General features: G+C 66.3%; 37 protein-coding genes. 10 read left to right on the forward strand and 27 right to left on the reverse strand.

Annotated features, from left to right (window positions below; genetic code table 11):
• Nucleotides 1–681: 681 nt before the first annotated feature.
• The 7 genes from H7U20_RS06955 to eat form a co-directional block, all read right to left on the reverse strand.
• Nucleotides 682–918: a hypothetical protein gene (locus H7U20_RS06955; protein ID WP_199518882.1), complete on the reverse strand. Its 237-nt coding sequence runs from the start codon at nt 916–918 to the stop codon at nt 682–684.
• Nucleotides 919–1,080: 162 nt separating this feature from the next.
• Nucleotides 1,081–1,698: a glutathione S-transferase family protein gene (locus tag H7U20_RS06960; RefSeq protein ID WP_199518883.1), complete on the reverse strand. Its 618-nt coding sequence runs from the start codon at nt 1,696–1,698 to the stop codon at nt 1,081–1,083.
• Between the two features lie 61 nt (nt 1,699–1,759).
• A complete protein-coding gene (locus tag H7U20_RS06965; RefSeq protein ID WP_199518884.1) occupies nt 1,760–2,455 on the reverse strand; it encodes a helix-turn-helix transcriptional regulator in 696 nt (231 codons plus the stop codon).
• Between the two features lie 133 nt (nt 2,456–2,588).
• Nucleotides 2,589–3,434, reverse strand: a complete 846-nt coding sequence (gene eutC / locus H7U20_RS06970) for an ethanolamine ammonia-lyase subunit EutC (protein ID WP_199518885.1) — start codon at nt 3,432–3,434, stop codon at nt 2,589–2,591.
• Between the two features lie 13 nt (nt 3,435–3,447).
• A complete protein-coding gene (locus H7U20_RS06975) occupies nt 3,448–4,839 on the reverse strand; it encodes an ethanolamine ammonia-lyase subunit EutB (protein WP_199518886.1) in 1,392 nt (463 codons plus the stop codon).
• Nucleotides 4,840–5,067: 228 nt separating this feature from the next.
• Nucleotides 5,068–5,910: a TorF family putative porin gene (locus H7U20_RS06980; RefSeq protein ID WP_199518887.1), complete on the reverse strand. Its 843-nt coding sequence runs from the start codon at nt 5,908–5,910 to the stop codon at nt 5,068–5,070.
• Nucleotides 5,911–5,954: 44 nt separating this feature from the next.
• Nucleotides 5,955–7,337 carry an ethanolamine permease gene (gene eat, locus H7U20_RS06985; RefSeq protein ID WP_199518888.1) on the reverse strand — a complete coding sequence of 461 codons (1,383 nt, stop codon included), beginning with the start codon at nt 7,335–7,337 and terminating at the stop codon, nt 5,955–5,957.
• 187 nt (nt 7,338–7,524) lie between these two features.
• On the opposite strand from eat, the gene H7U20_RS06990 reads away from it, so the two are divergent.
• Nucleotides 7,525–8,544 (forward strand): helix-turn-helix domain-containing protein, encoded by a 1,020-nt coding sequence (locus H7U20_RS06990; RefSeq protein WP_199518889.1) that lies wholly within the window; start codon nt 7,525–7,527, stop codon nt 8,542–8,544.
• A gap of 184 nt (nt 8,545–8,728) precedes the next feature.
• Complete coding sequence (locus H7U20_RS06995; protein ID WP_370593097.1) at nt 8,729–9,316, forward strand: DUF6622 family protein; 588 nt, start codon at nt 8,729–8,731, stop codon at nt 9,314–9,316.
• 206 nt (nt 9,317–9,522) lie between these two features.
• Here H7U20_RS06995 and secF read toward each other — a convergent pair whose 3' ends face one another.
• The 5 genes from secF to queA all read right to left on the reverse strand — a co-directional run bounded on the left by secF (nt 9,523) and on the right by queA (nt 15,348).
• On the reverse strand, nt 9,523–10,545 hold the full coding sequence (gene secF / locus H7U20_RS07000; protein ID WP_199518891.1) for a protein translocase subunit SecF: 1,023 nt from the start codon (nt 10,543–10,545) through the stop codon (nt 9,523–9,525).
• A 57-nt stretch (nt 10,546–10,602) separates the two neighbouring features.
• Nucleotides 10,603–12,468, reverse strand: a complete 1,866-nt coding sequence (secD, locus tag H7U20_RS07005) for a protein translocase subunit SecD (protein WP_199518892.1) — start codon at nt 12,466–12,468, stop codon at nt 10,603–10,605.
• A gap of 94 nt (nt 12,469–12,562) precedes the next feature.
• Complete coding sequence (yajC, locus tag H7U20_RS07010; protein ID WP_199518893.1) at nt 12,563–12,892, reverse strand: preprotein translocase subunit YajC; 330 nt, start codon at nt 12,890–12,892, stop codon at nt 12,563–12,565.
• Between the two features lie 236 nt (nt 12,893–13,128).
• Complete coding sequence (gene tgt / locus H7U20_RS07015; protein WP_199518894.1) at nt 13,129–14,268, reverse strand: tRNA guanosine(34) transglycosylase Tgt; 1,140 nt, start codon at nt 14,266–14,268, stop codon at nt 13,129–13,131.
• Nucleotides 14,269–14,286: 18 nt separating this feature from the next.
• Complete coding sequence (gene queA / locus H7U20_RS07020) at nt 14,287–15,348, reverse strand: tRNA preQ1(34) S-adenosylmethionine ribosyltransferase-isomerase QueA (RefSeq protein ID WP_199518895.1); 1,062 nt, start codon at nt 15,346–15,348, stop codon at nt 14,287–14,289.
• Between the two features lie 159 nt (nt 15,349–15,507).
• On the opposite strand from queA, the gene recG reads away from it, so the two are divergent.
• Nucleotides 15,508–17,574 carry an ATP-dependent DNA helicase RecG gene (gene recG / locus H7U20_RS07025; RefSeq protein ID WP_199518896.1) on the forward strand — a complete coding sequence of 689 codons (2,067 nt, stop codon included), beginning with the start codon at nt 15,508–15,510 and terminating at the stop codon, nt 17,572–17,574.
• A 150-nt stretch (nt 17,575–17,724) separates the two neighbouring features.
• Here the strand turns inward: recG and H7U20_RS30635 are convergent, their stop codons facing one another.
• From H7U20_RS30635 to pyrC, 5 genes are all read right to left on the reverse strand, one after another.
• The gene (locus tag H7U20_RS30635) at nt 17,725–17,853 is read right to left on the reverse strand and encodes a hypothetical protein (RefSeq protein WP_255522484.1); all 129 of its coding nucleotides are present in this window, start codon (nt 17,851–17,853) and stop codon (nt 17,725–17,727) included.
• A complete protein-coding gene (locus tag H7U20_RS07030) occupies nt 17,850–19,070 on the reverse strand; it encodes an MFS transporter (RefSeq protein ID WP_199518897.1) in 1,221 nt (406 codons plus the stop codon). Before H7U20_RS07030 ends, H7U20_RS30635 begins: the two co-directional genes overlap by 4 nt.
• A 199-nt stretch (nt 19,071–19,269) precedes the next feature.
• Nucleotides 19,270–20,274, reverse strand: a complete 1,005-nt coding sequence (locus H7U20_RS07035; protein WP_199518898.1) for a Gfo/Idh/MocA family protein — start codon at nt 20,272–20,274, stop codon at nt 19,270–19,272.
• A 34-nt stretch (nt 20,275–20,308) separates the two neighbouring features.
• The gene (locus tag H7U20_RS07040) at nt 20,309–21,121 is read right to left on the reverse strand and encodes a DUF3025 domain-containing protein (protein ID WP_199518899.1); all 813 of its coding nucleotides are present in this window, start codon (nt 21,119–21,121) and stop codon (nt 20,309–20,311) included.
• 3 nt (nt 21,122–21,124) lie between these two features.
• Nucleotides 21,125–22,177 carry a dihydroorotase gene (gene pyrC / locus H7U20_RS07045; RefSeq protein WP_199518900.1) on the reverse strand — a complete coding sequence of 351 codons (1,053 nt, stop codon included), beginning with the start codon at nt 22,175–22,177 and terminating at the stop codon, nt 21,125–21,127.
• A 176-nt stretch (nt 22,178–22,353) separates the two neighbouring features.
• Here pyrC and H7U20_RS07050 point away from each other — a divergent pair, with 176 nt between their 5' ends.
• Together H7U20_RS07050 and H7U20_RS07055 are read left to right on the forward strand one after the other, a co-directional pair.
• Nucleotides 22,354–23,949: an anti-phage dCTP deaminase gene (locus tag H7U20_RS07050; protein ID WP_199518901.1), complete on the forward strand. Its 1,596-nt coding sequence runs from the start codon at nt 22,354–22,356 to the stop codon at nt 23,947–23,949.
• Entirely contained in the window at nt 23,903–24,151 is a 249-nt protein-coding gene (locus H7U20_RS07055; RefSeq protein ID WP_199518902.1) for a hypothetical protein, read from the forward strand. The genes H7U20_RS07050 and H7U20_RS07055 overlap by 47 nt, the downstream gene beginning before the upstream one ends.
• 46 nt (nt 24,152–24,197) lie before the next feature.
• Here H7U20_RS07055 and H7U20_RS07060 read toward each other — a convergent pair whose 3' ends face one another.
• From H7U20_RS07060 to H7U20_RS07075, 4 genes are all read right to left on the reverse strand, one after another.
• A complete protein-coding gene (locus tag H7U20_RS07060) occupies nt 24,198–24,890 on the reverse strand; it encodes an amino acid ABC transporter permease (protein WP_199518903.1) in 693 nt (230 codons plus the stop codon).
• The gene (locus H7U20_RS07065; protein ID WP_199518904.1) at nt 24,890–25,624 is read right to left on the reverse strand and encodes an amino acid ABC transporter permease; all 735 of its coding nucleotides are present in this window, start codon (nt 25,622–25,624) and stop codon (nt 24,890–24,892) included. The genes H7U20_RS07060 and H7U20_RS07065 overlap by 1 nt, the downstream gene beginning before the upstream one ends.
• 29 nt (nt 25,625–25,653) lie before the next feature.
• A complete protein-coding gene (locus tag H7U20_RS07070; protein WP_199518905.1) occupies nt 25,654–26,610 on the reverse strand; it encodes an amino acid ABC transporter substrate-binding protein in 957 nt (318 codons plus the stop codon).
• A gap of 198 nt (nt 26,611–26,808) precedes the next feature.
• Nucleotides 26,809–27,534, reverse strand: a complete 726-nt coding sequence (locus H7U20_RS07075) for an amino acid ABC transporter ATP-binding protein (protein ID WP_199518906.1) — start codon at nt 27,532–27,534, stop codon at nt 26,809–26,811.
• Between the two features lie 285 nt (nt 27,535–27,819).
• On the opposite strand from H7U20_RS07075, the gene H7U20_RS07080 reads away from it, so the two are divergent.
• Entirely contained in the window at nt 27,820–29,079 is a 1,260-nt protein-coding gene (locus H7U20_RS07080; protein WP_199518907.1) for a dicarboxylate/amino acid:cation symporter, read from the forward strand.
• A gap of 185 nt (nt 29,080–29,264) precedes the next feature.
• On the opposite strand, the gene H7U20_RS07085 is transcribed toward H7U20_RS07080, so the two are convergent.
• Entirely contained in the window at nt 29,265–31,142 is a 1,878-nt protein-coding gene (locus H7U20_RS07085) for an ABCB family ABC transporter ATP-binding protein/permease (RefSeq protein WP_199518916.1), read from the reverse strand.
• Nucleotides 31,143–31,205: 63 nt separating this feature from the next.
• Between H7U20_RS07085 and H7U20_RS07090 the strand changes: the two genes are divergently transcribed.
• The 3 genes from H7U20_RS07090 to H7U20_RS07100 all read left to right on the forward strand — a co-directional run bounded on the left by H7U20_RS07090 (nt 31,206) and on the right by H7U20_RS07100 (nt 33,612).
• On the forward strand, nt 31,206–31,658 hold the full coding sequence (locus H7U20_RS07090) for an acyl-CoA thioesterase (RefSeq protein ID WP_199518908.1): 453 nt from the start codon (nt 31,206–31,208) through the stop codon (nt 31,656–31,658).
• Nucleotides 31,659–31,661: 3 nt separating this feature from the next.
• Nucleotides 31,662–33,266, forward strand: a complete 1,605-nt coding sequence (locus tag H7U20_RS07095; RefSeq protein ID WP_199518909.1) for an alkaline phosphatase D family protein — start codon at nt 31,662–31,664, stop codon at nt 33,264–33,266.
• A gap of 70 nt (nt 33,267–33,336) precedes the next feature.
• Nucleotides 33,337–33,612 carry a hypothetical protein gene (locus H7U20_RS07100; protein WP_199518910.1) on the forward strand — a complete coding sequence of 92 codons (276 nt, stop codon included), beginning with the start codon at nt 33,337–33,339 and terminating at the stop codon, nt 33,610–33,612.
• Between the two features lie 71 nt (nt 33,613–33,683).
• On the opposite strand, the gene H7U20_RS07105 is transcribed toward H7U20_RS07100, so the two are convergent.
• From H7U20_RS07105 to H7U20_RS07120, 4 genes are all read right to left on the reverse strand, one after another.
• Entirely contained in the window at nt 33,684–35,354 is a 1,671-nt protein-coding gene (locus H7U20_RS07105; protein WP_199518911.1) for a long-chain-fatty-acid--CoA ligase, read from the reverse strand.
• Nucleotides 35,355–35,475: 121 nt separating this feature from the next.
• On the reverse strand, nt 35,476–37,170 hold the full coding sequence (locus H7U20_RS07110) for a long-chain-fatty-acid--CoA ligase (RefSeq protein ID WP_199518912.1): 1,695 nt from the start codon (nt 37,168–37,170) through the stop codon (nt 35,476–35,478).
• 166 nt (nt 37,171–37,336) lie between these two features.
• Nucleotides 37,337–38,551 (reverse strand): aminopeptidase, encoded by a 1,215-nt coding sequence (locus H7U20_RS07115; RefSeq protein WP_199518913.1) that lies wholly within the window; start codon nt 38,549–38,551, stop codon nt 37,337–37,339.
• 9 nt (nt 38,552–38,560) lie between these two features.
• Nucleotides 38,561–40,639, reverse strand: a complete 2,079-nt coding sequence (locus H7U20_RS07120) for a molybdopterin-containing oxidoreductase family protein (RefSeq protein WP_199518914.1) — start codon at nt 40,637–40,639, stop codon at nt 38,561–38,563.
• Between the two features lie 212 nt (nt 40,640–40,851).
• Here H7U20_RS07120 and H7U20_RS07125 point away from each other — a divergent pair, with 212 nt between their 5' ends.
• Nucleotides 40,852–42,048 carry a M20 aminoacylase family protein gene (locus tag H7U20_RS07125; RefSeq protein ID WP_199518915.1) on the forward strand — a complete coding sequence of 399 codons (1,197 nt, stop codon included), beginning with the start codon at nt 40,852–40,854 and terminating at the stop codon, nt 42,046–42,048.
• A 36-nt stretch (nt 42,049–42,084) separates the two neighbouring features.
• Here the strand turns inward: H7U20_RS07125 and H7U20_RS07130 are convergent, their stop codons facing one another.
• Entirely contained in the window at nt 42,085–42,975 is an 891-nt protein-coding gene (locus H7U20_RS07130) for an NAD(P)-dependent oxidoreductase (protein WP_199518917.1), read from the reverse strand.
• Between the last annotated feature and the right edge of the window lie 140 nt (nt 42,976–43,115).

Here is a 43,115-nt window from a genome sequence, read left to right on the forward strand (position 1 = left end):
GTGGTTTCGGTGGCATAGCGGAATGATGCTGGAAAGCCGCTTGGTTTACAACCCTTTATTGATGCGCTCGCTGCGGCTGAATAGTTACCTTGTAACTTTCTTTTTCAGAAAGATCGAAGTCATTAATCAGAGTAGCATATAGGTATTTATCATTTGAGTGGGCAAGCGCCGAGATTGTTCCAATTGAAGCCAGAGCTTCGCGCCTCGTCCTCACCGCCTGAAACCAGCCTCATTTGCTCTAAAGATAATTCTTTCGTTTATGCTCTCTACGCTTGATGATTTTATTAATACCGGCATTCAAGATGAAATCATTCGCCGTCTTATGGACGGACGTTATCTCACCTTAAATAACCGGAATGGATATTGCCGATAAGCATCGACGAGGCCATTTTAGATATCAGCACATATTGCGTCAATAGCAATAGTGGTTGAATATTCTTCTATGGATATCCATAAAATTTATAATATTTATATGACCAGGAAAATCGGATGGGTATTCTGAAAAGAATATGGGCTAGCGGAATTTTCGAATATAGATAGGCGAAATATCAACTGAAACGGGCAATAGGCGATGGGCCTGCTACGGTGTGGCGGGAGGGTGAAAGGCTGAGGAGCGCTCTGAGGGACGGCTTGACGGCGCAGGGGAAAATTGGTGGCGGTGGCGGTGGCGGTGGCGGCAACTCAAACCATGCAGCATGAAACTTGCTGGCCGACGGCCCGGCGCGGCGCCAGCGCCGAGGCGGCGCCGGCGGCGCCCTCCTCGGCCGTCGGCTGCTGCGCGGGCGCCGGCGCGCGCTCAGGCGGCGGTTCCGGTTCGGCATGCGGCGCGCTCTGCCACATCTGCAAAAAGCGTTGATAGGCCGGCGGCGCGGCCGGGGCGGCGATGGCTGCCGACGTCGATGCGGTTGCTTCTTTCATGCTAGCTCCTTCGTTTTCAATCGTGGCGCGCGCGGACGAAAAAAAGCCCGCTTGGTAGCGGGCAAAGTCCAAAACTAGGGATCTCCTGAAAGAGACAACCCCACTATACGAACTTTGCACGCCGCCCTCTGTGCGCCGTTTAACACAGGCGAAAATTGCTGCTTACCAGACCGGAACGGTCTTCTTCCAGGCATCGAGCTGCTGCACGCGGCCGAACCAGGCCAGGATGTTGGCGTACTCGGCGAGCGGCAGCTTGGCCTGCTCCAGGTACATCAGCGGCGCCGCCACGGCGAAATCGGCCAGGCTGAGGGTATCGCCGAGAATCCATTGACGTTGAGAAAGATGTCCGTCAAGCACAATAGCATATTCGGCAACATCGCGCTCGCCGCGGGCCACTTCCAGCGGATCGGCGGGGCCGGCGCCGACCATGCCCTTCCAGATGTTTTCCCAGGTCAGCACGCCGAGCGCCGGCGCGAAGTGCTGGCAGCCCCAGAACATCCAGCGGTTGATGTCGGCGCGGGTGCGCAAGTCCTGCGGGTACAGGGTCTGGCCCGGCGTGTGGTCGGCCAGGTATTGCATGATGGCGCAGGATTCCCACAGCAGGAAGTCGCCGTCCTGCAGCACCGGGATTTTGCTGTTGGGGTTCAGCTCGACGAGGCGACGGCGGTCCTCGTCGCTCATCAGGTTCACTTCGGTCAGCTCCAGCGGAAAGTCGAGGGCGATGGCGGTCATCAGGACGCGGCGGGCGTTGGACGAGACGGGGTGGTGGAACAGGCGCATTTTCTAGGCTCCGGTGGATGAGTGAGGAGTCCATCGTAAGCCCGGCCGTTGTCAATTTCTGTCAGGAGTCTTCGCGGATGTTTTGCTCGACGCGCCAAACCTTGAGCAGCTCGTGGCGGCGCGCCGGATAACGGTGTCCGGTCGACTCGACGCTGGCGATGCGGTCGATGCGGAAGTGGCGGTTGGCGGCGCGCAGTTCGCACCAGGCGGCCAGCAAACGGCGCCCCTCCAGGAAGGCCAGCGCGAACGGCCAGACATGGCGTTCCGAGGCGTTGCCGCTCTCGTCGCAGTAGCCGATGCGCAGCCGATGCTGATGGCGGATCGCCTCGCGCACCGGGCGCACGAACTTGTCGCTGCCGTCGGTCGGCAGCAGGCCAATTGGCACCCACAGGCTGGTCTCGGCCATGTCGTCGCGCAGGTCCTTGGGGGTGGCGGCGGCGATCTTGGCCAGCGCGTTGTTGGCCGCCTGGGCCAGCGCCTCGTCGCCCTGGCGGCGCACCCAGCGCGCGCCCAGCACCAGCGCCTCCAACTCGTCGGCGCCGAACATCAGCGGCGGCAGGAAGAAGCCGCTCTTGAGCAGGTAGCCGACGCCGGCCTCGCCCTCGACCGGTGCGCCCATGCCGGCCAAGGTCTGGATGTCGCGGTAGATGGTGCGTTCGGACACGCCGAGCTGCTCGGCCAGGCGCGCCGCCGTGACCGGGCGGCGGTAGCCGCGCAGCGCATCCATCAGCTGGAACAGGCGGCCGGTTCGACTCATTGACGCTCTCTCATTCGGATGGGGTGGACGGGCCGCGCGGCGCCGACGGCAGCGGCGCGCGGCTCTGCATTGTGCGGGCAGTCGCGCCCGCATGCAAGCCCTTCCGACGCCGCGCATCGGCGGCCCTGCCGCCTCAATCCAGGTCGAGCAGGAAGTTGCGCTGCGATCCGGCCAACGCGTCGTCGGCGCCGCCCGTTTCATCCTTCAGCGCCACGCCGGACAGGCGGCGCTGGCGCGACTGGTCGAGCAGGTAGTGCAGCTTGAAGGCGGCCTCCTCGTAGCGCAGGCCGGCCGGGCGCACGTTGGAAATGCAGTTGCGGCCGGCGTCGGTCAGGCCGACCTGCGGCGCCCAGGTCAGGTACAGCCCCATACTGTCCGGCGAGCTGAGGCCGGGGCGCTCGCCGACCAGCACCACCACGGCGCGCGCGCCGAGCAGCTGGCCGACCTCGTCGCCCACCGCCACCCGGCCCTGCGCCACCAGCGCCAGCGGCGCCAGCGACCACCGCTCGGCGGCCAGCCGCGCCAGCATCGCCTGCAGAAACGGCAGCGCGTTCTGCTCGATCGCCAGCGCCGACAGGCCGTCGGCGATGACGAAGGCCAGGTCGTAGTCAGCGCCGCCGTGCGCCTGCAGCAGCTGGCGCGAGGCGTCGTCCAGGCGCCGCCCCAGGTCGGGCCGCTGCAGGTAGACGTGGCGGTTCTCCGCCGCGCTGTGCAGCGCCAGGCAGGGCAGCCCGCTGGCTGCGGTCAGCGCGGCGGCCAGGGCGGCGTGGTCGAGCGGCAGGTGCACCGCGTCGCGCGCCTGCGCGTGGGCCAGCTGGAAGTCCAGCTGCGGCGCCGTCGGCAAGCTCACGCCGCTGCGCCCCAGCGCGATGCGGGCCGCCGTGAACCGGCGCAACGCCTGCCAGGGATTGGCCGTCACCACCTCGGCGCTGGCCGCCGCCGGTTCCCGATGGTCGGTGTCTTTACTCTGCTTGCTCATGCCGGTCGCCTCCTCAGGCCAGCCGCAACAGGGCGCTCTGGAACGCCGGCGGCAGCGCCGTGCCCAGCGTGACGTAGTCGTCGCGGGTGAAAATTTCCATCTCCTTGAGCCAGGTGGCGAACTCCGGCGCCGGCTGCAGGCCCAGCACGCGGCGCGCGTACAACGCGTCGTGGAAGGAGGTGGTCTGGTAGTTGAGCATGATGTCGTCCGAGCCGGGAATGCCCATGACGAAGGTGCAGCCGGCCGTGCCCAGCAATGTCAGCAGGATGTCCATGTCGTTCTGGTCGGCCTCGGCGTGGTTGGTGTAGCAGACGTCGCAGCCCATCGGCAGGCCGAGCAGCTTGGCGCAGAAGTGGTCCTCCAGGCCGGCGCGGATGATCTGCTTGCCGTCGTACAGATACTCCGGGCCGATGAAGCCGACCACCGAGTTGACCAGCAGCGGTTTGAATTTGCGCGCCACCGCGTAGGCGCGCACCTCGCAGGTCTGCTGGTCGACGCCGTGGTGGGCGTTGGCCGACAGCGCGCTGCCCTGCCCCGTCTCGAAATACATCACGTTGTCGCCGACCATGCCGCGGCCCAGCGACAGCGCGGCTTGGCGCGATTCGTCGAGCAAGGCCAGGTTGATGCCGAAGCTGGCGTTGGCCGCCTCGGTGCCGGCGATCGACTGGAACACCAGGTCGATCGGCGCGCCGCGCTCGATGGCGGCGATGGTGTTGGTGACGTGGGTCAGCACACAGGACTGGGTGGGAATGGCGTAGCGGGCGATGATCTCGTCGAGCATGCTGACGATGCGCACCACCTGCGGCACGTTGTCGGTGGCCGGGTTGATGCCGATGACGGCGTCGCCGCTGCCGTACAGCAGGCCGTCGAGCACGCTGGCGGCGATGCCGCTGGCGTCGTCGGTCGGGTGGTTCGGTTGCAGCCGGGTCGACATGCGGCCGGCCAGGCCGATGGTGTTGCGGAAGCGCGTCACCACGCGGCACTTCCTGGCCACCAGGATCAGGTCCTGGATGCGCATGATCTTCGACACCGCCGCCGCCATCTCCGGCGTGATGCCGGGCGCCACGGCGGCCAGCACCAGCTCGTCGACGGCGTCGCCCAGCAGCCAGTTGCGGAAGTCGCCCACGGTCAGGTGGGCGATGCGGGCGAAGGCGGCCGTGTCGTGCTCGTCGATGATCAGGCGGCTGACCTCGTCGTCCTCGTAGGGCACCAGCAGCTGGTTGAGGAACACCGTCAGCGGCAGCTCGGCCAGCGCCATCTGCGCCGCCACGCGCTCCTCGGCGCTGGCCGCCGCCAGGCCGGCCAGGTAGTCGCCGGAACGGGCCGGGCTGGCCTTGGCCATCAAATCCTTCAGGTCGCGGAACTGGTAGGTCCGGCTGCCCACGCTATGTGCGAAACTACTCATCGTTGCTGCCTCCCGGCCGTCGGCTCTGGCGCCACGGCTCTGTTTTCGAGTCTCTCACAAAACCGGCACGGCGGGTGATGCCGCCAAGTTCGCGCGCCGGCGCCTTCAAGACCACCCGACGGCGCAACTCTGGGGTCGGACCCGCGGGGTCCGACCCCGGCACTACGCCGTTGGGTTTGATTCGGCGTGGCGGGCGGATCGCGCGCCGCCGCGCCCTCGATCACTCGCTTAGAAATTGCGCGTCGCGATCACCTGCAAACGCGTCTTGACCACGTTGCGGCTGCTGCCGTCGGCATCGAAGAAGGTCCACAACGGCGTGCCGTTCTTGCTGGCGTCGCCGCTGTTGTAGACCGCCGCCGCCGACAGCGCCCAACTATCCCAGGTCTTGCTGACGCCGACCTTGGCGTCGAAGTAGTTGAAGGCCGCCAGGTTGCGCACGTTCTGCTTGCCGGCGTGCAGATTGAGCGTCAGGCCGGGCGCCAGTTCCGGATTCCAGTTGACCTCGCCGTACAGTGTGCCGCGCGTGTCGACCAGCTTGCCGCTGTAGGGGTCGACGGCGAAGCCGAACCAGCGCTTGCTCAAGGTGACCCAGCCGTAAGCGTTGAAGCTGCCGATGTTGACGCCCAGCTTGGCGTCCTGCGTGTGGTACTTGATGTCCTCGCCGCCGGCCGCGTAGTGCGCGCCGGGATACCAGTAGGTGACCAGGCCGGCGTCGAGGTTACTGCTCTCGTTGAGCGTGTGGCGGTAGCCGCCGTAGACGTCGATCTCGGCGCCGCCGCCGTTGTTGTAGGCGGCGTGCGAGACGCCCGAGCCGAACAGGCCCAGGTAGAAGCCGCTGACGTGGACGAAGTCCAGCGTGGCCTGGGCGGTCGGCTTGCCCTGGCTTTGCGAGACGCCACGGAACAGGTAGTCCGACACCAGCGAGACATTGCCGCTGTTGCTCCAGTCGGGCGCCGGCGCGGCGGCGGCCGGAGCCGGGGCCGGATCGGCGGCGCTGGCGGCGCCTGACAGGACGGCCAGGCAGGCGGCAGCGGCCAGGCGTTTCAGCGGGAAGGTGGAGGCTGCGATCATCGTGTGGTCCTTTGCGGTGAAGGTGGAAGCGGTTCGGTGCGGGTTCAAACGGCGTCGTACAGCGCCATCTCCTGGCGGTTGCGGCGGGTCGACAGGAAGAAGGCGTAGCCGCCGGCCATGAACGCGGCGAACACGCCGAAGATCAAGGGGTTGTAATAGATCATGGTGGCCATGCAGACGCCGGCGCCGGCCAGCGCGATGGCCGGGAAGACGGGGAAGAACGGGGCGCGGAAGGGACGCACCATGTCCGGCTCGCTGCGGCGCAGCTTGAACAGGCTGAGCATGCTGAGGATGTACATGGTGATGGCGCCGAACACCGACATGGTGACGATGTTGGCGGTCAGCGTCTGGCCGCCGATCTTGATCAACTCGTCGCTGTAGATGGCGGCGATGCCGATCACGCCGCCGGCCAGGATGGCCCGGTGCGGCGTCTTGAAGCGCGGGTGGATCTTGGCGAAGTAGCGCGGCAGGTAGGCTTCCCGGGCCAGCGCGTAGATCTGCCGCGAGTAGCCGAGGATGATGCCGTGGAAGGAGGCGATCAGGCCGAACAGGCCGAGCCAGACCAGCATGTGCAGCCAGTTGCTGTTCTCGCCGACGATCGCCTTCATCGCCTGCGGCAACGGGTCGTTGATGTTGGCCAGCTTGGTCCAGTCGCCGGCGCCGCCGGCGAACACCATCACGCCGATGGCCAGCAGCACCAAGGTGATGATGCCGGTGATGTAGGCGATGGGGATCGAGCGTTTCGGGTCCTTGGCCTCCTCGGCCGCCATGGCGACGCCCTCGATGGCGAGGAAGAACCAGATGGCGAAGGGGATGGCGGCGAACATGCCGGGGATCGAGGCGATGCTGAAGTGGTCGGCGCCGGACCAGCCGCCCTTGACGAAGTGGGCCATCGAGAAGCCCGGCGCGACCACGCCCATGAACACCAGCAGCTCGAAGATCGCCAGCAGGGTCATCAACAGCTCGAAGCTGGCGGCGATCTGCACGCCGACGATGTTGAGCGTCATGAACACCAGGTAGGCGCCGACCGCCGCCGTCTTCGGATCGACGGCGGGGAACTGCACGTTCAGGTAGGCGCCGATGGCCAGCGCGATGGCCGGCGGGGCGAAGACGAACTCGATCAGCGTGGCCGCGCCGGCCAGGTAGCCGCCCAGCGGGCCGAAGGCGCGCTTGCTGTAGGCGAAGGGGCCGCCGGCGTGGGGGATCGAGGTGGTCAGCTCGGTGAAGCTGAAGATGAAGGTGGTGTACATGGCGGCGATGAACAGCGCCGTGATGGTGAAGCCGAGCGTGCCGGCCGAGGCCCAGCCGTAGCTCCAGCCGAAGTACTCGCCCGAGATGACGAGGCCGACCGCGATGCCCCACAGTTGGACCGTGCCCAGCGTCTGCTGTAGCGCCGGGGCCGCGCCGGATGCCTGATGTGCCTTCATATTTTCTTCTCCAGTAAGAACAAACGTCGCGATGGGTGCCGACTGCGGGTGCCAGCTTCGGCGCAGGTATGGAAGTTGCAACAAAATCGAGTATAGGAGTCCGGGCCGGGCCGGCGTTATCGAAAATCGGCAAACTTGGCGCAGAGTGTGGCGCCGCGCAACAGGGACTATTTCAGGAGGAAACAATATGCACCAGATTGGTACACCTATATTGCACAGTGCGCCGGAATTGCGCAGTCCGGCGGCCCTGCGCACCGTGCTGGCCCACGACGCCGACCAACTGGCCGGCGAGCTGACCAACTGGCAGCAGAGCTACGACCAGATCAGCGCCGGCCTGTTTCGCGGCGCCCTGGTGGAGTTGCGCATGCCCAAGATCCAAGTCTTCAAGGAAAGCCTGAGCCAGGCCGTGCGGCAATCCTGCCGGGTCTGGCCGGGCGCCATCTGGTTCGGCCTGCCCGACCATCCGGTGGCGACCCGCATCAACGGCCGCCAAGCCGGCCAGGAGTGGATCATGGTGCAGCCGGGCGAGCAGGAGTTCGAACTGGTCACGCCCAGCGCCTACGGCATCTACGGCATCGTGGTGTGCCGCCGCATGCTGGCCGAGGCGGCCGCGCGCAGCGGCTGCCTGATCGACTGGGAGCGGGTGCAGGCGGCCGAGGTGTTGCAGGTGGACGGCGCCGCCCGCGCCGCCTGCGTGCAGACGCTGGCCGGGCTGCTGGGCGAGGACGGCCACGGCACGCCGGCGCAGGCCGGCCCCAACGGCGCCGCGCGGGCCGCGCCGCACTGGCAGGAGGCGGTGCTGGGCGCGCTGCTGGAGCTGCTCGACCGCAGCTGCGTCGAGCCGGTCGCCGCCGCCAGCGTGCAGCGCCGCCAACGCGTGGTGGCGCGGGCCCGCGAGTACATCCTGGCCCACCGCGCCGAGAGCATCTCGGTGCCCGAGCTGTGCGAGCAGGTGCATGTCAGCCGGCGCACCTTGCAGTACTGCTTCGAGGACGTGCTGGGCATGAGCCCCATGCTCTACCTGCGCATGGTGCGGCTGAACGGCGTGCGGCGCCAGTTGCACGACCCGGCCGCGCGCGGCAGCGCCATCGGCGACGTCGCCGGCGCCTGGGGCCTGTGCAACTTCAGCCAGTTCTCCAGCGACTACCGCAAGCTGTTCGGCGAGTGCCCGTCCGCCTCGATGAAGGCGCTGACGCTGCGCGGCTAGGCCACCGCGCCGCTGCTGCCGGCAAACCCCACAGGCAAGAGCTAGGGTCAGACCCCCGGGGGTCTGACCCTGGTTGTCGCCGTTGGGTCTTGCCGGCGTCCCAGCGATCCATCAAGCGCCGATTCATTTCGCGCCGTCCGGCGCCACTTCGCGCGTCCGCCGCGCCGTTTCGTCGCATCGCGCCGTGCGCCGCCGCGTCCGCAGGCATAGTTCACTCATCGACACCCCACAAACAAGGAGCAACACCATGCTGCAACAGATCATCAGCCACACCCCTATCTACGTTTGGGCCATTCTGGGCTTCCTGGTCTACCGTGGTGTAGCCGCCAGCCAGGACCGCACGGTCACCCTGCGCTCCCTGTTCATCATCCCCGCCGTCATGCTCGGCCTGTCGCTGCAGGACATCGCCAACCGCTTCGGCCTGCACGGCGCACCACTGGCCGCCTGGATCATCGGCGCGGCGCTGAGCACCGGCCTGACCTGGCAGCTGATCGACGGCAAACGCATCAACGTCAACCGCGCCGAGGGCAGCGTCACGGTGCGCGGCAGCTGGTTGCCGCTGGCCTTGATGATGGCCATCTTCTGCGCCAAGTACGCCGTCGCCATCGCCTTCGCCATGTCGCCCGCCCTGCGCCAGGAAGCGCTGTTCGCCGTGACCGTCTGCGCCACCTTCGGCTTGTTCAACGGTGTCTTCCTGGGCCGCCTGCTGGGCCACCTGGCCGCCTACCTGAAAGCCGCATCGCAGGCCGGGCTGCAATCGGCAGCAAACTAACACTGAATAACACTGAAGCCAAGACGCCGGCAGCGAAGACAGACCGCCGGCGGCGGCTTCCGGCAAGATTAAAGGGCGCCCGGTCCAACAGACCTGGCGCCCTTTTTCGCGTATCGCCAGACCCGGCCGCCGCCGCGACCCCGAACGAAAAATCCCTCCCGGCGGCGACGCGGGGAGGGATTCGACTGCTCTGACGATGCCGGCGTTTATACCACCGCGCCGTCCGTTTCGTCTTTTTCCTTGATCGGCTTGATCAGGTCCTCGCGCGTCACGCCCAGCCACATGGCGACGGCGGCGGCGACGAACACCGACGAGTAGATGCCGAAGCAAATACCGATGGTCAGCGCGATGGCGAAGAAGTGCAGGGTCGGGCCGCCCAGCAGCAGCATCGACAGCACCATCATCTGCGTGCAGCCGTGGGTGATGATGGTGCGCGAGATGGTGCTGGTGATGGCGTTGTCGATCACCTCGTGCACCGACGACTTGCGCTGCTTGCGGAAGTTCTCGCGGATCCGGTCGAAAATCACCACCGACTCGTTGACCGAGTAACCCAACACCGCCAGCACCGCCGCCAATACCGTCAGCGAGAATTCCCACTGGAAGAAGGCGAAGAAGCCGAGGATGATGACCACGTCGTGCAAGTTGGCGATGATGGCGGCGACGGCGAATTTCCACTCGAAGCGCACGGCCAGGTAGATCATCACGCCGACGATCACCATCGCCAGCGCGTTCATGCCGTTCTGGGCCAGCTCGTCGCCGACCTGCGGGCCGACGAATTCGACCTTTTGCAAGGTCACCGCTTCGGCGCCGGCGGCGTTGACGCAGCCGGATTTGACGATGTGCTCACCCTTGGCGCTGACCGTGTCGATCTGCTTGAGGCCACCCTGCTCGGCCTTGCACAGCTGCTCGAACACCAGTTGCGAGGCGTTCGAACCGGCCACCGTCTTGATGATCGGCAGGCGGATCATGACGTCGTGCGCGGTGCCGAAGCTGGTCACCTCGGGCTGCTCGTAGCCGATCTGTTCGAGCGAATGGCGGATGCCTTCCAGGTTGGCCGGCTTGGCGTACTTCAGCTCCATCACGGTGCCGCCCTTGAACTCGACGGAGAAGTGCAGCCCTTTGTGCACCAGGAAGAACACCGCCGCGACGAAGGTCAAGGCCGAGATGACGTTGAAGATCAACGCATGGCGCATGAAGGGAATGTCTTTTTTAATCCGGAAAAATTCCATGAAATCCTCTGAGTATGGAGTGCGCTGCCGGCCGCGCGAGGCGGCCGGCGACGATACTTATTTCGACAGGCCCGGCACCCACACGGTGCCGATGGCGATCGATTGCAGCTTCTTCTTGCGGCCGTACCAGAGGTTGACCACGCCGCGCGAAATGAACACGGCCGAGAACATCGACGTCAGGATGCCCAGGCAGTGCACCACGGCGAAGCCGCGGATGGCGCCGGAGCCGAACACCCACAGGGCCACGCCGACGATCAGGGTGGTCACGTTCGAATCGAGGATGGTGGCCCAGGCGCGCTCGAAGCCGACCGAAATGGCCTGCTGCGGCGAGGCGCCGCCGCGCAGCTCCTCGCGGATGCGCTCGTTGATCAGCACGTTGGCGTCGATCGCCATGCCCAGCGCCAGCGCGATCGCGGCGATGCCCGGCAGGGTCAGCGTGGCCTGCATCAGCGACAGCAGCGCGATCAGCAGCAACAGGTTGCAGGCCAGCGCCAGCACGCTGAAGAAGCCGAACATCATGTAGTAGAACATCATGAAGATGGCGATGGCGGCGAAGCCGTACATGGTCGAGTGCAGACCCTTGCTGATGTTCTCGGCGCCCAGTTGCGGGCCGATGGTGCGTTCCTCGACGAAGTCCATCGGCGCGTACAGCGCGCCGGCGCGCAGCAACAGCGCCAGCTCGGCGGCGTTCTCGGCGTTGCCCATGCCGGTGATCTGGAAGCGGCTACCCAGTTCGCTCTGGATGGTGGCGACCGACAGCACTTCCGGTTTGCCCTTCTCGAACAACACCATGGCCATGCGCTTGCCGACGCGTTCGCGGGTCGCTTCGCGCATCTTGCGGCCACCGTCGCCGTTCAGGTCGATGCTGACGGCCGGTTGCTGGTTCTGGTCGAAGCTGGCGGTGGCGCTGGAGATGTAGTCGCCGGTCAGCGCCACGTCCTTGGTCAGCACGACCGGCACGCCCTTGCCGACGGTGAACAGCTCGGAGTTGAACGGGATCGCGGCGGACAGCTCGGTGCCGGGGGTGACGGTGTCGTCGACCATGCGCACTTCCAGCGTCGCGGTGCGGCCGATGACGGCCTTGGCGCGCGCCACGTCCTGCACGCCGGGCAGCTGGACGACGATGCGGTCGGCGCCCTGCTGCTGGATGATCGGCTCGGCCACGCCCAGCTCGTTGACGCGCTTGGACAGGGTGGCGATGTTCTGCTTGACGCCGTCGTCGATGGTTTGCTTGAGCGCGGCCGGCTTCAGGCTGACCTGCAGCTTGAGCTCGTCGCCGGCGCCGCTGTCGACGAAGGCCAGGTCGGCCATCTGGCCGGACAGCACGTCCTTGGCCTTGCTGCGGGTGTCGGCGTCGCGGAACTTGATCTCGATGGTGTCGCCGACGCGCTCGATGCCGGCGTGGCGCACGTTCTTGTCGCGCAGCGCGCTACGGGCGGCGGCCTGGATGCCTTGCACGCGCTTGCTCAGCGCGGCCTTGACGTCGACCTGCAGCAGGAAGTGGACACCGCCGCGCAAGTCGAGGCCGAGGTACATCGGCAACGCGTGCAGGCTTTGCATCCATTTCGGCGTGTTCGGCTGCAGGTTCAGCGCCACCAGGTAGGTCGGGTCGGCCGGATCGGTGTTCAGATCCTTCTCCAGCACGGCCTTGGCCTTGAATTGGGTGTCGGGGTCGGCGAAGCGGGCGCGCACCGAGGCGTAGGTGCCGGTGCCGTCGAAGCTGATGCCGTCGGCGGCGATGTTTTCCTTCTTCAGCACGGCGGCGACCTGGGCCGCCATCTCGCTCGTCATCTTGACGGTCGACTTGCCGCTGGTGACCTGCACCGCCGGCGATTCGCCGAAATAGTTCGGCGCCGTAAACAGCGCACCCAGCAGGATGGCGACGGCGATGAGGATGTATTTCCAGACTGGATAGCGATTCATATTGTTCAACGTTCAGTGTTAGGCGTCGGATGCAACATACGGAAACGGCCGCGCTTCTGGTGCGGCCGTTCCCGTGACCAAGTGCTCGCCGGTCTTACAGCGCCTTGAGCGTGCCCTTAGGCAACAGCATGGTGATCGAGCTCTTTTGCACAACGATTTCGGTGCCGGTCGACACTTCCAGCGTCACGTACGCCTCGCTGACCTTGGCGACTTTGCCCAGCAGGCCGCCGGCGGTGACCACTTCGTCGCCCTTGGCGAGCGCGTCCATCATGGTTTTTTGTTCCTTGGCGCGTTTCTGCTGGGGACGGATCATGAGGAAATACATGGCCACGAACATCAGGATGATCGGCAGGAAGCTGGTGATGTTGCCGCTCAGGCCCATGGCGTCGAGTGGGGATTGTGCGTATGCGTTGGAAATGAACACAGATAACTCCGGTAATTAGTTTGAAAAACAGCGCTGTATTCTAGCACTGGCCGGCGAAGCCAAGGCTGCCGGCTAGGTGGGGTCCAACATAATTTTTACAAGACTTGCAACATTTATTGCTTGGAACGGTGGCGGCGGCGGCGAAAACCACCCAAAGGCGGAGAGCCGGGGTCAGACCCCGCGGGGTCTGACCCCAGTTTTTGCCTCTGGGTTTGCTTGACTTAGCGGCGCCGAGATCAAACGCCGCGGGCCCGGTCGGCGTGGAATTGCAGGGTCCAGGCGTGGAAGCGGTCCTCGTCGAGCGCCTCGCGCATCTGGCGCATGATGTCGAGGTAGTAATGCAGGTTGTGGATGGTGTTCAGGCGCGCGCCGAGGATCTCCTGGGTGCGGTTCAGGTGGTGCAGGTAGGCGCGCGAGAAGTTGCGGCAGGCGTAGCAGGCGCAGCTCTCGTCGAGCGGCGCCATGTCTTCCTTGTAGCGGGCGTTCTTGATCTTGACGTCGCCGAAGCGGGTGAAGATCCAGCCGTTGCGCGCGTTGCGGGTCGGCATCACGCAGTCGAACATGTCGATGCCGTTCGACACGCCGGCCACCAGGTCCTCCGGCGTGCCCACGCCCATCAGGTAGTGCGGCTTGTTGGCCGGCAGGCGCGGGCCGACGTGGGCCAACATGCGCATCATGTCCTCCTTCGGCTCGCCGACCGACAGGCCGCCGATGGCCAGGCCGGGGAAGTCGATCTCCTCCAGCTGGGCCAGCGACTCGTCGCGCAGGTTCTCGAACATGCCGCCCTGGACGATGCCGAACAGCGCGTTCGGGTTGCCGCCGCGGTGGAACTCGTCGTGCGAGCGCTGCGCCCAGCGCAGCGACATGCGCATCGACTTGGCCGCCTCGTCGAGCGTGGCCGGGCGGCCTTCGATCTCGTAGGGGGTGCACTCGTCGAACTGCATGACGATGTCGGAGTTGAGCACGCGCTGGATCTGCATCGACACTTCGGGCGAGAGGAACAGCTTGTCGCCGTTGATCGGCGAATTGAAGTGCACGCCCTCCTCCGTGATCTTGCGCATGGCGCCCAGCGAGAACACCTGGAAGCCGCCCGAGTCGGTCAGGATGGGCTTGTCCCAGGCCATGAAGTCGTGCAGGCCGCCGAACTTGGCGATCACGTCGTTGCCCGGACGCAGCCACAGGTGGAAGGTGTTGCCGAGGATGATCTCGGCCTTGATTTCCTTGAGTTCCAGCGGCGACATCGCCTTGACCGAGCCGTAGGTGCCGACCGGCATGAAGATCGGGGTCTGCACTTCGCCGTGGTTGAGCTTGACGGTGCCGCGGCGGGCCTTGGTCAGGCCGCTGGTATCGGTCTTGATGAGTTTAAATTCCAACATGAGCGTTTTTCTCTTCTCTTAATTATTCGATGAGTTATTCGATGAATTTTTCTGTGCTTGCCGCGACTGGGTGGTCAGCAGCATGGCGTCGCCGTAGCTGAAGAAGCGGTATTCGCTGGCGATGGCGTGGGCGTAGGCGGCGCGGATTTCGGCGTAACCGGCGAAGGCCGAGACCAGCATCAGCAGGGTCGACTTGGGCAGGTGGAAGTTGGTGATCAGCCGGGTCACGGTCTTGAACAGGTAGCCGGGCGTGATGAACAGCGCGGTGTCGGCGCTGCCGGCGAGCAGTTCGCCGCTCTGCGAGGCCGACTCCAGCGCGCGCAGGCTGGTGGTGCCGACGGCCACCACGTCGCGCCCGGCGGCGCGGGTGGCGCGCACCGCGTCCACCGTGGCCTGCGGCAGGGTGTACCACTCGGTGTGCATCTTGTGCTCGCTCAGCACCTCGGCGCGCACCGGCTGGAAGGTGCCGGCGCCGACGTGCAGGGTGACGTAGGCGAAGCGCACGCCCTTGGCGGCCAGTTGCGCCAGCAGTTTCTCGTCGAAGTGCAGGCCGGCGGTGGGCGCGGCGACGGCGCCTGGCACCTTGTTGAACACGGTCTGGTAGCGCGTCTCGTCGAAGGCGTCGGCCGTGTGTTCGATGTAGGGCGGCAGCGGCAGGCGGCCGTGCGCCTCGATCAGCTCGAACACGTCGGCGTCGAAGTGCAGCGTGAAGAACTCGCCGGCGCGCGCGCCGACGGTGACGTCGAAGGCGTCGGCCAGGCGGATCTTGCAGCCCGGCGGCGGCGACTTGGAGGCGCGCACCTGGGCCAGCACGGTGCGCTCGTCGAGCACGCGCTCGACTAGCGCCTCGACCTTGCCGCCGCTCTCCTTGACGCCGAAGAAGCGCGCCTTCAGCACGCGGGTGTCGTTCATCACCAGCAGGTCGCCGGCCTGCAGTTGGTCGACGATGTCGGCGAACTGGCGGTCGACCAGTTGCTGGCCATCGAGGTGCAGCAGGCGCGAGGCGCTGCGGTCCGGCAGGGGAAATTGCGCGATGCGCTCTGGCGGCAAGTTAAAATCGAAATCGGAAAGCGAGTACATGGGCAAACTTCTAGACGGTGTGAGGAAAATGCGAACGGCGCCCGGATCGCGCACACTATGCCGCGATCCCGCGCAAGCCTTACAATATCGGCCTCGCTGCGCGACGGCCAACCCTCTATTTTACGCTAGCGCCTGAAAACGCCCGCAAAACGCCCGAATATGCCCGTTCCGAAGCCAAAAACAGTCAAGAAAGTCGTCAGCCCGGAGGCCAAGCTGGCCAAACTCGGCCTGCGCACCGACATGGACCTGGTGCTGCACCTGCCCATGCGCTACGAGGACGAGACCCAGGTCATCAGCATCGAGGAGGCCTGTTTGCACGGCGGCGAGTCGTCCCAGGTCGAGGGCCTGGTGGTGAAGAACGAAATCACCTTCAAGCCGCGGCGCCAGCTGCTGGTGCACATCGCCGACGCGAGCGGCGACCTGCAACTGCGCTTCATGAACTTCTACGGCAGCCAGGTCAAGCAACTGGCCGAGGGCACCCGGGTGCGCGCGCGCGGCGAGCTGAAACACGGCTTCTTCGGCGCCGAGATGGTGCACCCGACCTACAAGGTGGTCAACGAGGGCGCCCCGCTGCCCACTTCGCTGACGCCGGTCTACCCGTCCGGCGAGGGCCTGTCGCAGCCGATCCTGCGGCGCGCCATCAACGACGCCATGCAGCGCATCGACTGGACCGACACCTTGCCGGCCGAGCTGCGCGCCGAGATGAGCCTGTCCGACTTCGAACCCTCGGTCAAGCTGCTGCACTATCCGCCGCAGCAGGTCGACGAGCACGCCCTGGCCGACCGTTCGCACCCGGCCTGGGTGCGCATGAAGTTCGACGAGCTGCTGGCCCAGCAGCTCTCGCTCAAGCGCGCCCAGCGCGCCCGCCGCTCCAAGGGCGCCGCCGCGCTGAAGAGCGTCGGCGCGCTGTCGCAGGCCTTCCAGGCGGCGCTGCCGTTCCAGCTGACCGGCGCCCAGCAGCGCGTGCTCGACGAGATCCGCGCCGACCTGCGCCATCCCTATCCGATGCAGCGCCTGCTGCAGGGCGACGTCGGCAGCGGCAAGACGGTGGTGTCGGCGCTGGCCGCCGCGCAGGCCATCGACAGCGGCTTCCAGGCGGCGCTGATGGCGCCCACCGAGATCCTGGCCGACCAGCACTTCCGCAAGATCGCGGCGTGGATGGAGCCGCTCGGCGTCAAGGTGGCCTGGCTGACCGGCAGCCTGAAAAAGAAGGACAAGCTGGCCGCCTACGCCTTGATCGAGTCGGGCGAGGCGCAACTGGTGATCGGCACCCACGCGCTGATCCAGGACGGCGTGCAATTCGCCAAGCTGGGCCTGGTGATCGTCGACGAGCAGCACCGCTTCGGCGTCGGCCAGCGCCTGACCTTGCGCAACAAGGGCGACGTCAACGCCGTGCCGCACCAACTGATGATGTCGGCCACGCCGATCCCGCGCACCCTGGCGATGACCTACTACGCCGATCTGGAGGTGTCGGTGATCGACGAGCTGCCGCCCGGCCGCAGCCCGATCGTCACCCGCGCCATCGACCAGAACCGGCGCGACGAGGTGATCGAACGGGTCTACGCGGCGGCGCAGGAAGGCCGCCAGGTGTACTGGGTCTGCCCGTTGATCGAGGAGTCCGAGGCGCTGCAGCTGCAAACCGCCACCGACACCCACGCCATGCTGGCCGACTCGCTGCCCGGCCTGGCGGTCGGCCTGGTGCATGGCCGCATGAAGACGGCTGAAAAACAGGAGGTGATGGACGCCTTCAGCGCCGGCCAGGTGCACGTGCTGGTGGCCACCACGGTGATCGAGGTGGGGGTCGACGTGCCGAACGCCTCGCTGATGGTGATCGAACACGCCGAGCGTTTCGGCCTGTCGCAGCTGCACCAACTGCGCGGCCGGGTCGGTCGCGGCTCGGCGGCCAGCGTCTGCCTGCTGCTGTATCAGGGCCCGCTGGGCGGTGTGGCGCGCCAGCGCCTGATGACGATGCGCGAGACCACCGACGGCTTCGAGATCGCCCGCCGCGATCTGGAGATACGCGGCCCCGGCGAATTCCTCGGCGCGCGCCAGTCGGGTCAGGCGATGCTGCGCTTCGCCGACCTGGAGACGGACGGCTGGCTGGTCGACCAGGCGCGCGACGTGGCGCAGGACCTGCTGCACGCCAGCACGCCGGACAAGGCGGCCACGGTGGAGGCCCACCTGGCCCGCTGGCTGGGCGGCAAAGAGGAGTTTCTCAAGGTCTAGGCCGGGTACTGAGCTGTGAAGTTCGCGCGCAGGGTGCGCCAAAACCACCCAACGGCGGAGAGCCAGGGACGGACCCCTCGGGGTCCGTCCCTAGATTTACGCCGCTGGGTTTTGCGCAGGACACCGGCACATAGAACGCCCCCGCCGCCGCTAGAAGCACAGCGTGAAGCGGTTGGCCAGGTCGAACATGAAATCCGGCCGCAGATAGGCGATGAACACCAGCGCCAGCACGGCGGCCAGCGCCAGCCGCGGCAGCCAGCGTTTCAGCGGCGCGCTCATGCCGCCGCCAGCCCGCCCTTGCGCACCAAGGGCCGCTCGTCGATCGGCAGGTTGATCAGGCCGGCCATCACACCCAGGCCGATGCTGATGGCCCACACCATGTCGTAGCTGCCCAACTTGGTGAACAGGTAGCCGCCCAACCAGACGCCGATGAAGCTGCCCACCTGGTGCGAGAAGAACACCACGCCGGCCAGCATCGACATGTGCTTGACGCCGAAGATGCCGGCGATGACGCCATTCGTCAGCGGCACCGTCGACAGCCAGATCAAGCCCATCGCGGCGGCGAACGCATACACCGACCAGGCGCTCAGCGGCGCCAGCAGGAACAGCGAAATCACCGCCGCGCGGATGAAGTAGATGGCCGACAGCAGGTAGCGCTTGGGCAGGCGTCCGCCCAACTTGCCGGCCTGGTAGGAGCCGATGATGTTGAACAGGCCGATCAAGGCCAGCGCCATCACGGCGATGTTGCCGTTGGCCAGACCCTTGTCCTTCAGGTAGGCCGGCAGGTGCACGCCGATGAACACCAGTTGGAAGCCGCAGACAAAATAGCCGGCCACCAGCAGCAGGAAGGAGCGGTTGCGCAACGCCTCGCCCATCGCCTCGCCGATGCTCTGCTGCGGGCCGTGGTGGTGCGCCACCGCCGGCTCGCGCAGGAAAAAGGCCATCGGCACCATCGCCAGGACCACCAGCGCCGCCAGCAAGTAGAAGGCGGCCTGCCAACCCAGCGCGGAAATCATCTGCTGCTCGACCGGCATCATCAGGAACTGGCCGAAGGAACTGGCGGCGCCGGACACGCCGAAGGCCCAGGAGCGCTGCTGCGGCGTGGCGGTGCGGCCGATGATGCCGCTGATCGCGCCGAAGGCGGTGCAGGCCAGGGCGAAGCCGATCAGCAAGCCGGAACCGAGCACGAACCAGGTGGCGTTGGTCACCAGCGCCATCCACACCAGGCCGCCCATGTAGGCCAACGCGCCGACCAGCACCACGCGCATGGTGCCGAAGCGGTCGGCCGCCATGCCGGCGAAGGGGCCGAACACGCCCCACATCAGGTTCTGCACGGCCAGCGCCAGCGAGTAGGTCTCGCGGGTCCAGCCGTTGGCCTGCGAGATCGGCTGCATCCAGAAGCCGAAACCGTGGCGCACGCCCATGGCCAGGGTGAGGATAAGGCCGCTGGCGAGCAGGACGGTTTTGAGCGACGGTGCGCGGTCGGTGGTGAACATGGTCTTCTTTCTGTCTCGGTGAGCCCGCTGGGGGCTCGGTCGGCGCCTAGGCGGGCGCTCTGGGGAATGGCGGATTTGGCGCTCATTGAAGGCGCCGGCGGCTATAAAAACCACCCAGGGGCACAGAGCCGGGGTCGGACCCTGCGGGTCTGACCCCAGATTGTGCCTGCGGGTTTGCTTAACTTGGCGGCATTGGGATCTAGCTGCCGACGCGGTCGGCGCCGTAACGCAGGCCGATCTGCTCGCGGATGGTGTCGAGCACGCCCATCAGCGCCAGCGTTTCGGCGTGCGGCATGATGGGGCTTTCGATCAGGCCGGCGCGCAGGCAGCGGCCCACCTCGATGGCCTCGTGGGCGTAGCCGTTGCCGCTGCGCGGCAGCACGATGGTGCGGCTGCTGCGCGCGGCGCCGTTGACCAAGGTGACCGAAATCTCCTCGGTGTTGTGGAAGCGGTCGTGCAGGCGCACGAAGCCCTTGCTGCCGGAGATGGTCAGCTCGGTCGGCGTGCGCGCCCGCAGGCTGCAGCTGCAGGCCGACAGGGCGCCGCCCTGGTGGCGCAGCGAGAAGGCGGTCTGCAGGTCGACCCCGGTCGGCCCCATCTGCGCCTGCGCCTGCACCGACTCGACGGCGCCGAGGAAGAAGGCGGCCATCGACAGCGGGTAGATGCCCAGGTCGAGCAGGGCGCCGCCGCCCAGCTCGGGGTTGAGCACGCGGTGCTCGGGCGGGAAGTCGGCGGCGAAGCCGAAGTCGGCGTTCAGGCTGACGGCCTGGCCGATCTCGCCGCTGGCGACGATGCGTTTGGCCTCCTGCACGGCCGGCAGGAAGCGGGTCCACATCGCCTCCATGACGAACAGGTTTTTCTGCCGCGCCAGGGCGATGATTTCCTCGGCCTGGGGCCGGTTCATGGTGAAGGATTTTTCCACCAGCACGGCCTTGCCGCCGCGCAGACACAGCAGCGCGTTCTCGTGGTGCATGGGGTGCGGCGTGGCGATGTAGACGACGTCGACGTCGGCGTCGTCGGCCAGCGCCTGATAGCTGCCGTGGCTGCGCGCGGCGCCGAACTCCAGGCCGAAGGCGGCGGCGCTGGCGACGCTGCGCGAGGCCACCGCCGCCAGCTCGGCGCCGGGGGTGTCTTTCAGCGCGGCGGCGAAGGCCTTGGCGATCTTGCCGGTTCCCAGAATACCCCAGCGTATGGTGTGGCTCATGTTCTACTTTCTGCCGCCGCGGCGGCCTGTCGTGTCACTCCGCCGGGGCGCCCCGTTTCGGCCGGAACACGCTGACGTCGTCATAAAATGCCTGGTCCTGCCGCGGCCACCAGCCCGGCACGCCGAGCACCGGCAACGGCGTGAAATCGGCCGTGCCCAGGTCCCGCGCCGCCAGCGCGTCCGCCTCGTGGGCGTCGAGCCAGGCGCGCCGCGCCGCGCCGTCCAGCGCGAAGTAGTCGTCGCCGGCCAGCACCACGCGGGTGTGCGCCGTGATGGCCTTGCGCGGCGCCACCAGCTTTTCCATCAGCGCATGACCGAACAGCCACAACTGGGCGTCGGCGGCAAAACTGGCGCGCCGCTCGACGAAAACCTCGCTCCAGCGGTGGCCGCGCAGCGCCTCGACCAGGGCGTGGCCGGCGGCGTTGTCGCGCACCACCAGCAGGGCCGCGTTCTCGTCGTAGATCGTGGCGGCGTCGCGCGCCGGACCGCGCGACTTGCCGACGCCGTCGCGGGCGATCTGCGCCGCCTGCAACGCGTTCAGCGTCACCTTGATGCGCGGGAAGCTGAGCCACACCAGCGCGTTGAAAAAATCGTGCAGGTTGTCGCGCGTCGGCACGCCGCCGGTGGCGCCGATGAAGGCTTCGTAGGCGGTGCCCTCGGGCAGCTCGCCTTGCGCCACAAAGCGCAAGGGCAAGCCCTGATGATTACACAAATCCAGCGCCGCCGCTTGGGCGCAAAATTTGTCGATGAAGCGGTTGTCGATGTAGCCTTCCGCGCCGGCCGCCAAGGTGGCGGCGGTGCGGATCGCGTCGTACCAGGGACGCGACCAGTCGATTGCGGCAAGCACGCCCTAGACCATTTTCCAGTTGATGGTTTCGCCGGCGTTGAGCGGCACCACCAGCTGGTCGGCCAGCGGCAGCGTCTCCGGCAGGGTCCAGGCCTCGCGCTTGAGGGTGATGGTGTCGCCGTTGCGCGGCAGGCCGTAGAAGGCCGGGCCGTGGAAGCTGGCGAAGCCTTCCAACTTGTCGAGCGCGCCGGCGCGTTCGAAGGCCTCGGCGTACAGCTCCATGGCGTGCAGCGCGGTGTAGCAGCCGGCGCAGCCGCAGGCCGCCTCCTTGGCGCCCTGGGCGTGCGGCGCCGAGTCGGTGCCGAGGAAGAAGCGCTCGTCGCCGCTGGTGGCGGCGGTCATCAGCGCCAGGCGGTGTTCTTCGCGCTTGAGCACCGGCAGGCAGTAGTAGTGCGGCCGGATGCCGCCCTTGAAGATCTCGTTGCGGTTGTACAGCAGGTGGTGGGCGGTGATGGTGGCGGCGATCGGGCCGTCCGCCTCGGCGACGTATTGCGCCGCGTCCTTGGTGGTGATGTGCTCGAAGACGATGTTGAGCGCCGGGAAGTCGCGGCGCAGCGGGCGCAGCACGCGCTCGATGAAGACCGCCTCGCGGTCGAACAGGTCGATGTCCGGGTCGGTCACCTCGCCGTGCACCAGGAAGGGCATGCCGACCTCCTGCATGGTTTCCAGCGTCTTGTAGCAATTGGCCAGGTCGGTCACACCGGCGTCGGAATTGGTGGTGGCGCCGGCCGGGTACAGCTTGACGGCATGGACGATGCCGCTGTCCTGGGCGCGCAGGATTTCGTCGGGCGGCGTGTTGTTGGTCAGATACAAAGTCATCAGCGGCTCGAAGGCCATGCCGGCCGGCAACGCGGCGAGGATGCGCTCGCGGTAGGCGGCGGCGGCGGCGGTGGTGGTGACCGGCGGCTTCAGGTTGGGCATGACGATGGCGCGGCCGAACTGGCGCGCGCTGTGCGGCAGCACGCTGGCCAGGGTGGCGCCGTCGCGCAGGTGCAGGTGCCAATCGTCCGGGCGGGTGATGGTCAGGCTGCTGGGGATGGTATCGATATTGGACATGGCGGCTCTCAATTGGCGGATGGCGCCATTTTACCCGTTGCGGCGGCGGCAGTCGCCATCCGGCAATCGCCCTACGGGGCGGGATGGCACAATAAGCCCGCGGCTTGAATTGTTACGATGAAGGTGAACGACAACTATCCGGTTACATGTTCGCATGACAACAATTAGGAGTTCGCATGTCCGCCAACACTCTCAAGTCGGTCCGCGGCGAGCCACCGGCGGTCGGCAAATTCGCCGGTGTCAGCACGGCCGACATCATCAGCTCCACCCATACCGAGGAACTGGTGATCGCCCTGTGCGGTCCGATCGGATCGCCGCTGCATGACGTCGGCGAGGCGATCCGGCAGACCCTGCTGAGCTCATTCGGCTACTTGAACTGCACTTATCTGCGCCTGAGCACATTCATCGCGGAACATGCGCAGACGGCCGGCGTGGCGATTCCGCCAGCCGGCGAGTATGCCCGGCTGGTCGGCATGATCGACGCCGGCAACAAGCTCAGGGAGAAATATGGCAATGCGATTCTCACCGAGCTGGCCATCAACCAGATTCGCTTCGACCGGGAACGCCACAAGGCCGACGGCAAGGAGCCAGGCTACACGGCGCGGCGCGTGGTGCATATCATCGACTCGATCAAGAATGAAGACGAGCTTGCCCTGCTGCGCCTGGTGTATCGCGACATGCTCTACGTCGTTGGCGTGTACGCGCCGCTGCCCACGCGCGAAGCCAACTTGAAAGATCTTGGACTCAGCACGCCACAAATCTACAGCCTGATCGACCGCGATTCGGGCGAGGAATCGAAGGCCGGCCAAACGGTCGGCAACACCTTCCCCAACTGCGATTTTTTCCTCCGCACCGGCGACGGCACCGACTCGGAACTACATCGCCGGGTCGAGCGCTTTCTCCATCTCATCCTGGGCTCGCAAGTCATCACGCCGACCTACGCGGAGACGGCGATGTACGCAGCGGCGATGGCCAGCGCCAACTCAGCTTGTCTGTCGCGGCAGGTGGGCGCCACGGTCACCGATGGCAAGGGCAACATCCTCAGCATCGGTTGGAACGACGTGCCCTCGGTTGGCGGCGGACTGTACAGCGGCGGCGTGCACGACCACCGCTGCTACAACATCGCCGGCGGCAAGTGCTTCAATGACACGGAGAAAGACTGGTTGGCGCAGGAGATGATTGATGCGCTGAGCGAGGTCATCGAACCATCCAAGCTGGCGCGCGCCAAGGAAATCTTGCGAAACGCGAGCAAGCTGAAGGGGCTGATCGAGTTTTCCCGCGCCATCCATGCCGAAATGCACGCCATCCTCAACGCGGGCAAGACGGCGGGCGACCGCCTGCCGGGAGGAAAATTGTTCGTCACCACCTATCCCTGCCACTCCTGTGCGCGCCACATCGTCGCGGCCGGCATCGCCGAGGTGTTCTACATCGAACCCTACAGAAAGAGTCTGGCGATTAAGTTGCATGGCGACGCAATTTCCGAGCACGAGGCGGACCAGGGCAAGGTTCGCATCCTGGCTTTCGACGGTGTCGCCCCCTCGCGCTATTTGACGCTGTTCCGAGTGCCGCAAAATTCACGCAAACGGGATGGAAAACTGATTACAATACCGTTAAAGGAATCGTCGCCCCGCATAAAGAAGAGCATGGAGGCGCTGCCTGCGCTGGAGGGACTGGTGGTTCAATCCCTGCGCGAAAAACAATTGCTTTCGGAAAGGGGAACAGAACATGAGCAGCCACCCACAGCCCCCGATACAACTCAGCCTGAACTTTGACGATACCCCCCCGGCGCAGATGGCGGCGTCGGCCGGCGCGGCAATTTTGCCGGACAGTTCGAGCGGCGCGGCGCCACAGCCACAGCCGCAGCCGCAAATGTCTGCCGCCATCATCCATCTGTCCCGCTTCCGCTCGGCGAAGCCGGACTACACTGAAATTCTATATCAGCGCATCCTTGATTCGGTGAAGCACATCGGCTAATTCGCCTTGACTGCGGCGCCAGGCGCCAGGCCCGTTTCCCATCACGCTAGCGGATGATCGCCACGCGCTTCTGCAACTGCCTGGCCAGCCAGGACAGCAAACAGCACAGCGCGAAATACACCACGGCGACAAAAATATACATCTCGACCAGGCGGCCGTCGCGCTGCGCCACCTTGCTGGCGGCGCCGACGAAGTCGGGGATCGACAGCACGTACACCAGCGAGACGTCCTGGAACAACACGATGGTCTGCGTCAGCAGCACCGGCAGCATGTTGCGGAAGGCTTGCGGCAGCACGATGTGGCCCATCGCCTGCCAGTAACCCATGCCCAGCGCCTGCGCCGCCAGCATCTGCCCGCGCGGGATGGCCTGTATGCCGCCGCGCATGATCTCGCAGTAGTAGGCGGCCTGGAACAGGGTGAAGGTGATCAGCGCCGACCAGAAGGTGCCGACCTTGACCGGTTCCGCCGCGCCGACCAGCCAGGCGGCCAGGTAGGGCACCAGGAAGTAGAACCAGAAGATCACCAGCACCAGCGGCACGGCGCGGACCAGGTTGACGTAAGCGGCGCAAAGCAGCGACAGCGGCCGCCAGCCGGACAGGCGGCCCAGCGCCAGCAGGGTGCCCAGCGCGACGCCGCCCAGCATGGCCAGCGCGGTCAGTTGCAGGGTGAAGACCATGCCGACCTGGAACAGGTAGACCCAGGAGCGGGCGATGACGTCGAAGTCGAACTGGGCGAACATCAACGCGACCCGCCCAGGGTGCCGGGCAGCGCCAGGCGGCGCTCCAGCGCGTGCATCAGCCACACCACCAGCAGGTTGGCCACCACGTAGATCAAGGTGGCGGCGCTGAAGGCCTCGAACACCTGGAAGGAGAACTCCTGGATGGCGCGCGCGCTGGCGGTCAGTTCCATCAAGCCGATGGTCAGCGCCACCGAGCTGTTCTTGATGATGTTGAGGAACTCGCTGGCCAGCGGCGGCAGCACCACGCGCAAGGCCAGCGGCAGCAGCACGTGGCGATAGGTCTGCGGCAGCGACAGGCCGAGCGCCAGGCCGGCCAGGCGCTGGCCGCCGGACAGCGCCTCGATGCCGGCGCTGACCTGCACCGCCACCCGCGCCGAAGTGAAGAAGCCGAGGCAGACCACGGCGGTGACGAAGGGGGCGTTGGGCAGCGCCTTGAGCCAATCGCCGCCGGCCGGCGGCAGCAACTCGGGCACGACGAAAAACCACAGGAACATCTGCACCAGCAGGGGCACGTTGCGGAACAGTTCAACGTAGGCGGTGCCGAGCCGGCGCAGCCACGGCGACGGCAGGGTGCGCAAGGTGCCGACGGCCAGCCCCAGCGCCAGCGCCATCAGCCAGGCCGTCAGCGAGGTGGCGACGGTCCAGCCCAGGCCGGACAGCAAGGTCTGCCAATAGCTGTGCACGCCGTCCGGCGACATCTCGCCGAAGATGGCCCAGTTCCAGTGGTAGTTCATCGGGCGCCGCGCCTAGCTTGGGGCTGGGGCTACTTCTTCTTGCTGGCGGCCTGCTGCGCCGGCGGCACCGCCGCGTAGGCGGCCGGGTCGGGCGAGTCGGTCGGCTTGGCGATCACCGCCTTCAACTGCGGCGGCATGGGGAAGTTCAGGTTGATGCCCTTGGGCGGGATGGCGCTGGTGAACCACTTGTTGTACAGCTTGGCGTAGTCGTCGGTGCGGTAGAAGTAGCTCAGCGCGGCGTCGACCGCCTGCTTGAACTCGGGGTCGTCGCGCCGCAGCATGATGCCGTAGGGCTCGACCGACAGCGCCTCGCTAGTGATCTCATACTCGCCCGGGTTGCGCGAGGTGGCCACCTGGCTGGCCAGCAGGATGTCGTCGTTGGCCTCGGCGACGGCGCGGCCGGTCTCCATCATCAGGAACGATTCCGGATGGTCCTTGCCGACCACGATGTTCATGCCCAGCTGCTGCTCGTTGTTGAGGATGGTCATCTGCTTGAGCGTGGTGGTGCCGGCGGTGGCCACCAGGGTCTTGCCCTTCATGTCGGCCAGGCTGCGGATGCGCGCCGACTTCTTGGCCAGCAGGCGGTTGGCGATGACGAACATGGTCGGCGCGAAGGCCACCTGCTTTTGCCGCTCGGCGTTGTTGGTGGTCGAGCCGCATTCGAGGTCGATGGTGCCGTTGGCCATCAGCGGGATGCGGTTGGCCGAGGTCACCGGGTTCATCACCACCTTGATGCCGGTCAGGCCCAGTTGTTTCTGCAGCGCCACGACGACCTTCATGCACAGGTCGACCGAATAGCCTTGGTACTGCTGCTTGTCGTCGAGGTAGGAGAAGGGGATGGAGCCGTCGCGCACGCCCAGCGTGATGCTGCCGTTGCGCTTGATCTTGGCCAGGGTGCCGCCCGGCTCGGCCGCGCCGGCCTGGGTGGCGAGGGTGGCGGCGAGCACGCCGCCGGTCAGAACTGCCAGTAGTCTCGACAATGCCATGTTTCCTCCGTGGACAGAAAAAAGCAGGGACAACCAACCGACTCAGCGCACTACTCAGTGGGCGACACAACGATTGCGACGGGATGTGCCGCGATAGTTTGCACTTTACTACGAATCCGCCGCATTGCGGCCGGCGCCGTGCGAATGAAGCGCCGATCGCCGGGCGCCGGCGCCGGCGCCGGCGAGGTTGCGGCAACGCTAGTGGATGATGCGGGCGAGGAAATCGCGCGCCCGCTCGGAACGGGCGCCGCCGAAGAACTCCTCCTTGGCGCAATCCTCCAAAATCCTGCCCTGGTCCATGAAGACGACGCGGTTGGCCACCTTCCTGGCGAAGCCCATCTCGTGGGTCACCACCAGCATGGTCATGCCCTCCTGGGCCAGGCCGACCATCACGTCGAGCACCTCGTTGATCATCTCCGGGTCGAGCGCCGAGGTGGGCTCGTCGAACAGCATGGCGATCGGGTCCATCGCCAGGGCGCGGGCGATCGCCACGCGCTGCTGCTGGCCGCCGGACAACTGGTTCGGATACTTGTCCTGCTGCGCCAGCAGGCCGACCCGGTCGAGCAGCTTCAGGCCGCGCACGGTGGCCTCGTCCTCCGTGCGGCCGAGCACCTTGACCTGGGCCAAGGTCAGGTTCTGCCGGATCGACAAATGGGGGAACAGTTCGAAGTTCTGGAACACCATGCCGATGCGGGCGCGCAGGGCCGGCAGATCGGTGCCGGGCGCGCCGACCGAGATGCCGTCGACGCGGATGCTGCCCTGCTGGAAGGGCTCGAGGCCGTTGACGGTCTTGATCAGGGTCGACTTGCCCGAGCCGGAAGGCCCGCAAATGACCATCACGTCGCCCTTGGCGACGCTGGTGCTGCAGTCGTCGAGGACCTGGAATTGGCCGTACCACTTGCTCAACTTGTTTATTTCGATCATCGGTCGATTTTTATGTGAAGACAGGGGAAAAACGCCCCGGGAACCCGCATGGACTCAGGGCCACACGTGCTTGACAGCACCCTTGACCACAAGGATACTGCGGAACTTGCTAATAGATTCATCAGTTTGCAGGCCGGAACCGGACTGGATCATGGCGGTTTTTCCGCAGGATACAGCCACTTTAAGGCGGAATTGACCCTATTTTGCCCGAGATTGCGAGGCGACAGGCAAACCCTGCCGCAACCAACGTCCAGCGAGACACTACCACAGGAACTTCATCATATTATGAAAAAACAAAACCGATTGACCACCTACATCCTGATCGGCCTGGCGCTGGGGATCATCACCGGCTACGTCGCCAACACGACGCTGGCCAACCCGGTGGGCTTCGCCGACACGATGGCGCTGGTCACGACGCTGTTCCTGCGCCTGATCAAGATGATCATCGCGCCGCTGGTGTTCTCGACCCTGGTGGTCGGCATCGCCCGCATGGGCGACGCCAGCGAAGTGGGCCGCATCGGCGTCAAGACGCTGGGCTGGTTCTTCATCGCCTCGCTGCTGTCGCTGACCCTGGGCCTGATCATGGTCAACCTGTTCCGTCCGGGCGACGCGCTGCTGGGCCACCTGCCCACCACGGCCACCGCCACCGGCATCGTCACCAGCGGCCTGACCCTGAAGGAATTCATCACCCACCTGGTGCCGACCTCGATCATCGACGGCATGGGCAAGAACGAGATCCTGCAGATCGTCATCTTCTCGCTGTTCTTCGGTTCGGCCGCCGCCGCCGTCGGCGAGAAGGCCACGCCGATGGTCGACGCCCTCGACGGCGTCGCCCACGTCATGCTGAAAGTGACCGGCTATGTGATGAAGTTCGCCCCGTTCGCCGTGTTCGCCGCCGTCGCCGGCGTGATCGCCAAGAGCGGCCTGAAAGTGCTATCGACCTACGGCGTGTTCATGGCCGAGTTCTACTTCAGCATCGGCCTGCTGTGGGCGCTGCTGATCGGCATCGGTTTCCTGTTCCTCGGCGCCCGCATCTTCAAGCTGATCGCCGAAGTGCGCGAGCCGGTGCTGCTGGCCTTCTCCACCGCGTCCAGCGAAGCGGCCTATCCGAAGACCCTGGAAGGCCTGGAGCGTTTCGGCGTGCGCAACCGCATCGCCTCCTTCGTGCTGCCGATCGGCTACTCGTTCAACCTGGACGGCTCGATGATGTACTGCACCTTCGCCACCGTCTTCATCGCCCAGGCCTACGGCATCGAGATGTCGCTGGGCCAGCAGATGACCATGATGATGGTGCTGATGCTGACCTCGAAGGGCATGGCCGGCGTGCCGCGCGCCTCGCTGGTGGTGATCGCCGCCACCCTGAGCCAGTTCAACATCCCGGAGGCCGGCCTGGTGCTGCTGCTGGGCATCGACCACTTCCTCGACATGGCCCGCTCGGCCACCAACGTCATCGGCAACAGCATCGCCACCGCCGTCGTGGCCAAATGGGAAGGCGAGCTGGTCGACCCGATCGAGCGCGAGCTGGCCGACGCGCCGCTGCCATAATCGATATCGCTTGAAGAAAACCGATACACGTATCGGTATCAACGAAAAAGGCTTCCCGCGGGAAGCCTTTTTCATTGGCGCAGGCCGTTTGCCGGCGCGCAGGTGCGCCGGCAAACCCCAGCGGCGCAAAGCTGGGGTCGGACCCCTGGGGGTCCGACCCCGGCCTTTCCGGGTAGCGGGCCGGCTCAGCCGGCGGCGACGTTCAGGCTGAACGCATCCGGCACCGAGCCGCCCTCCTCGTCCGCCCTGGCCTGCTGGCGCAACCACATCTGCGCGTACAGCCCGTCCAGCGCCAACAGCGCCTGGTGGTTGCCGCGCTCGACGATGCGGCCGTGGTCGAGCACCAAAATCTGCTCGGCGTCGGCCACCGTCGACAGGCGGTGGGCGATCACCAGGGTGGTGCGGCTGCGGGCGATTTCCTTGAGCTGCGCCTGGATCGCCTGCTCGGCCTTGGAGTCGAGCGCCGAGGTGGCCTCGTCGAAGATCAGGATGGCCGGGTTCTTCAGCAGGGTGCGGGCGATCGCCACGCGCTGCTTCTCGCCGCCGGACAACTTGAGGCCGCGCTCGCCGACCATCGAGGCGTAGCCGTCCGGCAGGCTCTCGATGAAGTCGTGGATCGAGGCCGCCTTGGCCGCCGCGACGATCTGCTCCTTGCTGGCGCCCGGCAGGCCGTAGGCGATGTTGTATTCGATGCTGTCGTTGAACAGCACGGTGTCCTGCGGCACGATGCCGATGGCCTGGCGCAGCGAGTCCTGGGTCAGCGAGCGCAGGTCCTGGCCGTCGATGGTGATGCCGCCGCCGTTCACCTCGTAGAAGCGGAACAGCAGGCGCGACAAGGTCGACTTGCCCGAGCCGCTGTGGCCGACCACCGCCGTGGTGGTGCCGGCGGCGATGGTGAAGTCGACGTCGAACAGGATCTTGCGCTTGCTCTCGTAGCTGAAGTCGACGTGCTGGAAGCGCACCTGCGCGCCGTGCGTCAGCAGCGGGCGGGCGTCGGCCGCGTCGGCGATCTCGCGGTTCTGCTCGAGCAGCGAGAACAGGCGTTCCATGTCGGCCAGGCTCTGCTTGATCTCGCGGTAGATCACGCCGAGGAAGTTGAGCGGAATATACAACTGGATCATGAAGGTGTTGACCAGCACCAGGTCGCCCAGGGTCATGGTGCCGTCGATCACGCCCTGGGTGGCGCGCCACAGGATCAAGGTGACGGCCGTGGCGATGATCAGCGACTGGCCGGTGTTGAGCAGCGACAGCGAGGTCTGCGACTTGACCGCCGCCGCCTCGTAACGCTGCAGGCCCTCGTCGTAGCGCTTGGCCTCGTAGTCCTCGTTGCCGAAATACTTCACCGTCTCGTAGTTCAGCAGCGAGTCGATGGCCTTGGTGTTGGCCTTCGAGTCGAGGTCGTTCATGGTGCGGCGGAAATGCGTGCGCCAGTCGGTGACGGTGATCGTGAAGACGATGTACAACACCAGCGCGCAGAAGGTGATGACCGAGAACCAGATGTCGTAGTGGGTCACCAGATAGCCCAGCACCAGGGTGATTTCGACCAGGGTCGGCAGGATGTTGAACAGGGTGTAGGAGATCAACGAACCGACGCCGCGCGTGCCGCGTTCGATGTCGCGCGTCATGCCGCCGGTCTGGCGGTTCAGGTGGAAGCGCAGCGACAGCGCGTGCAGGTGGCGGAACACCTTCAGCGCGATGGTGCGCACGGCGCGCTGGGTGACGCGGGCGAAAAGGAACTCGCGCAGCTCGGTGAACACGGTGGTCGACAGGCGCAGCGCGCCATACGCCACCAGCGCCGCCAGCGGCAGCACCAGCAGCGCGCGCGGATGCGCGGGGCTGATGCTCATCTGGTCGATCAGCTGCTTGAGCACCAGCGGCACGCCGACGTTGGCCAGCTTGGCGCCAAGCAGACACAGCAGCGCCGCCAGCACCCGCCACTTGTACACCCACAGGTAGGGAATCAGGGTTTTCAGGGTGGCCAGATCGCTGCGCGGCGGCTTGCCGCTGGCGTTGTTGCTGGCGTTGTTGCTAGGGGCGGGCGGGGAATCGGGATAACGGCGCATGGCGGAGGTCGGCTTTTTATGGTTCAATCTCGCCAATTGTAGCCCTTCACGAGAAAAACCCAGATGACCACCCCAGAAAATCCCGCCACCGCCGTCAATCGCGGCCTGCCCCCCGGCAAAATGCCCGAACTGCGCATGATGCCGGCGCCCTCCGACGCCAACGTCTACGGCGACGTGTTCGGCGGCTGGCTCATGGCCCAGGTCGACATCGCCGGCTCGCTGCCGGCGACGCGGCGGGCGAATGGCCGGGTTGCCACCATTTCCGTCAACTCCTTCGTGTTCAAGCACCCGGTGTTCGTCGGCGACCTGCTGTCGTTTTATGCCGACATCGTCCGCGTCGGCAACACCTCGATCACCGTCAACGTCGAGGTGTATGCCGAGCGCAACCGTTTGCAGGCCTGCACCGTCAAGGTCACCGAGGCGACCTTGACCTATGTCGCCACCGGCTCCGACCGCAAGCCGCGCCCCGTGCCGCCGCTCGAAAGCCTGCTCTCCGCGCCGGACCGCGCCGGCTAAGGCATGCAACCGCGCCGCCGCGCCTTCCTGTGGACGGCCGGCCGCCTGGCGGCGCTGTCGGCGGCGGCCGGCGCCGGCGCGCAGGCCACGGCGGCCGGCGCGCTGCCGGCCAGCGCCAGCAGCAACTATCCGTTCAGCCTGGGCGTCGCCTCCGGCTCACCGCTGCCCGACGCGGTGGTGATCTGGACCCGCATCCTGCCCCACTCCGCCCTGCAGTCCTTGAGCGTCCCGGCGCCCGCGCTGGCCCTGTCGGTGCGCTGGGAAATGGCCAGCGACGAGGCCTTCCGCGACGTTGTCGCGCGCGGCGTGGCCAGCGCCCTGCCCGAGCTGGCGCACAGCGTCCACGTCGACGTCGGCGGACTGGCGGCGGGCCGCTGGTACTGGTACCGCTTCATGCTGGGCGACGCCGTCAGCCCCATCGGCCGCACCCGCACGGCGCCGCCGGCCGACAGCCTGCCGGCGACGCTGAAGCTGGCCGTGGCCTCCTGCCAGCATTGGGAGTTCGGCTGCTACAGCGCGCACCGCCACATCGCCGCCGCCGCGCCGGACCTGGTGGCCTTCCTCGGCGACTACATCTATGAGTGGGGCCCCTACCGCAGCGAGCATCCGGCCAGCGCCCTGCGCAGCGACGAGAGCTTCACCCTGGCGCAATACCGCGCCCGCTACGCCCAGTACAAAAGCGACCCCGACCTGCAAGCGGCCCACCTGGCCGCGCCCTGGGTGGTCACCTGGGACGACCATGAGGTGGCCAACGACTACGCCGGCGAGCGCGACGAGCGCCTGGCGCCCGACTTCGCGCGGCGGCGGGCGGCGGCCTACCAGGCCTTCTATGAGCATATGCCGCTCAGGCTGCCCGTGGCGCCCGCCGCCGGCTTCGGCGCGCTGCGCGTCTACCAGCGCTACGACTGGGGCCGCCTGGCGCGCCTGCACCTGCTCGACGACCGCCAGTACCGTTCGCCGCAGGCCTGCACGCCGCCGACGCGCGGCGGCGCCGATTCCGTCTACCGCCGCGCCTGCCGGGAGCTGGCCGATCCGGCCCGCACCATGCTGGGCGACGAGCAACAACGCTGGTTGCTACAGGGCCTGAGCTCCTCGCCGGCGCGCTGGAACATCCTGGCGCAACAAACCCTGATGGCGCAGAACAGCCAGGTGGCGCTGCGCCAGGACGGCGACGGCCGCTTCTGGACCGACGGCTGGGATGGCTATCCGCAGGCCCGCCAGCGCCTGTACGACGCGCTGCAAAGCAGCCGGGCGGCCAACCCGCTGGTGCTGTCGGGCGATGTGCACAGCTTCTACGCGGCCAGCCTGAGCCGCCAGCCGGAGCGCCCGGTGTCGGCGCGCAACCCGGTGCTGGCCAGCGAGTTCTGCGGCACCTCGGTCACCTCGCCGTCGCGGCCACAGGCGCGCACCGAGCAATACCTGGCGATGAATCCCCATCTGCATTACGGCCGCAGCGACAAGCGCGGCTTCATGTTGCTGCACGTCACTCCGGCCGCCACCACCGCGCTGTTCCAGGGCCTGGACCAGGTGCGCGACCGCGCCTGCGGCGTCGGCACCTTGGCCCGCTTCGAAGTGCGCGACGGCCGCGCCGGGCCGGTCGCCATCTGACTTTCCGTCAAGCTTGAATTAGAGGCAAGCCGGCCTATACTTCGTAAACCGCCCCCCTCAGGAGAGTCCCATGTTGAAGGTCAGTAGTGATGTTATCGCACAGGAACTCGACGCCTATCTGCGGCGCGCCACCGCGCAAACGGTGGTGATCGAGCATCCCGAGAGCGAGCCGGTGGTCATGTTGGCGATGAGCGAATTCGCCAGGTTGCAGCAGGTGGACGACGAGCACTGGGCCGCCTGCGCCCGACTAGCCAACAAGGAAGGCTACCTCGACCATGAGCACGAAGTGCGCCGGCGCCTGGCCGCCGCGCTGAACGAAAAACGGCTCAGCCACATCGGCGGCTGAGCCGTTTCCGCAACGGCGCCGACGGGCGCCGTTGCCGGACGCCGCGCGCGGCGTCCTCCCGTCGCGGCCGCTCAGGCCGCTTTCTTTTCGTCGCGCAACTGGCGGCGCAGGATCTTGCCGACGTTGGTCTTCGGCAGCTCGTCGCGGAATTCGATGTACTTCGGCTTCTTGTAGGCGGTCAACTCGTGCTTGCAGTAGTCGAGCAGCTCCTCGGCCGTCAACGCCGGGTCCTTGCGCACCACGAACAGCTTGACGGCCTCGCCGGAGTTCTTGTCCGGCACGCCGATGCACGCCACCTCCAGCACGCCCGGGTGGGCGGCGACGACGCCCTCGATCTCGTTCGGGTAGACGTTGAAGCCGGACACCAGAATCATGTCCTTCTTGCGGTCGACGATGCGGGTGTAGCCGCGCTCGTCCATGATGCCGACGTCGCCGGTCTTGAAGTAGCCGTCCGGCGTCATCGACTTGGCGGTTTCGTCGTCGCGCTGCCAGTAGCCGGCCATCACCTGCGGGCCGCGCACGGCGATCTCGCCGGCCTGGCCCAGCGGCACGGGCTGGCCGTCGTCGTCGAGGATCAGGATCTCGGTCGACGGGATCGGCAGGCCGATGGTGCCGGTGAACTCCTTGATGTCGACGCGGTTGGCGGTGGCCACCGGCGAGGTTTCCGACATGCCGTAACCTTCGATGATGGGCGTGCCGGTCAGCTTCAGCCAGCGGTCGGCGACGGCCTGCTGCACCGCCATGCCGCCGCCGTTGCACACCTGGTAGCTGGCGAAGTCGAGCTTGGCGAAATCGGCGTTGTTGAGCAGCGCGTTGTACAAGGTGTTGACGGCCGGGAAGACGCTGACCTTGTACTTGGCCAGCTCCTTGACGAAGCCGGGGATGTCGCGCGGGTTCGGCACCAGCAGGTTCATGCCGCCCAGGCGCATGCCCATGAAGGCGCTGATGGTCAGCGAGTAGATGTGGTACAGCGGCAGCGCGCAGACGAACACCGGCTGCTCCTTCTGCGTTTCCATCTGCAGCCAGGCCTCGTTCTGCAGCACGTTGGCGATGATGTTGCGGTGCAGCAGCACGGCGCCCTTGGAGACGCCGGTGGTGCCGCCGGTGTATTGCAGGAAGGCGATGTCGTCGTGGCCCAGCTTGACCGGCTTCAGGCTCAGCGCGGCGCCCTCGGCCATGACCTTCTTGAACGACACGGCGCTCGGCAGCGAGAAGGCCGGCACCATCTTCTTGACCGTGCGCACCACGAAGTTGACGATGGCGCCCTTCAGGCCGCCCAGCATGTCGCCCATGGTGGCGACGATCACATGCTTGACCTTGGTCGCGGCCAACACCTGTTGCACGGTGACGGCGAAGTTCTCCAGCACGATGATGGCCTCGGCGCCCGAGTCGTTCAGCTGGTGCTGCAGCTCGCGCGGCGTGTACAGCGGGTTGACGTTGACCACGGTGTAGCCGGCGCGCAGGATGGCCGCCATCGCCACCGGATATTGCAGCACGTTGGGCAGCATGATCGCCACCCGCGCGCCCGGCGCCAGGCCCTTGGCCTGCAGCCAGGCGCCCATCTGTTGCGACATGCGGTCCAGCTCGCCGAAGGTGAGGAACTTGTCCATGCAGACGTAGGCATTGCGATCGGCGTATTTGCGGAAGCTCTCCTCCATCATGTGGGTGACCGAGCGGTACTGCGTGCTATCGATTTCCGCCGGTACGCCATCGGGGTACGACTTCAGCCAAATCTTGTCCATCTCTTGCCTCATCTTTCACGGATAGGCGCGGCCGGTGCGACCGGGGGCGCCAGTTCATTGTCATGCGCAATAAAAAAACCGCCTGACCGGCAGGCGGTGGGCCTGGCCGGGAGGCGCAATTCTATGCGGCCTGTTTGTCGCCGGGTTTCTCGTCGCGCAAGACGCGGCGGAGAATTTTCCCGACATTGGTTTTCGGTAATTCCTCGCGGAACTCGATGTATTTCGGCTTTTTATAGCCGGTGAATTGTTCCTTGCAATAGGCCATCAAGACCTCGGCGGTCAGCGTCGGGTCCTTGCGCACCACGAACACCTTGACCGCCTCGCCCGAATACTCGTCCGGCACGCCGATACAGGCGCACTCGAGCACGCCGGGATGGGCGGCGATGACCCCCTCCAGCTCGTTCGGGTAGACGTTGAAGCCCGACACCAGGATCATGTCCTTTTTGCGGTCGACAATCTTCACATAGCCGCGCGCGTCCATCACGCCGACGTCGCCGGATTTGAAATAGCCGTCCGGCGTCATCACCTTGGCGGTCTCGTCCGGACGGTTCCAGTAGCCGGCCATCACCTGCGGGCCGCGGATGGCGATCTCGCCGGGCTCGCCCAGCGCCACCTCGACACCGTTGTCGTCGAGGATGGCGATGTCGGTCGACGGCACCGGCAGGCCGATGGTGGCGGAGAACTCGGTGCTGTCGGCGCGGTTGCAGGTGGCCACCGGCGAAGTCTCGGACAAGCCGTAGCCCTCGATGATGGAGACCCCGGTGGCCTGCAGCCATTTGTCGTTGACGGCCTGTTGCACCGCCATGCCGCCGCCGTTGGCGATCTTCAAACCGGAGAAGTCGAGGCGGGAAAAATCGGGATGGTTGACCAGCGCGTTGTACAGCGTGTTGACCGCGGGCAGCATATTAAACCTATATTTGCCCAACTCCTTGATAAATCCGCCGATATCGCGCGGATTCGGAATCAAAATGTTCAGCGCGCCGACCCGGGTGCCCCACATGGCGCAGGCGGTCAGGGCGAAGATGTGGTACAGCGGCAGCGCGCAGACGATGACCAGCTGCTGCGCGCCGAGCGCCTCCTTGAGCACCGGCGCCGACCAGGCCTCGCTCTGCAGCACGTTGGCGATGACGTTGCGGTGGTTCAAGGTGGCGCCCTTGGAGACGCCGGTGGTGCCGCCGGTGTATTGCAGGAAGGCGGCGTCGGTCAAGCCCAGCTCGACCGGGGTCAGCTTCATGCCGCCGCCCTGCTTGAGCGCGTCCTTGAAGCGCACCGCGTTCGGCAGCGAGAAGGCGGGCACCATCTTCTTGACGTTGCGCACCACGAAGTTGACCAGCACGCCCTTGGCGCCGCCCAGCATCTCGCCCATGCTGGCGACGACGATGTGCTTGACCGAGGTGCGCCCCAGCACGTGCTCCAGGGTGATGGCGAAGTTCTCCAGCACGATGATGGCTTCGCTGCCGGAGTCGTTGAGTTGGTGTTCCAGCTCGCGCGGCGTGTACAGCGGGTTGACGTTGACCACCGTGTAGCCGGCGCGCAGCACGGCGGCGATGGCGATCGGGTATTGCAGCACGTTGGGCATCATGATGGCCACGCGCGCGCCCTTTTTCATGCCACGGCTTTGCAGCCAGGCGCCGAGCCGCTTGGAATAGGCGTCGAGTTCGGCATAGGTGAGAAATTTATCCATGCAGACATAGGCGTTGCGGTCCGCATACTTGTGAAACGATTCTTCCATCAGCTGCACCAGCGAACGATATTGATCGGGATCAATTTCGGCCGGTACGCCGGGGGGATACGACTTCAACCAGATTTTCTCCATCCTGTGCCTCTTGTCTCGAATATTTTCGTTGTAGTGGAGCCGGCGCACAGGGCCGGTGAGTATGCTCAAATGTCTCGCGCAAACGAACATCGTGATGCTACTGAATACGATGCTATCGGGCAGAACGCCAGTATGCAAGCGCTTTCATGGAATTTGAGCAAGCCCTCTAGGGCAGTTTATTTGCTGCGCCGCAGCATCCAAAGCCGTCGACGATGCCCTCGGCGGGGGCGGCGGCGGCGGCCTGGGCGGCGGCCTCCGCCGCCGCAGCGGCGGCGGCGATAGCGGCCGCCTCGCTCTGCGCTTTGAGGGCGGCCAGATGGTTCAATTCCTGTAGTTGCTGTCGACGCAGCCCGGCGTCCAGATTCGCCATCTGCTGCACCGCAGCATAAAAACGCACGAACGTTCTTTCTTTTTCCAGGAGCAGGCGGAAGCCCGGCAGGAAATCGTTGTAGGTTGCGACGGAACTGAGGTGGGCGTTGGTCAGCGGTTCGGCGAACCAGCGGTCGTAGCCGGCGTAACCGCCCCAGCCAACCTTGAGTTTTTGATAATCCGCTTTCAGCGCGGCGAAGATGCGCGCCTTCTCCTCGCGCTTGTGGCGGTCGCTGGCCTTGCGCGCGTAATTGGCCGCCAGCGCCTTGCGGTGCTTGACCAGCAGGGCGAGAAAATCCAGCCGCCGCAGGTTGTAGCGGGTGTAGGCCTCGCGCATCGCGTCGGTGCCGTACAGCTCCAGCCAGCGCTGCACGCCGGCCTCCTCGACGGCGGTGGCGAAGGCCTCGTTGAACTGCGAGTCGCCCGCCACGTAGACCACCTGGTGGGCCAGTTCGTGGAACACCATGCGGGCCAGTTCGGCGTCGGAGTAGTTGATGAAGGTCGACAGCAGCGGATCGCTGAACCAGCCCAGCGTGGAATAGGCCGGCACGCCGCCGATCTGCACGTCGTTGCCCTCGGCGCGCAGCTCGGTGGCGTAGGCCTGCGCGTCCTCCTTGCTGTAGTAGCCGCGATAACTGACGCAGCCGGCGATCGGGAAGCACCACTGGATCGGCCGCAGCGACAGCTCCGGCGTGGCCACCACGTTCCACAGCACGAAGGGCCGGGTCAACGGGGCGTAATTCTTATAGCTGGCGTTGTCGGGCAGCGCCAGCTGCTTGACGGCGAAGCGCCGGATCAGCATGGCCTTTTCCAGCCTGGCCTTGAGCTGGGGATCGGTGGCCGGGTCGCCCAGCCAGTCCTCGATGGGGCGCGCGTCCGACCACAACGCGTACTGGCCCTGGGCGGCCTGCATGTAGTACTTCAACTGGGCGCAACCGGCCAGCAAAAGCGCGACGCAGCCCGCCGCCAGCCAGTATCTGGCACGGACAATTCGGCGGACTAGTTGGCGCATACTTCACTCTCAGGCGGCGGCTTTCTCGACCTGAACCAGTGTATCGTAAAAAGTTGGCGCGCGGCCCATATCGGTCAAGCGCTGGCTGGTCACCTCGTTGGCGTTCTTGCCGTCGCTGGCCAGCTTTTTCCACCAGACCGACAGGCCCACCACCAGGCCGGCGCGCGCCTTGGCGGTGACGCGCGTCTTGGCCACGAAGGAACCGCGGTCGTTGTAAATGCGCGCCATGTCGCCGTTGGCCAGGCCGCGGGCGGCGGCGTCGTCGGGGTGGATGTCCAGGTGCGGCTCGCCCTCGGCCGCGCGCAGGCTCTTGACGTTGACGAAGCTGGAATTGAGGAAGTTGCGCGCCGGCGGTGAAATCATCGCCAGCGGATAGCGCGCCGCCAGCGCCGGATTGCTGGCCACCGACTCGTAGGGCGCGTTGTAGCCCGGCAGGGGGTCGAGACCGTCGGCCGCCATCGCGGCGGAGTAGAACTCGCACTTGCCGGACGGCGTGAGGAAGGCGCCGTCGGCGAAGGGGGCGTCCGGCATGTTCAGCTTTTGCCAGCCCTTCTGCTTCAGCGCCTCCCAGTCGAAGTGCATGGCGCGCACGTCGCTGGTCTTGAAGGCCTTGGCCGCCAGCTGGTCGTCGCTCTCCTGGAAGCAGGGATCGTCGAAGCCCATGCGCGCGGCCAGCAGGCGGAAGATCTCGGTGTTGGCCTTGGCCTCGCCCAGCGGCGCGATGGCGGCGTTGTTGGCCATCATGTACAGGTGGCCGAAGGCGGTGTGGGTGTCGACGTGCTCGAGTTGCGTGGTGGCGGGCAGCACGATGTCGGCGTAGTCGGCGGTGTCGGTGAGGAAATGCTCCAGCACCACGGTGAACAAATCCTCGCGGGCGAAGCCGGCCGCCACCTTGGACGAGTCCGGCGCCACCGCCACCGGATTCGAGTTGTAGACGATCAACGCCTCGATCCGCGGACCGAACTCGGCCGAGGCGGGACGCAGCAGGTCGTCGCCGATGGTGGTCATGTTGATGGTGCGCACCGGCGTCTTCAGCAGGTCGGGCCGCTGCAGCGCCGGCTTGTCGCTGGGGAAGGAGCCGGACGAGGACAGCTGGATGCCGCCGGCGGCGTGGCGCCAGGCGCCCACCAGGGCCGGCAGGCAGGCGATGTTGCGCACCGCCATGCCGCCGCCGCGCACCCGCTGCACGCCGTAGTTGGCGCGGATCGCCACCGCCTCGCCGGCCTTGGCGGTCCGGCCGTACAGCCGCGCCAAATCGACCAGCTGGTCCTCGCCGATGCCGCACACCTCGGCGGCGCGCGCCGGCGGCCATTCGGCGGCGCGCTGCCGCAATCGCTCGAAGCCCAGCGTGTGGCTGGCGATGTAGTCGTGGTCGAGCAGATCCTCGGCGATCAGCACGTGCATCATGCCCAGCGCCAGCGCGGCGTCGGTGCCGGGCAGCAGGGCGATGTGCTGGTGGCACTTCTCCGCCGTCAGCGAGCGGTAGGGGTCGATCGCCACCAGGGTCGCGCCGCGCCGCTTGGCCTCCTGGGCGCGGGTCCAGAAGTGCAGATTCGAGGCGATCGGATTGCCGCCCCAGATCAGGATCAGCTTGGCGTTCTGGAACTGTTCGAGGTCGGTGCCGATCGAGGCGCCCACCGTGTACTTGTAGCCGGTGGCGCCGGCGGTGGCGCAGATGGTGCGGTCGAGCAGCGAGGCGCCCAGCTGGTGGAAGAAGCGCGACGACATCGACTCGCCCTGCAGCAGCCCCATCGTGCCGCAATAGCTGTACGGCAGGATCGCCTGCGGATCGCGCGCGGCGATCGGTTTGAGCCGCGCGGCGATGGCGTCCAAGGCCTCGTCCCAGCTGATCCGTTCGAACTTGCCCTCGCCCTTGTTGCCGACCCGGCGCAGCGGGTGCAGCAGCCGTTCGGCGTGGTAGGTGCGCTCGGTGTAGCGCGCCACCTTGGTGCACAGCACGCCGGCCGTGGTCGGGTGGTCGGGATCGCCCTTGACCTCGGTGGCGACGCCGTCGGCCACCGTGATCAGCAGGGCGCAGGTGTCGGGACAGTCGTGCGGGCAGGTGGCGCGGACTTGAGTCGTTGTCATATCGAAATCCAAATTGCTGGGACAGAAGGCATATCGTAAACCATTCCGCCGCCGCGCACCGGGGGCGGCCTCGGCGCGCTGGATTTCCCCCTGTGACAAGGGCTACAATGCCTGTATAGAGCGGCTGTATCCGATCGAACGGCCGCCGCCGCGCACCGCCTCCCACCCGGAACGGCGACGGCGCGGCGAAAAAAATACTGGAGAACCAGAATATGAAATTAGTCGAACCCATCATCGCCATGCAGGCCGAATTGCAGCAGATCCGTCGCGACCTGCACGCCCACCCCGAGCTGTGCTATGAAGAGCTGCGCACCGCCGACGTGGTGGCGGCCAAGCTGACCGAATGGGGCATCCCGGTGGTGCGCGGCCTGGGCCTGACCGGCGTGGTCGGCATCATCAAAAACGGCGACTCGGCGCGCGCCATCGGCCTGCGCGCCGACATGGACGCGCTGCCCATGCAGGAGGTCAACACCTTCGCCCACGCCTCGCGCCACCCCGGCAAGATGCACGCCTGCGGCCACGACGGCCACACCGCCATGCTGCTCGGCGCCGCCCACCATCTGGCCAGCACGCGCAACTTCGACGGCACCGTCTACCTGGTGTTCCAGCCGGCCGAGGAAGGCGGCGCCGGCGCCCGCCGCATGATCGAGGACGGCCTGTTCGAGCGCTTCCCGATGGACGCCATCTACGGCATGCACAACTGGCCGGGCGCCGCCGCCGGCACCTTGAGCGTGGTCGAAGGGCCGATGATGGCCTCAAGTAACGAGTTCCACGTCACCGTCAAGGGCAAGGGTTCGCACGCGGCCCAGCCGCACAAGGGCATCGACCCGGTGATGATCGCGGTGCAGATCGCGCAGAGCTGGCAGCACATCATCACGCGCGAAAAAAGTCCGCTGGACACGGCGGTGCTGTCGATCACCCAGATCCACGCCGGCAGCGCCACCAACGTGATCCCCGACCAGGCCCAGTTGATCGGCACGGTGCGCACCTTCACCACGCCGGTGCTCGACCTGATCGAGAAGCGCATGGGCGAGGTCGCCGCGCACACGGCGGCCGGCTTCGGCGCCGAGGTCGACTTCCAATTCAAGCGCAACTATCCGCCGCTGGTCAACCACGCCCGCGAGACCGCCTTCGCGCTCGAGGTGATGCGCGCCGTGGTCGGCGCCGAGCGGGTCAACGACAACGTCGAGCCGACCATGGGCGCCGAGGACTTCGCCTTCTTCCTGCAGGCCAAGCCGGGCTGCTACGTCTTCATCGGCAACGGCGAGGGCGAGCACCGCGACGGCGGCCACGGCCTCGGTCCCTGCGTGCTGCACAACGGCAGCTACGACTTCAACGACAAGCTGTTGCCGATCGGCGCCAGTTTCTGGGTGCGCCTGGCCGAGACCAGCCTGCCAACGCCGCGCTAGGCACCACCGACCCAGCTCGGCTCGGCTTGGTTCGGCTCAGCCCAGCCGGTCCGGACCGGCGCCGAGCCGCCGGCCCGGATTGATCGCCTCCAAGGCCAGCAGGGCGGCCGAGTGGTCGGCCTGCGGATACACGGTTTGTATCGATTCATAGCGCTGCGTCACCAACTCGGTCAACGGCAGCGTGACGCCAGCCGCGCCGGCCGCCGCCAGGATGTTGTGCATGTCCTTGATCTGCGTCTTGACCTGGCCGCCGGCGACGAAGTTGCGCTCCAACATGCGCTGGCCGTGCACCTCCAAAATTTTGCTTTCGGCGAAGCCGCCGCGTATCGCCGCGCGCACGGCGGCCGGATCGGCGCCGGCCGCCTGCGCCAACAGCAGCGCCTCGGCCACCACGTTCAAGGTCGCACCGACGATCAATTGATTGCACAGCTTGGCCACCTGGCCGCTGCCGGCCGGGCCGACCAGGGTGGCCCGTCCCAGCGCCGCCAGCACCGGCTCGGCTTGGGCGAAGTCGGCGGCCGCGCCGCCCGCCATGATGGCCAAGGTGCCGGCTTGGGCGCCGCCGACACCGCCCGACACCGGCGCGTCGAGGAAGCGCACGCCGCCGGCCTTGAGCTGGGCGTGGAATTGCTGGGCCTCGGCTTGCCGCGTCGAACTCATGTCCACCCACAGGGCGCCCGCCGGCAGTGCCGGCAGGGCCGCCGCGATCAACTGGCCCACCACCGGGCCGTCCGCCAGCATCGAGATCACCAGCGTTGCGCCGGCCACCGCCTCGGCCAGCGCGGCGACAGGCACGGCGCCCGCCCCTGCCAGCGCCGCCGCCTTGTCATGGTGGCGGTTCCACACGATGACGCGATGGCCGGCGGCCAGCAGGCGGCGCACCATCGGCTCCCCCATCAGGCCGATACCGAGGAAGCTTATTTGCATGGACAATTGGAACTCCTGAACGATCGATTCAATGATGGTTATAATAAATTGTGCGTATTCCGGCGAACGTGACCGGTCATTCCGGGGAACGTGACCGCTGCGCATGAGATGGCGTTACGCGGTCAAATTCTAATCCCTGC

This window comes from Rugamonas violacea (genome assembly GCF_016461825.1).
Classification (GTDB): Bacteria; Pseudomonadota; Gammaproteobacteria; order Burkholderiales; family Burkholderiaceae_D; genus Rugamonas.

What these genes read in the sequence shown, in the direction of transcription:
- tgt (WP_199518894.1), bottom strand. Translation starts at nt 14,268, where the DNA reads ATGTTGGAATTTAAACTCATCAAGACCGATACCAGCGGCCTGACCAAG.
- H7U20_RS07120 (WP_199518914.1), bottom strand. Translation starts at nt 40,639, where the DNA reads ATGACAACGACTCAAGTCCGCGCCACCTGCCCGCACGACTGTCCCGAC.
- H7U20_RS30635 (WP_255522484.1), bottom strand. Translation starts at nt 17,853, where the DNA reads ATGAGCGCGCCGCTGAAACGCTGGCTGCCGCGGCTGGCGCTGGCCGCC.
- H7U20_RS07095 (WP_199518909.1), top strand. Translation starts at nt 31,662, where the DNA reads ATGCAACCGCGCCGCCGCGCCTTCCTGTGGACGGCCGGCCGCCTGGCG.
- H7U20_RS06975 (WP_199518886.1), bottom strand. Translation starts at nt 4,839, where the DNA reads ATGAGTAGTTTCGCACATAGCGTGGGCAGCCGGACCTACCAGTTCCGC.
- H7U20_RS07110 (WP_199518912.1), bottom strand. Translation starts at nt 37,170, where the DNA reads ATGGAGAAAATCTGGTTGAAGTCGTATCCCCCCGGCGTACCGGCCGAA.
- H7U20_RS07070 (WP_199518905.1), bottom strand. Translation starts at nt 26,610, where the DNA reads ATGGCATTGTCGAGACTACTGGCAGTTCTGACCGGCGGCGTGCTCGCC.
- H7U20_RS06990 (WP_199518889.1), top strand. Translation starts at nt 7,525, where the DNA reads ATGCACCAGATTGGTACACCTATATTGCACAGTGCGCCGGAATTGCGC.
- secD (WP_199518892.1), bottom strand. Translation starts at nt 12,468, where the DNA reads ATGAATCGCTATCCAGTCTGGAAATACATCCTCATCGCCGTCGCCATC.
- H7U20_RS07060 (WP_199518903.1), bottom strand. Translation starts at nt 24,890, where the DNA reads ATGTTCGCCCAGTTCGACTTCGACGTCATCGCCCGCTCCTGGGTCTAC.
- H7U20_RS07100 (WP_199518910.1), top strand. Translation starts at nt 33,337, where the DNA reads ATGTTGAAGGTCAGTAGTGATGTTATCGCACAGGAACTCGACGCCTAT.
- H7U20_RS07030 (WP_199518897.1), bottom strand. Translation starts at nt 19,070, where the DNA reads ATGTTCACCACCGACCGCGCACCGTCGCTCAAAACCGTCCTGCTCGCC.
- queA (WP_199518895.1), bottom strand. Translation starts at nt 15,348, where the DNA reads ATGTACTCGCTTTCCGATTTCGATTTTAACTTGCCGCCAGAGCGCATC.
- H7U20_RS07055 (WP_199518902.1), top strand. Translation starts at nt 23,903, where the DNA reads ATGAGCAGCCACCCACAGCCCCCGATACAACTCAGCCTGAACTTTGAC.
- H7U20_RS07035 (WP_199518898.1), bottom strand. Translation starts at nt 20,274, where the DNA reads ATGAGCCACACCATACGCTGGGGTATTCTGGGAACCGGCAAGATCGCC.
- eutC (WP_199518885.1), bottom strand. Translation starts at nt 3,434, where the DNA reads ATGAGCAAGCAGAGTAAAGACACCGACCATCGGGAACCGGCGGCGGCC.
- H7U20_RS06955 (WP_199518882.1), bottom strand. Translation starts at nt 918, where the DNA reads ATGAAAGAAGCAACCGCATCGACGTCGGCAGCCATCGCCGCCCCGGCC.
- pyrC (WP_199518900.1), bottom strand. Translation starts at nt 22,177, where the DNA reads ATGTCCAATATCGATACCATCCCCAGCAGCCTGACCATCACCCGCCCG.
- H7U20_RS06980 (WP_199518887.1), bottom strand. Translation starts at nt 5,910, where the DNA reads ATGATCGCAGCCTCCACCTTCCCGCTGAAACGCCTGGCCGCTGCCGCC.
- H7U20_RS07115 (WP_199518913.1), bottom strand. Translation starts at nt 38,551, where the DNA reads ATGCGCCAACTAGTCCGCCGAATTGTCCGTGCCAGATACTGGCTGGCG.
- H7U20_RS07075 (WP_199518906.1), bottom strand. Translation starts at nt 27,534, where the DNA reads ATGATCGAAATAAACAAGTTGAGCAAGTGGTACGGCCAATTCCAGGTC.
- H7U20_RS07105 (WP_199518911.1), bottom strand. Translation starts at nt 35,354, where the DNA reads ATGGACAAGATTTGGCTGAAGTCGTACCCCGATGGCGTACCGGCGGAA.
- secF (WP_199518891.1), bottom strand. Translation starts at nt 10,545, where the DNA reads ATGGAATTTTTCCGGATTAAAAAAGACATTCCCTTCATGCGCCATGCG.
- H7U20_RS07085 (WP_199518916.1), bottom strand. Translation starts at nt 31,142, where the DNA reads ATGCGCCGTTATCCCGATTCCCCGCCCGCCCCTAGCAACAACGCCAGC.
- H7U20_RS07065 (WP_199518904.1), bottom strand. Translation starts at nt 25,624, where the DNA reads ATGAACTACCACTGGAACTGGGCCATCTTCGGCGAGATGTCGCCGGAC.
- H7U20_RS07050 (WP_199518901.1), top strand. Translation starts at nt 22,354, where the DNA reads ATGTCCGCCAACACTCTCAAGTCGGTCCGCGGCGAGCCACCGGCGGTC.
- recG (WP_199518896.1), top strand. Translation starts at nt 15,508, where the DNA reads ATGCCCGTTCCGAAGCCAAAAACAGTCAAGAAAGTCGTCAGCCCGGAG.
- eat (WP_199518888.1), bottom strand. Translation starts at nt 7,337, where the DNA reads ATGAAGGCACATCAGGCATCCGGCGCGGCCCCGGCGCTACAGCAGACG.
- H7U20_RS07130 (WP_199518917.1), bottom strand. Translation starts at nt 42,975, where the DNA reads ATGCAAATAAGCTTCCTCGGTATCGGCCTGATGGGGGAGCCGATGGTG.
- H7U20_RS07090 (WP_199518908.1), top strand. Translation starts at nt 31,206, where the DNA reads ATGACCACCCCAGAAAATCCCGCCACCGCCGTCAATCGCGGCCTGCCC.
- H7U20_RS06965 (WP_199518884.1), bottom strand. Translation starts at nt 2,455, where the DNA reads ATGAGTCGAACCGGCCGCCTGTTCCAGCTGATGGATGCGCTGCGCGGC.
- H7U20_RS06960 (WP_199518883.1), bottom strand. Translation starts at nt 1,698, where the DNA reads ATGCGCCTGTTCCACCACCCCGTCTCGTCCAACGCCCGCCGCGTCCTG.
- H7U20_RS07080 (WP_199518907.1), top strand. Translation starts at nt 27,820, where the DNA reads ATGAAAAAACAAAACCGATTGACCACCTACATCCTGATCGGCCTGGCG.
- H7U20_RS07125 (WP_199518915.1), top strand. Translation starts at nt 40,852, where the DNA reads ATGAAATTAGTCGAACCCATCATCGCCATGCAGGCCGAATTGCAGCAG.